Raw genomic sequence first — 55,682 nt, 5'->3', positions numbered from 1 at the left:
GGCCGGTGGCCGAACCCAGTGGCCGGCGCGGTGGCGGTGGCGGTGGCGGTGGCCGGCGCGGCGGCGGTGGCGGTGGCCGGCGCGGCGGCGGTGGCGGTGGCCGGTCGACTCGCGTTTCGGGAAGTCGGGGTATCGCCGACCCTTTGACACCCCGACTTCCCGGAAGCCGAGTGGATCTAGCGCCGAGCTGAGCCAACGATGCGGCGCAGGCGAACGATGCGGCGCAGGCGAACGCCGCCGTAAGACATCTGCTGGCGGCAGCACCCCTGAGATCGCGCACATCTCGACCACGCCCGCACACAGGGCGGCGGCAGCGAACTCCAGCTGCTCACCCTCGACTTGCTCGACGCTTCTTGATCGACTCGGGTTGCAGGAAGGCGGGGTGTCGAGCAGCCCCGGATACCGCGATTTTCATGAAGTCGAGTGGGTGGGCTGTGGACTTCGGTTACGCCGGGCGCTTCGCGCAAAGGCCGCGCCACCCGAGACCACCCCACGACGCGAGAGCACCCCACCACGCAAGCGACGCGTCGGCGGACCCGCCGCGGGAGCTGCTACTTCTTCCCGGCCGCCTTGCCGTCGCCGGAGTCGGAGGAGAGCGCGGCGATGAAGGCTTCCTGTGGGACCTCGACTCGGCCCACCATCTTCATCCGCTTCTTGCCTTCCTTCTGCTTCTCCAGCAGCTTGCGCTTACGGCTGATGTCGCCGCCGTAGCACTTGGCGAGCACGTCCTTGCGGATCGCCCGAATGGTTTCCCGGGCGATGACCCGGCTGCCGATGGCCGCCTGGATCGGCACCTCGAACTGCTGGCGCGGGATCAGGGTACGGAGCTTGGCGGCGATGGTGACGCCGTAGTTGTACGCCTTGTCCTTGTGCACGATGGCGCTGAACGCGTCCACCGGCTCGCCGTGCAGCAGGATGTCCACCTTCACCAGCTCGGACGCCTGCTCGGTGGTGGGCTCGTAGTCGAGCGAGGCGTAGCCCTTGGTACGGCTCTTCAACTGGTCGAAGAAGTCGTAGATGATCTCCGCGAGGGGCAGCGTGTAGCGCAGCTCCACCCGGTCGGCGGAGAGGTAGTCCATGCCCAGCAAGTTGCCGCGCCGGCCCTGGCAGAGCTCCATCACCGCGCCCACATAGTCGTTGGGCGTCAACACGGTGGCCCGCACGACAGGCTCGTACACCTCGGCGATCTTGCCGGTGGGGTACTCGCTCGGGTTGGTCACGACGATCTCCTCGCCGTCGTCCGTGATCGCCCGGTAGACGACGTTCGGCGCGGTGGAGATCAGGTCGAGGTTGTACTCGCGCTCCAGCCGCTCCCGGATGATCTCCAGGTGGAGCAGGCCGAGGAAGCCGCAACGGAAGCCGAAGCCGAGCGCGCCGGAGGTCTCCGGCTCGTAGTCCAGGGCGGCGTCGTTGAGCTTGAGCTTGTCCAGAGCCTCACGCAGGTTGGGGTAGTCGGACCCGTCGATCGGGTAGAGGCCGGAGTAGACCATCGGCTTCGGGTCCTTGTAACCACCCAACGCCTCGGCCGCCGGCCGGCTGTTGATGGTGACCGTGTCACCGACCCGGGACTGCCGGACGTCCTTCACACCGGTGATCAGGTAGCCGACCTCGCCGACGCCGAGCGCCTCGGCCTTGACCATCTCGGGCGAGATGACGCCGATCTCCAGCAGCTCGTGCACGGCGCCGGTGGACATCATCTTGATCCGGTCCCGGGCGCTGATCCGCCCGTCGATGACCCGGACGTACGTGACGACGCCGCGGTACACGTCGTACACCGAATCGAAGATCATCGCCCGGGCGGGCGCCGCCGCGTCGCCGACCGGCGGGATGAACTGCCGGACGATCTCGTCGAGCAGGTACGGCACGCCCTCGCCGGTCTTGCCGGAGACGCGGATGCAGTCGGCGGGGTCGCCACCGATGAGGTGGGCCAGCTCCTCGGCGTACTTCTCCGGCTGGGCGGCCGGCAGGTCGATCTTGTTGAGCACCGGGATGATGCGCAGGTCGTTTTCCAGGGCCAGGTAGAGGTTGGCCAGTGTCTGCGCCTCGATGCCCTGCGCGGCGTCGACCAGGAGCACGGCGCCCTCGCAGGCGGCCAGCGACCGGGACACCTCGTACGTGAAGTCGACGTGCCCCGGGGTGTCGATCATGTTGAGCACCGCGTGCTCGCCGGTCCGCTCACCCTCACGGATGGTCCACGGCATGCGAACGGCCTGGCTCTTGATCGTGATGCCGCGCTCGCGCTCGATGTCCATCCGGTCCAGGTACTGGGCGCGCATCTGCCGGGGGTCGACCACACCGGTGAGCTGCAACATCCGGTCGGCCAGGGTCGACTTCCCGTGGTCGATGTGGGCGATGATGCCGAAGTTCCGGATGCGACCGGGGTCGGTGGAACCAGGGGCGTTCGCGCCGGGATCGAGCTTCGGTGGCACAGCGGTCCGTTCTGGTCGGCTGACGTGAACAGGCCGGCGCGCCGCCGACCCCCTCTATGTTCCCACGCCGCCGGGGCACGCCCGCTGCGCGGGCGATGGATCGGCCCGAGGACCCCTCACTCCATCGGCGGTTCGACGAAGAGCGCGGCCAGCCGGGGCAGCCGTCGGCGGGCCTCCTCCTCGTCGTCGAAGTCCCAGAAGTCGTTGAGGTCCGGCGTACGCACCGGGTCGCGGTCCGCCGGTAACTCGGTCGCGGTGGCCTTTCGGTACGCGTCCCAGGGCACCGACAGCATCTGCTCGGCGGAGAACTCCTCGCCGCTGAGCGAGGCCGCCCGCACCTGGGGCAACTCGGCCAGCGAGTCCGGTTCGGCGACCGCCCGGGCAAAGACCGCCCGACCCTGGGTCATCAGCCAGCCCCGGAAGTGCTCGAAGCCGTCGGCGGAAGCGCCGCCGTTGATCAGGTACGCCGCACCCCACAGGTCCACCTTGTGCGAGGCGGCCAGCACCCTCGTCTGGTGCCGGGCGTACCCGATGATGTCCTCCGGGTCGCGTTCGGCGAGCAGCGCGACCGCCCGCGCGGCGACGGGCCCGGGCTCTCCCCCACCGCCCGCTCGCGCCTGGTCGATCAGCTGCCAGAAGTCCTCGGTCCTCATGGCTTGGCAGTCTGGCAGTGTCGCCGCGCGTCGCGCACGTACCCCGGGGCAGCATGGTGTGGTGTCTCCTCCCCCGCTGCCGCCGGTGCCCTACCACGCGAGTGCCCTGCGCCCCTCGTGGCCGACGCTGCCGGCGGCGCTGCGGGCCGCGGTCGCCGACCGGCTGGGCGCGCCGGTGGTCACCGCCCGGGTCGCGGGTGCGGGCTTCACCCGCGGCTTCGCCGCAGTGCTCCACACCGCCGACGGCGGCCGGGCCTTCGTGAAGGCGGCACCCGCCGCCGAGCAACCGCATCTGGTCCAGTGGTACGCCCGGGAGGCCGCGATCCTGGATCGGCTGCCGACCGACCTGCCGGCGCCCCGCCCCCGGTGGACCCTGTCCGAAGCTGGCTGGTTCGTGCTCTGCACCGACGCCGTCGACGGCCACACCCCGCGTCTGCCCTGGGTGCCCGGCGAGTTGGACGCCACCCTCGCCGGGTACGCGCAGGTCGCCGCCGCCCTGGCCGACCCCCCGGTCGAGCTGACCGCGCTCGGCCTGCCGCAGCTGTCGGACCTGGCCCGCTCGGACATCCTCTGGTGGGAGGAGGTCGCCGCCGGGCGCGAGCCGGCCCCACCGCTGCCCGCTCCGGCGCAGGGTCGCCTGGCCGAGCTGGTGGCGCTGGAGTCCCGCCTCCCCCGGTACGCCGCCGGGGCGACCAGCCTGATCCACGGGGACCTGCGGGTCGACAACGTGCTGATCGACGGGCACAACCGAGCCTGGTTCTGCGACTGGACGTGGGTCTGCTCCGGCCCGGCCTGGTTCGACCTGGCCGGCCTGCTGCTCACCGCGTACGCCAGCGGGCTGGACACGGACCGGCTCTTCGCCACGCACCCGACGACCGTCGGCGCGCCCCCGGACGCGCTGGACGCGACCCTGGCCGCGTTGGCCGGCTACTACCTCACCGGTGCTGCTGCGGCGCCGCCGACGGCCTCGCCGCACCTGCCCGCCCACCAGCGCTGGAGTGGCGAGCAGTCACTCGACTGGCTGGCCCGCCGCCAGGGCTGGCGGTGAGCCGGCCGGCCTGGCGGCGGGCTGGCCTGGCGGTGACGCGGCCTGACGATGACGCGGCCTGACCTGGGCGCGGCCTGACCTGGGCGCGACGCGGGCCGGGGGTGAGCCGCCGTAACGGTCGAGGGCGTAATCTGGTGGTCGACGGGCCGGGTCCGTCCGCGCGAAGGCCGAGCCGTTTTGGCTCGTCCCGGGCGACCTGGTAACCTGGCTCTTCGCGCAGCGGTGACGCATGTTCGTCATCCAGCGTAGAAGCTGACCAACCCGAGCTATCAAGACGAGGCTGTCGCGTGGCGAACATCAAGTCCCAGATCAAGCGCAACCGGCAGAACGAGAAGGCCCGGCTGCGCAACAAGTCGGTCAAGTCGTCGCTGAAGACCGCCGTCCGGAAGTTCAACGAGGCTGCCGAGGCCGGTGACGTCGAGAAGGCCACCGCGCTGATGCTGGACGCCTCTCGCAAGCTGGACAAGGCCGTCAGCAAGGGCGTGATCCACTCCAACCAGGCCGCGAACCGCAAGTCCGCGATCGCGAAGCGCGTGGGTGCGCTCTCCGCCGCCTGACGACTCAACCGTCAGACCGATTCGGAAAGCCCCGGGCTCAGGCCCGGGGCTTCCGCGTGTCCGCAGGCCGGTGTCGTGCCCGCAGACCAGACGGCTCAATCTCACGGGCCGACGCTCAATCCGCGGGCCGCGCTGAGTCGGGCGGGCCGACGCTCGATCCGACCGACCAGCTCGGTCTGACGGGTCGGGCTCAGTCTGACGGGTCGGAGCGGCGGGCGGGCGGCACCGAATCCGCGGTGATCACCACGCCGGTGACGCTGTGCGAGATCCACTCCACCTGGGCTCGGCCGACCGCCGGCTCCATCTGCCGTCGGAACCGGTCCCGTTCCTGCTCGGGCACGAGCGCGGCGGAACGGACCACGATCGCGGCCACCATGTCGTTGAGCTTGACCATGGCCGCCACCACGACGGGCAGCACCAGCACCGCCCACCACGTGACCAGCTCGGCGAGGGCGAGCAGCACCGCCAGAGCGATCGTGCCCTCGAAGAAGAGGAAGCACAGCACACCGCCGGGGTTGACGAACCGCAGGCCGAGGAGTCGGGCGTAGAGCGGCCGGTAACGCTCCTCGTCCACGGGGATGGTGGCCCAGGCCGGGCGGTTCGCCCCCGTCACCTGGCGCTGCCCTGCCGGGCCGCGGCGACGGAGAAGACCGCACGCTCCAGGGCGTACGCCCGATCGTCGGAGCCGCCCTTGACGGCCGCGTTGCACTCGGCGGCGACCTGCATGGCCCGGACCAGGCCCTCCGGGGTCCAACCACGCCCCTGCCGCTGCGCCCGCTCGATCTTCCACGCGGGCATCCCGAGGCTGCTGGCGAGCTGGTACGGGTTGCCCCGCCCAGCCGAGGCCACCCGGGCAACCGTGCGTACCCCGTCGGCCAGGGCGTCGGCGATGGGCACCGGGTCGACCCCGACGTGCAGGGCCCAGCGCAGTGCCTCCAGCGCCGCCGGCACGTCACCGACCATGGTGGCGTCCGCCACGGTGAAGCCGGTCACCTCGACCCTGCCGCGGTAGTAACGGGAGACCGTATCGGCGCTGATCCGCCCGTCCGTGTCGGCGATCAGTTGGGAACAGGCGGCGGCCAGCTCGCGCAGATCGTTGCCGACAGCCGCGATGAGCGCCTCAGCGGCGTCGTCGGTGCATTTTCCGCCAGCTCGGCGGATCTCGTCGCGGACGAAGGCCAGCCGGTCGCGGTGCCCCTTGAGCTTGGCCGCCGGAACGACGGTCGCGCCGGCTGCCCGCAGCCCGTCGGCGAACGCCTTGCCCTTGGCGCCGCCCAGGTGCAGCACCAGCAGTTGGACGTCCGGGTCGGGGTTCTTCGCGTACGCGAGCAGTGCGGCGACCAGATCCTTGCGGGCGTCCTGACCGGAGCGCAGGATCAGCAGCCGCCGTCCACCGAACAGCGACGGGCTGAGCATCTCGGCAATCTCGCCGACGGTGAGCGCGCTGGCCTGGTATTCGCGGACGTCCGCTTCGGGGTCGACACCGCGAACCTTCGCGACAGCTTCGGTGACCGCGCGCGTGGCGAGCAGCTCCTCGTCACCGAGGACGAGCAGAATGGGGGCGAAGCTGGCGGGGGTCACGCCGCCCATATTCGCACGGCCCGGCTCGGGATCGTGCCTGCTCATTCGCTGCTTGGTCGGCGCAGCCCGCACACAGCGCAAATCCCGACATCTATCTCAATTCCCCATGCAATCCGCAATTTACCCGCATCTTCAGCCCTGACAGCGACCTGGGCCACACCGGAACGCCCGCATGGAGTTGATCCACACGGGATCAGCGATATCGCGGTATCGGACAGCTGCTCATACCCCGATATCAGCAACTCGGAGTCGATCAGAACCTCCCCGCCGTCGGCTCAGGGTCGCCGGCCCACTGGGACACCTCGCCGGGCCACACCCAGTCCGTGGCTCGTCCGAACCGCCGCGAGGTCGCCATCGGTGTCGGTACGCAGCACCCGAGCGCCGCCCCTGCCCAATCGCGCGAGCAGCCCAGGGCTCGGGTGTCCGTAGGTGTTGCCGGTGCCGACCGGCACCAGCGCGACGGAGGGCCGCACCGCGTCGAGGAAACCGACGTCCTGGTACGCCGAACCGTGGTGGGCGACCTTCAACACGTCCGCCCGCAACTGGCCGGGCGTGGCCCGCGCCACCATCGCGTGCTGCTCCTCGGTCTCCGCGTCTCCGGGAAGCAGGATCCGCACCCCGGCCACCGTGGCGAGCAGCACCAACGAGTTGTTGTTCGGATCGGACCTCGTGCCGGCCAGCGGGTACGGCGGGCCGAGCACCAGCAGGTCGACGTCCCCGATCGGATGGCGGGCCCCAGACACCGTGGTGAACGACGCGGCCCGTCCGGCAGTCGCCGCCGCCCGAACCACGTCCCGACCGCTGTCCGGGTCAGTCGAGGACGGCACCAGCACGGCGTCGACCCGCCGCCCCCGGAACACCCCGGCCACTCCTCCCACGTGATCGGCGTGAAAGTGGCTGATCACCAGCAGCGGCACCTCCCGTACGCCGAGCCGGCGCAGGCAACCGTCCACCGCCCCGGGTTCCGGACCGGCGTCCACCACCACCGCCCGACCGGGGGCGACCGGCAACACCACGGCGTCGCCCTGACCCACAGCGCAGACCACCACCACCCAACCCGGCGGCGGCCAGCCGGCGAACACCAGCCGCACCGGAAGCGCACCGAGCACCGAGGCGACGCCGACGACCGCCACGAGTCGCCGTACGAGTGGCCGGCGCACCGCGATCAGCAGCGCGACGGTCAGCGCGGTCAACAGCAGGGCGCCCGGCACCCCGCCCGGCCACGGCAGGGTGCCACCCGGCAAGCGGGCGCCCTGGTGGGCGATGACCACCAGCCACCAGGCCGGCCAGCTCGCCAGCCAGGCGAGGAACTCGGCGCCGCCCGGCCAGATCGGCGACATCATGGCCGCCAGCACTCCCAGCACGGTCGCCGGCGCGATGGCGGGCACCGCCAACAGGTTGGCCGGCACCGCCACCAGGCTGACCGTGCCGGAGATGCCGGCGACGACCGGCCCGCAGGCCAGCTGCGCCGCCGCCGGCACGGCCAGCGCCTCCGCCAAGCCGGGCGGCACACCTCGCCTCCGCAGGCCGTCCCGCCAGCGCGGCGCGAGCAACAACAGGCCACCGGTGGCCAGCACGGAGAGCGCGAAACCGGGATCACCGGCCAGCTCCGGGTCCACCAGGACCAGCACGGTGACGGCGGCGGCCAACGCGGGCAGTGCTGCCCGGGGACGACCCGCGGCCAGCGCGGCCAGCCCGATCGCCCCCATCGTGGCGGCCCGTACGACGCTCGGTGACGGCCGGACCAGGATGACGAAGCCCACCAGCGCCACCCCGCACAGCCCGGCGGCGAGCCACGGGCCGGCCCGCGCCCACCGGGCCAGCAGCAACACCGCGCCTACGACAATTGCCACGTTGCTTCCCGAAACGGCGTTGAGGTGTGTCATCCCAGTGGCGCGGAAGTCCTCCTCGACGGCAGGTGGCAGTCGGCTGGTGTCCCCCACCACGAGACCCGGCAGCAGCCCACCCGGATCGTCGGGCAGCGGCGCACAGGCTCGTTGCAGGCCGGCGCGCAGCGTCCCGGCGGCGCGCTGCGCCCAGGACGACGCACCGTGCCGCTGCGGAGGGCCGTCGGTGCTGAGCACCGCCGCGGTGAGGTCACCACCGCGCGGAACGCCGAGCCGGCCGTCGGCGGTGAGGCGTTGCCCGGGCAGCAGGCCCCGCCAGGCCGGGTCGGTCGTCAGGACGAGCAGCTGCACCGACGCGTCGATGCGTCGGCCGTCCGGGCCGGTGAGCCGGACCAGTTCCGTCGACACCAGCAGCATGCCGGGCCGACCGGCGCTGCGGATCGGACGCGGATCGTCCCGGACCACCAGGTCGGCGGTGACCGAAGCTCGCTGTTCGGCAAGGGCACGGACCGGCGGTGCGTCGCGGACGGCGAGCCGGGCTGCGGTGGCCGCTCCTGCGCAGACCACGCCGAGGCCGACCGCGACGGCGATCCAGCCGTAGCGGCGGACAGCGGCCCGGGGATGGCCGAGCCCACCGAGCAGGTGCAGGGCGCCCGCCGTCGTCACGCCGGCCGCCGCCACGGTGACCGCCAGAAGTGGGCCGGCGCCGAGGTGCAGGCCGGCGAGCGCGGTGAGCCAGGCGGCCACCGCCAACCCGGCCAGCCGCAGGTCCGGCGGGGAGGTCTCGGCTGGCACGACACCGACACCGTCCGACGGCCTCGGGGCACCGCCGCTCACACCGTCACCAGGTCCTTGAGCTGCTCATACCGCGCATCGCCGATCCCGTCGACTTGGCGCAGGTCGCCGACGGCCTTGAACCCACCGTGCTGGTCCCGATGAGTGAGGATCCGCTGGGCGAGGACAGGCCCGACCCCGGGCAGCGCGTCGAGCTGGGCCAACGTGGCGGTGTTCAGGTTCAACGGCCCGACGGCCGGCCCGGCCGCGCCGCCGGGTGGCCCGGCCGCACCACCCGGCACCGGCGGTGGCGTCACCCCGACCACGATCAACTCACCGTCGGTGACCTTGCGGGCGGGGTTGAGCAACGCCACGTCGACACCGGGCAGCGCGCCGCCAGCCGCCTGCACCGCGTCGGCGAGCCGGGACCCGGCCGGCAACCGCACCAGCCCCGGCTTGCGAACCTTCCCCGCGACCGCCACCACCAGCTCGCCGGAGCCGGACGCGCTGGGATCGTCCGCCGGTGCGGCAGACGCGGTCACACTGACCAGCGGAGCGACCGCTTCCGACTGCGGGCGTGACAGCCAGGCCCAACCGGCCGCGCCCAGCACGACCACCACGGCGACAACCGCCAACGCCCGCACGCCGCGCCGCCCGGGGTCGAACGCCCCAGGCCCGGGCAGCCGCGACCCGGGCTCGGCCGCGAGGCCAGCCGATGCGCCGCGCGCGTCCGACTCAGCGGGCGGCGCATCGGCCCGGGGCGGCAACACACCCAGCGGGGGTACGCCCACAAGCGGCACCTCAGCCCGCATTGGCGGCGAACCCTCCGGCGGGTCGGTCAGCCAGCGCAGGCGTTGGCGGACCTCGGTCTCCTCGTCGTGCGACACGGCCCGACGCTAGAGCGGAGGACAGCGCGACGGGGCGAACCGCCCTCCCCCTCTGTGGACAACCAGCGTCCTGTGGACAACGCCCTGATCACCGCACAATCTGCTAGGGGCACACCTCACCGACGGGGCCGAGCCGGATCAGCCTATGAGCGTGATGCCTCTGAGTCATCAAGATGACCCTGAGGCATCACGCTCACACCTATGTGGGTCCCGAGTGCCGGTGCCGTCGACGCCGGTCGCTACACGTACGGCCGGGTGATGATCTCGATGGCGTGGCCCGCCGGGTCCATGAAGTAGAAGCCTCGCCCACCGTGCTCGGTGTTGGTCTCGCCCTCCCGCTTCAGCTGCGGGTCGGCCCAGTACGTGATGCCGCGCCCCTGGACGAACGCCAGGCACCGAGTGAAGAGCTCGTCGTCGACGAGAAACGCGTAGTGCTGCATCTGGATGTCCACCGGCGGCTCGGCGAACTGGAGCAACACACCCTCGTCCAGCTGGACGTTGACGAACGGCCCCCACGACGGCGCCTCCGGCAGCTCGAACAGCTCCCGGTAGAACGCGGCCGAGGCGTTCCTGTCCTTCGTGGCGATGATGGTGTGGTTGAACGTGACTGTCATGCGTACCGTCTTCTTCCCGGTCGATCCGAAGACCCGACCGGAGGCCCACAGCGCTCAGCCAGCCACACCGATGACGACGCCCCGAGGGCACCGACGCCCCGGATCCCGCACGAGAGACGCGTGCATCGCGTCGATCTCGGCGTGGTGGCTGAAGTAGCCAGAACCTCCGGGGGTAGGCCCATCTGGGGCGCGCAACCAGGCTACCCGACGGGTACGCCGTCAGCGGGCCTCCGGGTCGAGGCCGAGCACGGCCCGTCCCCCGTCCACCGGCAGGACCACCCCGTTGACGAAGCTCGCCGCAGGTGACAGCAGGTACGCGACGGCCTCGGCCACCTCGTCGACCCGCCCGATGCGCCCCACCGGGTGCAGCCGGGTCAGCTCGGCGTCGATCCACTGGGCCTGGGAGGGTTCCTGCGCGGCCAGGAAGTCGGCGTGCCGCTCGGTGGCGATCGAACCGAGCGCGACCGCGTTGGCACGAATTCCGTGCCTCCCGTACTCGACGGCCAGCGCCCGGGTCAGCCCCTCCACCGCGGCCTTCGCCGTCGCGTACGGCAAGGCGCCTGACACCGGCCGGCGGGCCTGGTGCGACGAGACGTTGACGATCGCGCCGCCGGCCGCACGGGCCAGGAACCGGCGTACGGCCACCGCGGCGCCCACCACTGCCGGGCGTAGGTTCAGCTCGATCAGTTCCAGCACCATGTCGGCGGAGACGGAGTGCAGGGCGGCGTCGCGGAAGACCGCCGCGTTGTTCACCCAGCCGGACAGGGGCGCGGCGCGTTCGGCCAGCTCGGCGGCGTGCTCGGCCACCTGCTCGTCGGCGGCGTCGCCGATCACGGCGACGAGCCGGTCGGCGGCCGGGTGCCCGGTCAGCCAGTCGACCGCGTCCGCGTCGCGCTCCAGCACGACGACCGTGACACCGGTCGCCACCAGGCGCTCCACCACGGCCCGGCCGACACCACGGCCACCGCCGGTGACCACACAGGACGTCGCCATCGGCTCAGCCGGCCGGCCTGCGGTGGACGACCACGCTGGCCAGACCTGGGCCCGCGTGCGCGGCGACGACCGCACCCGCCTCGGAGACGTACGTGTCGTGCAGCCGGTCACCGAACCGTCCGGTCAGCGCGGCGAGCAACGCCTCGGCCCGCTGCGGCGCGGCCAGATGATGCACACCGATATCCACATCGTCGTCCCCGGCCGCCTCGACGGCCAGGTCCACGAGACGGGCCACTCCACGGCTGGCGGTACGGACCTTCTCCCGCAGCACGATCGCCCCGTCCGGCATGTGCATGATCGGCTTGACGGACAGGGCGGTCCCGAGCAGCGCCTCGGCGGCGTTGATCCGGCCGCCTCGGCGAAGGAACTCCAGCGTGTCGACGTAGAACCAGACGGTCGTGCGGGCGACGGCGGCGAGCGCCGCGTCGCGTACCCCGGTCAGGTCGGCGCCCGCCTGGGCGGCGGTGGCGGCCGCGATGGCCGGGAAGCCGAGGCCCATGCCCGTGGAGCGACTGTCCACGACCTCGACGCGGCCGTCGAAGTCGGCGGCGGCGAGCCGGGCCGCCTCCACCGTGCCGGACAGGGCGGCGGAGATGTGCACCGAGACGACGCCGTCGGCGCCGTCGTCGAGCAGTCGGCGGTACGTGCGGGCGAACTGCTCGGGTGCCGGCCGGGAGGTGGTCGCGGTGACCCGCCGGGCGCTCAGCGCCAGGGTGGCGTCGGCCGGCTGGGTCTCCACCCCCTCCAGCCCTTCCGCGCCGTTGAGCACGACGGTCAACGGAACGACGGTCAGCCGGTGCGCCTGCACCAGCTCGGGCGGAAGGTAGGCGGTGGAGTCGATGACAACCGCGACGGGCATGCCCGGCACGCTAGCCGATCGAGAGGTCGAACGACGAGGCGGAAGCGTTCAGATCGCGTCGACGACGACCGGGGCAGTGACCAGGCCGACGTTGTGCGCCCGCAACTGCCAGCCCCGGACGTCCTGCGGACGCCCGACAGCCGGCGCGCGGTCGTCGTGCCGTAGCTCGCTCCAGTGGCAGTTGGCCAGGGAGCCGATGGTGCGCAGCACGCTGGTGTCCCAACCGAGCAGGTGGCCGATGCCCTGCCGGGAGCCACCACCGTGGGTGGCGATCACCACGGTGCCGCCCGGTGCCGCGTCGGCCGCCTCCCGCAACGCGGCGCCGACCCGCTCGCCTAGGTCGTGCAGAGGCTCCAGATCCGCGCCCGGATCGGGGTCGCCGGCCCGCCAGCGCGCGTACTCCTCGGGGAAGCGCTCGGCGACCTCGGTGAGGTGCAGACCCTGCCACTGACCGAAGTGCCGCTCGCGCAGCCGGGGGTCCGTGCGTATCGGAAGCCCCGTCAGCGCGGCGAGCGCGCCAGCGGTCTCCGCGGCGCGGCTCAGGTCGCTGGACACGATTGCGTCGGGCCGCAGCGCCGCGAGCAGCGGGGCGGCGGCGCGGGCCTGGTCGCGGCCCAGCTCATTCAGGGGTACGTCGGTCTGCCCCTGCACGCGGTTGGCGGCGTTCCAGTCGGTGTTGCCGTGCCGCCAGACGATCAGCCGGGTCATTCTGCTGCGGCGGACCCGCTGGCGTCGGCCTCGACCAGGTCGCGGTCGACGAACGGGATGGTGGGGCAGTCCTTCCAGAGCCGGTCGAGCGCGTAGAACTCGCGCTCCTCGGTGTGCTGGACGTGCACCACGATGTCGACGTAGTCGAGCAGCACCCAACGGCCGCCACGCTCACCCTCGCGCCGCACCGGCTTCGCCTTCTCCGGCAGCTCCAGCAGGCTCGCCTCGATGGCGTCGACGATGGCCAGCACCTGACGCTCGTTGGGGGCGGCGGCGAGCACGAACGCGTCGGTGATGGCGAGCTGGTCGCCGACGTCGATGATCGTGATGTCCTGCGCCTTCTTGTCGGCAGCGGCCTGGGCAGCCGCGATAGCCAGCTCGTGAGCGCGTTCGGAAACTGTCACCGTTCTCCTTAGATCAAGCGTGCGATCGTCCAAGCGTCTCATACCCGGCGACACCCCGACCGGTCAGTTCTGGTCGGTTAAGGGCACAGAACGGGCCATACCGGGCGTGATCAGCCCTGATAGAGGCGCCGCTTGGCGATGTACTGCACCACACCGTCGGGCACCAGATACCAGACCGGCTCACCACGGGCGACCCGAGCGCGGCAGTCGGTCGACGAGATGGACATCGCGGGCACCTGGATCAGACTGACGGTGTCGGCCGGAAGGTGCTTGTCGGTCAACTGGAAGCCGGGCCGGGTCACCCCGACGAAGTGGGCCAGCTCGAAGATCTCGTCCAGGTCCTTCCACGACAGGATGCGCTGCAACGCGTCCGCGCCGGTGATGAAGAACAGCTGCACCTTGGGGCCGTACTCGGCCTGAAGATCACGCAGGGTGTCGACCGTGTAGGTGGGGCCACTGCGGTCGATGTCGACGCGGCTGACCTGGAAGCGGGGGTTGGAGGCGGTGGCGATGACCGTCATCAGGTACCGGTCCTCGGCCGGGCTGACCGGCTCGTCAGCCTTCTGCCACGGCTGACCGGTGGGGACGAAAACCACCTCGTCCAGACCAAACCGGTCCGCCACCTCACTGGCCGCGACGAGGTGCCCGTGGTGGATCGGGTCGAAGGTGCCACCCATGATCCCGATCCGCCGGATGTCTTCCTCCACCCCGTGATCGTAGGCCGGACGTCGTGGGGCGCCGTTGGGGCCCGGCATCGGGCGCACGTCAGGCCACCGGATGGCAGCCTGCCGGGCAGACGACTCGGCCCGGCGGCGTGGTGGTGGTCACCTCGCGGGGTAATACGGGGGTCGCGCGTAAAGGGTCGCCGCATTGAGGGCGTCGCGTGAGGGGACGCCGCATGAGGGTCGCGGGCGAGCCAGCTCGGGCATATACTCGTCTACGAGTAATCGTCCGCGAGCAGAGGAGGCGTCGTGCAGAAGCGGCGCAAGGTCGGCAACCTGCTGGCGCTGGCCGTGCTGTCTGCCCTGGTCCAGCGGCCGATGCACCCGTACGAGATCGCCACCGCACTGCGTGCCTGGGGCAAGGACCAGGACATGGAGTTCAAGTGGGGGTCCTTCTACACGGTGATCCGCAACATGGACAAACACCGCATGATCGAAGCGGTGGAGAGCGTCCGCGAGGGTCGGCGCCCGGAACGCACCGTCTACCGCATCACGGATGCGGGGCGGGCGGAGCTGGTCGACTGGGCCCGCGAGCTGGTCTCCACGCCGATGCCCGAGCATCCCCGTTTCCGAGCCGGCCTGTCCGTTCTCGCCGCCCTGCATCCCGACGAGGCCGCCGCCCTGCTGCGGCAACGGCTCGACCTGCTGGAGGACACGATCCGCCAGGACCGGGAAGCGCTCGACGCGCACCTGCGGGAGGTTCCGCGGCTGTTCCTGGTGGAGTCGGAGTACGACCTCGCCATGCGCGACGCGGAGGCCTCCTGGCTGCGCGGGCTGCTCGCGGAGCTGACCTCGGGCAGCTACCCGGGGCTGGACACCTGGCGGGCCTTCCACGAGACCGGCGAGATGCCCGCGGAGCTGACCGAGCTGTCCCAGAGAACCACCACCGCGAAAGCCACCGCCGAAAGCAACAACACCACCACACAGAAAGCCAGCACCCCGACAACCAGCAGCCGGGAAGCCGACTGAAGAACGGCTCCGGCGGGGTGCGCCAACACCCCGCCGGAGCCCTTACCCCGAACCGATGCCTGGGAAGGCGCCCGGCCCGAAGCGGCAACCAGAGGATAACCGGGCTCCCTCCCAGGTCGGTCGCACGCGACCACACACCTCAGGGAGAAGAGCATGACCACGGTACGAACCGCGATCGTCATCGGCGGCGGCATCGCCGGACCGGTGACGGCACTCGCACTGCGCCGCGCCGGCATCACGGCGACCGTCCACGAGGCGTACCCGGCCACCGCCAGCGGAGTTGGCGGCATCGGCGGCACCCTCGCGCTCGCGCCCAACGGCGTGGCGGCCCTACGTACGGTCGGCGCGGACCAGGCGGTGACGGCGGCCGCCACCCCGATCACGCGCAGCGTGATGGCGGTCGGCCGACGCCGCATCGACCTGCCCACGCTGAGCGGAGTGCCACCGCTGCGCGTGGTACACCGCGCCGAGCTGCATCAGGCGCTGCACGACCAGGCTGTCGCCGAGGGGGTCGGTTTCGCGTACGGCAAGCGGCTGGTCGACGCCGAGCAGTCGGAGAGCGGCGTGACCGCCCGCTTCGAGGACGGCAGCACCGCCACCGCCGACGTCCTGATCGGTGCCGACGGCATCCGGTCGACCGTTCGTGGCCTGATCGACCCGGCCGCACCCGGCCCCCGGTTCACCGGCCTGCTCGGTTTCGAGGCGGTGGCCCGGCACGAGGTGGATGCGGAGCCGGGCACCATGACGTTCGCGTTCGGGCGCCGCGGCTACTACCTCTACTGGCCGGAGCCGGGCGGTGGCACCCGGTGGGGGGCCAACCTGCCGTACCAGCGGCCGATGAGCCTGGTCGAGGCCCGCACGGTGCCGTCGACGCAGTGGCTGGCCACGCTGCGCGACACCTACGGCGACGACGACCCGGGCCGGGAGCTGATGGCGACCAGCACGGCGGACGAGCTCCAGGTGGTCGGGGCGTTGCAGATCATGCCGCCGGTGCCGCACTGGCACCGGGGTCGGATGGTGCTGGTCGGCGATGCGGCGCACGCACCGTCGAACAGCTCCGGGCAGGGCGCGTCACTGGCCATCGAGAGCGCGGTGCAGCTCGCCCGTTGTCTGCGTGACCTACCGGACGTGGCGTCGGCGTTCGCCGCGTTCGACCGGCTCCGCCGCTCCCGGGTGGAGAAGGTCGCCGCCCGCGCGGCGCGGATCAACCACACCAAGGCGCCGGGGCCGGTCGGCCGGACGCTGATGCCGTTGCTGATGCCCCTGCTGGTGCGCACCGCAATGGACCCGGAGAAGACGATCGCCCACGAGCAGCGGTACGTCATCGACTGGGACGCGCCGGTCACGGCGGAGCCCGCGCTGCGCTGAGCTACGGGCGCGGGAGCACTTCCTGATCGAGTCGGGGTCCGGGAATCGGGGGTTCGCCCGTCCCGGACCCCGCGCCCAACCAGCCCTATGCGGACGCGGCGGCCACCGCCGTTCGGGCGACCAGCGCGCGGCGCAGGTCGTCGTCGGCGTCGGTCACCACCCGGCGTAGGCCGGGGGTCAGGTCGTCGCGGGCCAGCAGCGCCGCGGCCGCTTCCCGGGTCGGCTGCGCCACGGCATAGCGGGGGAACGCCAGGGCCGCGACCCGGTCGGCCGTCCAGGGGGTACGCCGACGCGCGGCGGCCGGCATGTCCGCGAAGTACCGATCGACGTACGCGGCGGTCAGCTCGGCCTGTTCGGGTTGCCAGAACCCTTCGGCGGTCGCCTCCAACGGCCGGCTGGACAGCTCGGTGTCCCGCACGATGATCTCCCAGGCTGCCTGCTTCGCGGCCGGGTCGGGCAGGGCAGCCCGGCAGCGGGCGGCCCGTTCCGCCCCCGTGGAGCTGTTGTCGGCGGCTGCCTCGATGGCGATCTCCGCCTCGCCGGCGGCGCCGAGCACCACCAGCCGGCGCAGCACCGCCCAGCGCAGCTCCGCGTCGACCTTCAGGCCGGTCGGCACGTCCCGGCCGGCGAGCCAGCCGACGAGCAGGTCCGCGTCGGTGGTCGCGGCGATCCAGCCGCGGGCTGCGGCGAGTTGCAGCGACTCCCCCGCCTGCGCACCGTCGAGCAGCCGCTGGCACGCCCCGGCGACCCGGGCCAGCGCTGTGGACCGGGCCAGTGGGTCGAGATAGCGGTCGATCAGCGACCGGCTCAGGGTCAGCACGTCCTCCGCGATGATCACCTCAGTTTCGGCCGGCAGCGCGGCGACCATCAGCTCGACGAGGCCGGTGACCGGCCGCTCCCCGTCGGTCGCCGCGTCCAGCGCCTCACTCCAGAGCACCGCCCTCGCCAGTGGGTCGGTCAGCCCGGGCAGCACCAGCGGAACGGCGTCCGCCGACGCCGGGTCGAGGCGCACCTTGGCGAAGCTGAGGTCACCGTCGTTGAGCAGGAGCAGCCGGGCCGCCGGGGCGCCGGTCAGCTCACCCAGCACCGTGCGGGCACCGTCGGCGTCGGGGTCGATGTCCACCTCGTCGCGCTCGACGGTGCCGTCCATCGAGTAGCGGCCCACGCCGATGCGGTGCGGGCGCAGCACCTGGTGTGGCGCGGGCGCGGTCTGCACCACGGCCACCTCGGCGTAGTGGCCGTCGGCATCGACGGCGACCTCGGCACGCAGGGTGTTGACCTGTGGCCGACGCAGCCACAGCTCGGCCCAACCGGACAGGTCCCGCCCGCTGGCGGTGGAGAGGCTGGCCAGCAGGTCGTCGAGGGTGGCGTTGCCGAAGCGGTGCGCCGCGAAGTGCGCGTTCAGGCCGGCGAGGAACGCCTCGTCACCGAGCCACGCGACCAGTTGCCGGAGCACGCTGGCGCCCTTGGCGTACGAGATGCCGTCGAAGTTGAGCAGGCCCTCGTCGGTGTCGGCCACCTCGTCCGGGGCGACCGGGTGGGTGGAGGGGCGCTGGTCGGCGGCGTAACCCCAGGCCTTGCGGCGCATCGCGAAGGTGGTCCACGCCTGGTCGAAGCGGGTCGCCTCGGCGGTGACCCGGGTGCCCAGGTATTCCGCGAAGGACTCGTTCAACCACAGGTCGTCCCACCAGCGCATGGTGACCAGGTCACCGAACCACATGTGCGCCATCTCGTGCGCGATGGTGGTGGCCCGCAGCTCGCGCTGGCTGTCGGTGACTGCCGAGCGGAACACGTAGTCGTCGCGGAAGGTGACGATGCCCGGGTTTTCCATCGCGCCGGCGTTGAACTCTGGCACGAACGCCTGGTCGTACTTGCCGAACGGATAGCGCTCGGTGAAGAGCTGGTGGAACCGGTCCAGGCACTGCCGGGTGACGGTGAAGATCTCCTCGGCGTCCGCGTCCAGGTGCTCGGCGAGCGACCGGCGGCAGTAGATACCCAGCGGCACGCCGTCGTGCTCGGCCCGCCGGACGTGGTACGGACCGGCGATCAGCGAGAAGAAGTATGTGGCCAGCGGCGCGGTCGGTGCGAACTCCCAACGACCGGGCGCGGGATTGGCGGCCACCTCGGCGTTGCCGGACACCGTCCATTCCGGCGGAGCGGTCACCGAGAGGGTGAACGGTGCCTTGAGGTCGGGCTGGTCGAACGCGGCGAAGATGCGCTGCACGTTGTCGAGGAAGGACATCGCGTAGAGGTAGGTCTCGCCGTCGGCCGGGTCGACGAAGCGGTGCATCCCCTCGCCCGTCCTGGAATACGCCATCTCCGCCTCGACGACCAGCGTGTTGTCCGCGAGCAGGTCGTCGAGCGGCAGCCGGTTGTCGGTGAGCAGACCGGGGTCGAGGTCGCGGTCGTTGAGGCGTACGCCGAGCAGTTTTGCGGGCTTGACCTCGGCGAAGGTCGCGGTGCCGGCGGTCGCCCGGAACCGGATCTCGACGCGGGAGCGGAACAGCTCGGTGCCACCGGTCAGGTCAAGGTCCACCTGATAGGACTCGACAGTAATCGCCGCGCCACGCGCGGTCGCCTCTACACGGGTCAGGCTCGGCATCCGCTTATCCTGCCCGATGGGGATCGGCACCCGGTCACCACACGACCCTCGGCACTGGAGGAAAGAACAATGGCGCAGCACCCCAAGGGCGACTTCGACCTCTCTCGGGCGGTCTGGCAGCGGGCCGAAGGGGACACCTCCGACAGCGCCGTAGAGGTCGCCTTCGTCGACGATCTGATCGGGATGCGCAACTCGGCCGAGCCGGACGGGCCGGTGCTGGTCTTCACGCAGGCCGAGTGGGACGCGTTCGTGGCCGGCGCGCAGGACGGCGAGTTTGACCTGGACTGATCGTGCCCGCCGGCGGGCGGTGGCCGTCGACCCGGGACCGGCGACCCCGGGTTGGCGGTCAGTCACGGGCGGGGCCGTCGCCGTCGCCCCAGCCGAGACCGCCGGGGCCCGGGGCGTGGTGGAAGCCGGGGTGATCGGCCACGTCGACGCAGCGCTCGCCGTCCGGGCCGAGCGCACCGCAGAACAGCCGCTCGGCCCGCTGCCAGGCATCGGCCGGTGACAGGGCCGCCGCCCCGAGCGCCACCTCCGGGCGGAGCAGGTTGAGCGCCTCCGCGTACGCCACGGCCAGCTCGCGTGCCTCGACCACGCTGGGGGCGGTGAAGCCCAGGTGCACGGTGAAGAAGCGGTGTGGCCGGGTGGGCCGCCGGGGCGGCCCGATGAGTGGCCGCGCGTCGCGGCCTCCGCCCAGTGCACCGACCGCTCGTCGCTGCCGCCAGTGCGGTGATGTGTTGTCGCGCATCCGCCCTCCCCGTGGTTGCCCCACCAGCAGCAAACCAGGTTCCGCTGCCCCTGGGAGGGGCCAGCCGGCGTGCCGTCGGCGCGGGGATTCAGCGGCCGTCACGGGGGTAGACGCAGCCGGCCGGTGGCGACCCGGCCACACCCGCGCGTGAGGAGACCCGATGGCCACCATGCCGGCCGACCGCAGCCCGGACAGCACCCTCGCGTTGCTCCGCGCCGGCTACCGGTTCATCGGCGAACGCTGCGAGCGGTACGGCAGCGACGTCTTCCAGACCCGGATCCTGCTCGCCCCGACCATCTGCCTGCGCGGCCGGCCGGCGGCGGTGCTGTTCTACGACAACGACCGCTTCCAGCGCGCGACCGCCATGCCGCTGCGGGCGCAGCGGACCCTCACCGGTCGGCGTGGTGTGCAGGGGCTGGACGGGCCGGAGCACGCCGACCGCAAGGCCATGTTCATGTCGATCATGACGCCGAACACCATCCGGCAGCTCGGCCAACTCTTCGACGACGAGTGGCAGGCGCGGATCCCCGCCTGGGAGGCCGCCGGGCCGCTGCCGCTCTACGACGAGCTCGGCCGGTTGCTGACCCGGGTGGTCTGCGCCTGGGCGGGGGTGCCGCTGCCCACGTCCCAGGTTGAACGACGCGCCGTCGAGCTGCACTCGATGATCGAGGCTCCGGCGGCGGTCGGCCCCCGGCACTGGCGGGGACGGCTCGCCCGTCGTCGCACCGAACGCTGGCTCGGCGACCTCATCGAGCGGACCCGGATCGGTCTTTTTCCGGCGCCGCCCGGCAGCGCCCTGGCCGTGATCGCCGAACACCGCGACCGGCAGGGCCGGCTGCTCCCCCGCCGGGTCGCGGCTGTGGAACTGCTCAACGTGCTGCGGCCGGTGGTCGCCGTGGACCAGTACATCGCGTTCGCCGCGCTCGCCCTGCACGACCATCCGGGCTGGCGGGAACGGGTCCGCGGCGACGGTGAGGCCACCGAGAACTTCGTCCAGGAAGTACGCCGCTACTACCCGTTCTTCCCAATGGCGGCAGCCCGGGTCCGGCGTTCCTTCGACTGGCAGGGCCACCACTTTCCCCAGGGGCGACGGGTCCTGCTCGACCTGTACGGCACCAACCACCACCCGGCCCTCTGGCCGGAACCGGAGCTGTTCCGGCCGGAGCGGTTCGCCAACCGACGCGTGGACCCGTTCGAGCTGATCCCGCAGGGCGGCGGTGACCACTGGGCCGGGCACCGTTGCGCGGGCGAGTGGATCACCATCGACCTGATGAAGCGGGCGGTCACCAACCTGACCAGCACCATGCGCTACGACGTGCCCGTCCAGGACCTGGCCCTGGACCTGCACCGGATGCCGGCGCTGCCACCCCTCGGCCTGACCCTCACCAACATCCGACGCACCGCCTGACGCTCAGCACCGCCTGACGCAAAGCACCGCCTGACCTCCGCCTCGCCGGTCGTTCGGGGGGACCGGCGAGGCGGCATCCCAGCGGGTCAGGGGTGCAGCACGCTGCGGAGACAGCCGTCCTGCTTCTTCTCGAACAGCTCGTAGCCGTGTGCACCCTCTTCCAGGGAGATCGGGTGGGTGGCCAGGTAGCCGGGGTCGATCTCGCCGGCCGCGAGCCGGTCGAGCAGCATCGGGATGTAGCGCTGCGCGTGCATCTGCCCCATCCGCAGCACCAGGGCCTTGTTCATGGCCGCGCCGAGCGGGAACTTGTCCACCAGACCGGCGTACACCCCGACGATGCTCACCGTGCCACCCTTACGGCAGGCCATGATCGCCTGGCGTACGGAGGTCGGCCGGTCGGTCTGCAACCGAGCCGCCTGCTTCGTCCGGTCGTACGCGTAGGTCGGTCCGACGTCGTGTGACTCCATGCCAACGGCCTCGATGCAGGCGTCCGGCCCACGGCCGGCGGTCAGCTCCCGTAGCGCCTCCAGCACGTCCGTCTCCGCGTAGTTGATCGTCTCGACGCCGACCCGCTCGGCCGCCGTGGCGAGCCGATCCGGGAACCGGTCGATCATGATGACCCGCTCGGCGCCGAGGAGTTGCGCCGACCGGGCCGCCATCTGCCCGACGCCGCCGGCGCCCCAGACGGCGACCACCTCGCCACCGGTGAGCCCACAGAAGTCCGCCGCCATCCACCCGGTGGGCATCGCGTCGGAGGCGAACACCACCGAGTCGTCCGGCACCCCGTCGGGCACACCGAACGCACCAACGTCACCGAACGGCACCCGGATGTATTCGGCGTGCGACCCCGAGTAGCCGCCAGCGGCGTGCGAGTAGCCGAGAATGCCGGCCGGTGAGTGCCCCCACAGCTTCTCGGTGAACACCGGCTGGGGGTTGGAGTTGTCGCAGAGCGAGTACTGCTCGGTGCGGCAGTACCAGCAGCCACCACAGGCGACCACCGACCCGACCACCACGCGGTCACCGACCTTGTGCTGTCGTACGCCGGGCCCGGTCTCCACCACCTCGCCCATGAACTCGTGGCCGAGGATGTCGCCCTCCCGCATCGCCGGCAGGTACCCGTTGATCAGGTGCAGGTCGGAGCCGCAGACACTGCTGGCCCGGACGCGGACGATGATGTCCCCCTCGGCGCGGATTCTGGGCTCCGGCACGTCCCGCACCGCCAGCTTGCCGACGCCTTCCCAACACAGTGCCCTCACGCCCGGCCTCCCGTCATCAGCTTCTCCCGGACCTTGTCGGTCGCCTTCTCCTGCCTCGGGCTCCGGCCGGACGGGTCGTCGCGGGTGTCCATCACCTGGCCACACTCGATCAGCGACTTCACCCGCCGCAGGGCGTCCCGCAGCGCCAGATCGGGGTCGTCCCCACCGATCAGGCCCAACACCCGGCGCACCGGGCCCGAGCGGTACCGCAGCTCGGCGCGGATCTCGGTGCCCCGGCCCTGGGGCGCGTCGGCCAGCTCGATCCGCCCCTCCTGCGGCACCGGCCCGTCCTCGACCCGCCACCGCAGCGTGCCGGGCCCGTCAACGGTGATCTCCGCCCGCCACTCGGTGTCGCCGCCGGCCCGGTCGCGGGCCACGCACCGCCAGCGCCGGTCGTCGAGCTGCTCCAGGGTGGCCCACCCGGCCAGCGCGCGGTCCAGCCGTTCCCGGTCGGTCCAGAAGCCGATCACCTCATCCCGGGGCCGGTCCACGGTCACCCCGCGACGCACGACGTACCAGCCGTCCTGCCGCTCCGGCTGATGCCGGTGCCGACGGCGAGCCACCGCCCGCCCCACACCGGCCGCCGTGACCGCGGTGACGCCGAGCACCGCCCATCTCGTTCCGTTGTTGGTCATCTCGCCTCCTCCACCCGGAGGTCCGGGCATGGACACCTCTTTCCGGCAGCGCTACCCGGCGTCGGGCGGTCGAAACAACACGTCCGTTTGATCGGCGGGAATGCGGGCAGGTGCTGCTCAGCCACCGGTTCACCGCTGCCCTGCCGAGGAGGCCCGTCGATGTCCCTGTTCAGCCCAGCTGGTGACGCCCGGCCCGCCGCGCGCGGGTGGGGCGTCGAAGACGACCGCGCCGGCACGGCGCCGGTCCGACTGCCGATGACGTACGTGCTGCCGCTGCGCTGGCACGCCGACACCGGCCTGGCCGAGCTGACCGGTTACCTGCGGTGGCTGGCCGACCGGGTCGACGTGATCGTGGTCGACGGCTCCGCCCCGGACCTGTTCGCACGGCACGCCGACGCCTGGCGGGGGCTGGTCCGGCACCTCCCGCCCGACGCCACCACTCGCGGGCTCAACGGCAAGGTGCTCGGCGTACGCACCGGCGTGCGCGCGGCAGGCCACGAGCACGTGGTGATCGCCGACGACGACGTCCGGTACGACGAGGCCGGTCTGACCGCCGTGCACCGGCTGCTGGACCGGGTCGACCTGGTGCGGCCGCAGAACTACTTCGACCCGCTGCCCTGGCACGCCTGGTGGGACACCGGCCGGACGCTGCTCAACAGGGCGCTCGGCGCTGACTACCCGGGGACCCTCGCGGTGCGTCGCAGCACCTTCCTCGCCATGGGCGGCTACGACCCGGACGTGCTCTTCGAGAACCTGGAGCTGATCCGCACCCTGCGCGCGAACGACGGCACCGAGGCGGCGCCGGCCTGGCTCTACGTACGCCGGCTGCCTCCGGACGCCGCGCACTTCCGCGGGCAACGGGTCCGTCAGGCGTACGACGATCTGGCCCAGCCGGCGCGCCTGCTGACCTCGCTCGCGGTCCTGCCGGCGCTGGCCGCGGCGGTCGCGGCCCGGCGGCCCGCGCTGGTGCTCGGCGCGGCGGCCGGCACCGTGGTCCTCGCCGAGGTGGGTCGCCGTCGCGCCGGCGGCACCACTGTCTTCCCTGCGGCGACGGCGTTGGCGGCTCCGGTCTGGCTGCTGGAGCGCGGCGTGTGCGGCTGGCTCGCGGTCGGCCAGCGGTTCCTGTTCGGCGGTGTCCGCTACGGCGACACCCGAATCCGCCGGGCCGCCCACCGGACCCGCGCCCTGCGACGCCGCCACCACTGACCGGACCCCACAACGCGACAGCTCGCGGTCACCGAGGTGGCCGCGAGCTGTCGGGATTACGGTGGGGTCAGGAGTTGACCTGGTGCCGGGCCTGCTGGGCCTGGTCCTTGACGTCGTACGCGGCCGACTTCGTGTCGTCCTTGACCGCGTGCACGGCGTCCTGGGCGGTGGACTTCACCGACTGGGCGGCCTGCTGGGCCGGCTCGCGCAGCTCTTCCTTGAGCTCGCTGGCCACAGTGCCAAGCTTCTCGGTCACCGCACCGCTGTGCTCGCTGACCCGCTCCTTGAGCTGGGTGGCGGCCTGCTGCTCACGGCGGGAGGCCGGGATCAGCGACGAGGCCAGCCAGCCGACCCCGAACGCGATCAGACCGGCGGCGAGAGGGTTGCCCTGGGACTTCTGCCGGATCACCCGCGGAGCGCTGTGGGCGGCGTCGCTGACACTGGTCGCCGCCGAGTGCGCGGCGTCGCTGACGCTGGAGGCCGCCGACGAGGCGCGGTCACCCACCGAGTGGGCGGCCTGGCCGGTGCCGTGGCCGAGGTCAGACGCGGTTCCCATGACCTTGTCCCTCACATTCTGCAGAGCGGAACGGGCCCGCTGCTTGCGGTCGTCGACGATGCGGCTCGGGCTGACCTTGTACGCCAGCGCGTCCACGTCGGAGCTGAGGCTGTTACGGGTGGCTTCGATCTCGCGGCGGATCTGATCGGGATCGGTGCTCATCGGGTGACTCCCTCCGGGTGCGGCTTGAGCGCGTCGGGGATCCGCTGCACGCTGTCGTTGGTCTGCTTGAGCCCGCGCACGTGCTGGGCGTTCTGCTTCGCCTTGGAGTAGAGGACGGCGGCGACCGCGGCCCAGATCACGGCCACGATCAGCGCGGCCAGACCGGAGTCCATGACGTTGTCAAGGAACTGCCACACGGCGATGGACACGAAGAGCGCCACCATGTAGCCGCCGAAGCCGGCACCGCCGAAGAGCCCGGCGGTCTTGCCGGCCTTCTTGCCCTCCTGGCGGATCTCGGCCTTGGCCAGCTCGACCTCCTGGCGCATCAGCGTCGACAGGTCGGTGGTGACCTGACGCATCAGGTCACCCAGCGAGCTGCCCTTCACCTCCGCGGCGGTGTGCGGGGCACCCGCGTCGGGGTGGTATCCGGAGTCCAGCCCGGACCCCTGCGTCGGCATGCTCATGCCGTCGCCTCCCTTCGGATGACTCGGCGGCTCACGGGCGCGGGCTGCCGCTGGACGGCACGCCCGGCAGCGGGTCGGTCTGGGTCACGGGCGGCAGCGGCTGCCCGGTGCCGGTCGGCTCGGTGTAGCCACCGGGAGCCGGCGCGGTGTAACCGCCGGGGGTCGGGTCGGTGTAACCGCCGGGGGTCGGCTCGGTGTACGTGCCGGGGGTCGGGTCGAGGTAACCGCCCGCCGGGGTGGCGTCCGGCGCCGCGCGGGGTGCCGGCGGCGGCGTCGGGATCACGGCGGTCTGCTCCGGGTCGTACGCACCGGCGCCCCGGTAGGCCGAGGATCCGTTGCCGGAGTCGTCGCCAGCGGAGGAGATGCTGCGGGTCAGCCGGCCGGCCAACACGCCGAGAACCGCCGCGCCGACCAGGAAGGTGCCCGGGTTGCGCCGCGCGTAGTCGCGCACCTCGGTGATCAGGTCGCCGGGCTCGCGCTCCTCGAGCCAGCCGGCGACGCCGTGCACCCGGTCGGCGGCCTGGCGGGCCAGCTCGGTCACAGGGCCGGCCTGGCCACCCTGCTCGGCCATCGAGCGCATCTCGTCGGCCAGCGAACGCAGCCCACCAGCGGCCCGGCGCTGCTGCTCACCGGTCTGGCTGGCGAGCTGGGTGCGAGCCTCGCCGTACAGGTTGCGGGCCTGCCGGGCCGCCTCGCGGGTGACCTCGGTGCCCTGCTCCTTGGCGGTCTGGGCGACCGCGCCGCCAGCCTGCGCGGCCTCGGAACCGACCTGGCGCGCCTGGTCGCGAACGCCACCGCCGTTCGTCGACTCCTGCCCGTACGTGGAAGACGTAGGTGAAAGATCGTAAGACATGATTTCCCTTCCGCTCAGAAAGTCGTCGCGGTTGTGCTGGGGGGATGCGGCTGCGTTGCCGCAGCCGCTGACCATTGACCTACCCTGCGTTTTGGCTTCCATACCTCTTCGTGCATTTCTCTGCGGGACCGGCCGCTCCAACTTCAAAATGGAGGATCGTCGGGCTGCGTCACGTCGCCGCTGCGGACAGTGAGGTTCGCGAGTGCTGGCAGATCCATGGAGGGGGCAGCGATGGCACGAGACGCGCGAGGTGGCCGACGGGCCGGCCCTCGACCCCGGGTCCAGCTGGCCGCGTTGGCCGTCGCCGGGGTCTTCCTGCTGATCGGCGTGCTCGGCTTCATCCCCGGCATCACCACCGACTACGGCGAGCTGAGATTCGCCGGACACCACTCGGACGCCCGGCTGCTGGGGCTGTTCCAGGTGTCGATCCTGCACAACGCGGTGCACCTGCTCTTCGGGCTGGTCGGCCTGGTGATGGCCCGCAGCATCGCCGGCGCCCGCGTGTTCCTGGCCGCCGGCGGCGCGATCTACCTCGCCCTCTGGCTGTACGGCCTGGGGATCGAGGCGGTCAACCCGGAGGGCGGGGCGAACATCCTGCCAGTGAACGACGCCGACAACTGGCTGCACCTCGCGCTCGGCTTCGGGATGCTCGCGCTCGGGCTGCTGCTGTCGAACCAGGCGGGCACCGGCGGGCGCCTCGACAATCCCGCCGAACGGCACTGACCTGGAGCTTTTGGTGGTTTCGCCGCCACACCGGCAGGGGTAATCGACCGCCGAAGGAGGTACGTCATGCCTCGTTGGCTACGCAACAACGGCCTGGCCGTCGCCATGCTGGGGGCCTTCCTGGTCTTCCTCGTGTTGCAGAGCGTCTTCGGCTGGCAGACCCACAATGAGGAGCTGACCGAGTTCGGCGCCGCGCCGCTGAGCTGGCCGGCGTACCTGACCAGCGGGCACTTCATCGAGTCGGTCTTCGAGAACTGGGAGTCGGAGTTCCTCCAGATGGGCGGGTACGTGCTGCTCACCGCGCACCTGGTGCAGCGGGGTTCGGCCGAGTCGAAGCCGGTGGACCAGACCGACCGGCCGGAGGACGACGAGCGCCGGGCCACCCCGCAGTCGCCCTGGCCGGTGCGTGTCGGCGGTCTGCCGCTGGTGATCTACCGCAACAGCCTCTCCCTCGCGCTGCTGCTGATCTTCGCCGGTTCGTTCGTCGGTCACCTGTTCGGTGGCACGGCCGCGTACAACCAGGAGCAGGCGCTACAGAGCGGCGCACCGCCGATCGGGGTGTGGGAGTTCCTCGGCACCAGCGACTTCTGGTTCCAGTCGATGCAGAACTGGCAGAGCGAGTTCCTCGCGGTCGGTGCGCTGATCCTGCTGAGCATCGTCCTGCGCCAGCACGCCTCACCCGAGTCGAAGCCGGTGACCGTCGAGCACGCCAGCACCGGCGCCTGACCGGCGACGCGACGCCTCAGGCCGCGACCGGCAGCCGCTTGGCGAAACAGACGCTGTACGGGTTGCCCACGTACTCGCCGTAGACCGGGATCTGCTCGTAGCCACACGAGGTGTACAGCGCGATCGCCGTCGGCAGGTAGGTGCCGGTCTCCAGGCAGACCACCGAGTGCCCCTGTCGGAACGCGCACTCCTCCAGCGCGGCCACCAACTGGCGGGCGATGCCCCGCCCCCGGTACGCGGGCCGCACGTACATCCGCTTGATCTCGCCGGTCTCGGCGTCGAGCGACTGGAGCCCTCCGCAGGCGACCGCCCGATCGTTGACCACCACGGCCAGGTAGCGGACGTCGTCGTGCGGCATGAAGACCTGCCCGTCCAACCCACCGTCGGCCTCGCGCAGCTCACGCTGCTGCGCGACGACGAGGGCGGCGATCTCCGGATCGGTGACAGGCCGGGACTCGATCAGCATCACCCCACGCTAGAACGGGTGGATTTCGCGGAGGTTTCCGGAAATCAACCCGATCACAGAGCGCAACGAACTACTCGGCGTCGTCCTCGTCGTCGATGTCGTCGAGGTCGTCGGACGCGTCCGCGCCCACCTCGTCGGCCGACCGCACCCGGCGGGCCTTACGGGCGGCGAGCCGGTCCGCCGCCGAGGCCCGGTTCGACTTCTCCTCCAGGCGGACGTCGGTGCCCCGGTTACCGGGTACGAAGTCCACGCCGGCGAACAGCGTCGGCTGCCAGTCGAACTCGCGCGCGCCGATCCGGACCAGGTCACCGGGCTGCGCGCCGGCCTTGGCCAGCTTGTCCTCCACCCCGAGCCGGGCCAGCCGGTCGGCCAGGTAGCCGACCGCCTCGTCGTTGTCGAAGTTGGTCTGCTTGACCCAGCGCTCGGGCCGGACACCGCGCACGGTGAAGGAGCCGTCCGCCTCGGCCGTGATGGTGAAGCCGTCGTCGTCCACGGCCATCGGACGGATCACGATCCGGGTCGGCTCGGCGGGCGGTGCGGCCTTGCGCTCGGCCTCGACCAGGTCGGCCATCGCGTAGGTCAGCTCCTTGAGCCCCTCCCGGGTGGCCGCGGACACCTCGAACACCCGGTAGCCGCGCTCCTCCAGGTCGGGGCGCACGATCTCGGCGAGGTCCCGGCCGTCCGGCACGTCGACCTTGTTCACGGCCACGAGTCGCGGGCGGTCGGTGAGCCCGCCGTACTGGCTCAGCTCCGCCTCGATGGCGTCGATGTCGGCGACCGGGTCACGCCCGGGCTCCAGGGTCGCCGAGTCGATGACGTGCACCAGCACCGCGCAGCGCTCGATGTGCCGCAGGAACTCCAGGCCCAGGCCCTTGCCGGTCGCCGCACCCGGGATCAGACCCGGGACGTCAGCGACGGTGAAGGTGTGGTTGTCCATCCGGACCACACCGAGGTTGGGCACCAGGGTGGTGAACGGGTAGTCGGCGATCTTCGGCTTGGCCGCGGAGATCACCGAGATCAGCGACGACTTGCCGGCCGACGGGAAACCCACCAGGCCCACGTCGGCGACGCTCTTGAGCTCCAGCACGATGTCCAGCTGGTCGCCGGGCTCGCCCAGCTCGGCGAAGCCCGGAGCCTTGCGCTTGGCGTTGGCCAGCGAGGCGTTGCCCCGCCCGCCGCGCCCACCGCGGGCCACCTCGAAGGTGGTGCCGGCGCCGACCATGTCGGCCAGCACGGTGCCGTCGGTGGTCTGCACCACGGTGCCGTTGGGCACCTTGAGCACCAGGTTGTGACCGTTGGCCCCGTCCCGGTTCGACCCGGCGCCGCCCTTGCCGTTGTCGGCCTTGACGTGCGGGTGGAAGTGGAAGTCGAGCAGCGTGGTCACCTGCGGGTCGACCACCAGCGACACGCTGCCGCCGTGCCCGCCGTTGCCGCCGTCCGGCCCGCCGAAGGGCTTGAACTTCTCGCGGTGGATCGAGGCACAACCGTGCCCGCCATCGCCGGCCTGCAGATGCAGAACGACCCGGTCAACGAACGTTGCCACGGCGTCAATCCTTCCAGCGAGGTCCAACCCCGCACTTCGAAAAAAGCCAAACGGGCCGGGACCCGTAGGTCCGCGGCCCGCTTGGCTCGAGAACTACTGCTGCGGAACGATGCTGACGGTCTTGCGACCGCGCTTGGTGCCGAACAGGACCGCACCGGCCGACAGCGCGAACAGCGTGTCGTCGCCGCCACGGCCGACCAGGTCACCGGGGTGGAACTTGGTGCCACGCTGCCGGATGAGGATCTCACCGGCGCTGACAACCTGACCACCGAAGCGCTTCACGCCGAGTCGCTGGGCCGCGGAGTCACGACCGTTACGCGAGCTGGACGCACCCTTTTTGTGAGCCATTGGAGGACGACCTACTTCCCGCTGGAGATGCCGGTCACCTTGACCTGGGTCAACGGCTGGCGGTGACCCTGGCGCTTGTGGTAGCCGGTCTTGTTCTTGAACTTGTGGATCCGGATCTTCGGGCCCTTGGTGTGCGCGGCGATTTCGCCGGACACCGCGACCTCGGCAAGCTTCGCCGCGTCGGTCACCAGGTCGTCACCGTCGACGAGGAGCACCGCGGTGAGCTTCACCGCGTCACCGGGGGCACCGGTGAGCTTCTCGACCTCGATCACGTCGCCCTCGGCGACCTTGTACTGCTTGCCGCCGGTCTTGACGATCGCGTACATCGGAGGCGGACTCCCTGTCGTTGAGGCTGCTGGCGGTCGTCCCCGCAGCGGCTCGCCGGGTAGCAGTGCACGGCGGCGCGGGCACACGGGAACTCGGCACACCAAAGGTGGGCCGCAGGCAAGAGTACGCCATTGCCGGCCCCGACCCCAAACCGGCCCGCCCTGGTCAGCGCGCGCAGAGCTGGTCGAGACGCTGCTGGAGCCGGTCCAACTCAGTCTCGTCGATCGACTCGACGTCGACGCTGAGCGCGGCCACCTCGGTGCCGAGGTCCGTGAGCAGAGTCTTGAGCTGCGGATCGGTGGCCTGCTCCGACTGCTCCCGCAGCTCGGTGCGCCAGCCGTCCAGTGCCGCCTCGGCCCGCCCACGGGCGGCCTCGGCCGTGCTGCTGTCCCCGGCGCCCACCGCCGCGACCATCCGGCCCAGCTCCGCCACGTACGTCCGTACGGCGGTGGTGCTGGCCTGCTGGGCGGCGACGCAGACCTGCGTGCCGCCGCCCGCCGCAGCACCACTGGCCGGAACACCGCTCGGCCCGGAGGCCGAGCCACCGGTGGTCACGCCGGTCGGACCTGGCCCGACGCTCCCCGGCCGGTCGGCGGAGCAGCCAGCCAGCACGGTGACCAACGCGGTGACGGCGAGCAGACGACGCATCTTCTTCTCCTGACCCGGGACGACCGATCCTGGACCGGGGTGGCCGCAACGGCGAGGTCCCTCCCCCGTCACATTGCCGGGGAAGGGACCTCGTCAAACACTTGGCCGGTCAGGCGGTCAGGGGCGCGTCCGCCGGCGGGCGCCACCCCGGCGTGAACGGCGTCGGCCGGCGCCACCCTCGGTGGCGTCCTCGTCGCCGTCACCGTCGGCGAGCGCGTCCGGGTCGTCCGCCGCCGCCAACCGAGCCGACTCCCCCTGCTGGCTGTCGGAGATCGCCGGCGCGGCGGCGGTGTCCGATTCGTAGCGGGACAGGTCGTAGCCCATGGTGTCCTGGTAGTCGGCGTCCGGTTCGGCGCTGGTGTCGGTGTCGACGACCTCCACGACGGCCCGCTCGGCCGGGGCGTTCTTGCGCGCCCGGCGGCGGGACGAGGTGGTGGCCTGCTCGGCGGCCGGGGCGGGGGCGGCCACCGCCGAGGCGACCGCCTTGACCTTCTCCCCCGCGCCGGCAGGGCGCGGCTTCTCCGGCACCGGCTCGGTGTGCATGATGACGCCCCGGCCCTTGCAGCACTCGCAGGTCTCGCTGAACGCCTCCAGCAGGCCCGCGCCGATGCGCTTACGGGTCATCTGCACCAGACCGAGCGAGGTGATCTCGGTAACCTGGTGCTTGGTCCGGTCCCGGCCCAGGCACTCGGTGAGTCGGCGCAGCACCAGCTCACGGTTCGACTCCAACACCATGTCGATGAAGTCGATCACCACGATGCCGCCGATGTCGCGCAACCGGAGCTGGCGGACGATCTCCTCCGCCGCCTCCAGGTTGTTGCGGGTGACGGTCTCCTCCAGGTTGCCCCCGGAGCCGGTGTACTTACCGGTGTTGACGTCGACGACAGTCATCGCCTCGGTGCGGTCGATCACCAGCGAGCCACCGGAGGGCAGGAAGACCTTGCGGTCCAGGCCCTTGATGATCTGCTCGTCGATCCGGTACTCGGCGAAGACGTCGCTCGTCCCGACGTGCCGGCGCACCCGGTCCACCAGGTCCGGAGAGACGTGCGACAGGTACGACTCGACGATGTCGTACGACTGCTCGCCCTCGATCACCAGCTCGCGGAAGTCCTCGTTGAACAGGTCACGGACCACGCGGATGACCAGGTCCGGCTCCCCGTAGAGCAGCGCCGGGGCGCCACCCTCGGCGGCCTTGGCCTGGATGTCCTCCCACTGCGCCTGGAGCCGCTTGACGTCACGGGCCAGCTCGTCCTCGGTGGCGCCCTCGGCGGCGGTGCGGACGATGACGCCCGCGCCGTCCGGAACGAGCTTCTTGAGCACGTCGCGCAGCCGCTTGCGCTCGTTGTCCGGCAGCTTGCGGCTGATCCCGGACGCGTTGCCGTTGGGCACGTAGACCAGGTGCCGGCCGGAGAGCGCGATGTGGCTGGTCAGCCGAGCGCCCTTGTGCCCGATCGGGTCCTTGGTGACCTGGACCAGCACCGAGTCGCCGGAGCGCAGCGCCTGCTCGATCGAGCGGGCCCGCCCTTCCAGGCCGGACACGTCCCAGTTGACCTCGCCGGCGTACAGCACCGCGTTGCGGCCCCGGCCGACGTCGACGAACGCCGCCTCCATGCTCGGCAGCACGTTCTGCACCTTGCCCAGGTACACGTTGCCGGCCATGGTGCCGGAGGAGTTACGGGTGACGTAGTGCTCGACCAGCACGCCGTCCTCCAGGACGGCGATCTGGGTACGGTCGCCGCGCTGGCGGACCGCCATCACGCGATCGACGGCCTCCCGGCGCGCCAGGAACTCCGACTCGCTGAGGATCGGCGGTCGGGTACGCCGCTGCTCCCGGCCGTCGCGGCGGCGCTGACGCTTGGCCTCCAGGCGGGTCGAGCCGGAGACGCCCTGCACCTCGTCGACGGTCCGGCGCGGCTCGCGGATCTTGACCACGGTCGGCACACCGTCGTCCGCGGCGCCCTCCGTGTCGCCCGCACCACGGCGACGACGACGCCGGCGACGACGGGTCAGGCCATCGCCGCCCTCGGTCTCCTCGTCCTCGTCACTCTCGGCCTCGACCTCTGCGGTCTCTTCCTCGTCGGCCTGCGCCGCCTCCTCGGACTCCTCGTCCTCGGCGTCGTCGGCCCCGCCCTTGCCACGGCCCCGGCCCCGGCGACCACGCCGGCGCCGACGGCGCGCGGCGGCGCTGTCCTCGTCGTCCTCATCCGTCTCGGCGGCCTCGTCGGCCTCCTCGACCGGCTCTTCCTCGGCCTCGATCGCCTCGACCGGCTCGACCGGCTCGATGTCGCGGCGACCACGCCGGCGGCGGCGGGACGGCTCGGCGGCCTCCTCCACAGCCGGCTCCTCGGCGACCGGGGCCGGCTCCACCGGCCGGGTCACCGGCACAGCGTCCGGCTGGGGTGCCATGAACAGCACTGTGGGCGCCGAGAGGGCGGCCCTCCGACGACGGGTTCGCGGCTGCTCCGGCTCGACCTCGGCCGGCTCGATGGGCTCATCGGCCACAGCGGGGACGGCCACACCCGGCGGCACCTCGCCCGAGCGCTCCTGCGCCCCACTGGTCCAGGCCAGCTTGGCGGCGCTCGCCCTCGGGAGGGTGTCGGTGTCGTTCAGCTCGGCCTCGGCCTCGCGCAGGTCGGACTCCGCCGGCTCCTCGTCGACAACCGGTTCCTCGGCGACGACCGGCTCCTCGATCGAGGGCTGCTCTTCGACGGCGGCCGGCTGCTCGCTGGCGGGCGGCTCCTCGACGGCAGCCGGGGTGGCCTTCTTGCGCCTGGTCCGGGTCACCTTGACCGGCGGGACCACCTCGGCCGAGGCCGCCTCCGCGGAGGCGGCGACCAACGGCTCCTCGGCGGTGGTCTCGACGGGGGTGGCCTTGCGGCGGCGCCGGGGGGTCTTCGGTGCGACGTCCTGGTCACCGGAGACCGGGGCGAAGACCTCCGCCTGCGGCGACTCGACGCTGCCGGACCCACCCGTGGACGCCTCGATCGGCGCGTCGGTCTGCTCCGGCTGATTGAGCGGGGCGGCCCGACGACGGGTCGCCCTCGCACGCCGTACCGGCGCGGCAGGCTCAGCCGTCTCCGCGCCTGCTGGTTCGACCGAGGCCGAGCCGACGGCCGTGGTAGGGGTCGCGACGGCGGCGCCGTCGGTCGTGGTGCTCTCGTCGGCGGTTTCACCGGCCGGCTGTGAACCGGTCCGTTCGCCGCCCTCGGGCTCGTTCTCGAGCATGGACGTTCTCCAGTTCTGGCTAGCCCGGGCGCGGGTGAGCGCTGCCACGCAGGGTCGCCGCAAAAGTGTTTCCGCCGGGCGCGCGTGGTGCGCGACCGCCGAAGTCTGCCTGCCAGAACACCGACCGTCGGTCAGTGCCCAACGATGGCTGCCCCGTCGCGGTCCGCATCCAACGGATCCACGATCGCACCCTGCGCGGTCAACGTGCCCTGAGCCAGCCGGGTCACCCTCGGCGAAACCGGCGGCTCCAGGTCGGCCACCACGCGGAGGCCGGAAAGGACGTCATCGGGCCGTACGGACGGGGTGACCTGCCGCACGACCAGTTCGAGTATCGCACACGGTACGGCCGGCGCCCCGGAAGGCGTCGGTGCCGACGCCGGGGCATCGATGGATATCACGGCAGCACGGGCGTCGAACGTGCGTCGGCCCTGCTTGGTCATCCGCTCCACCAGCACCTCGTCGGCCGCGACGAAGGCGTCCACCGCCGCGCGCAGCACCGCCGGGTCGACCTCGGGCATCTCGATGTACCAGCGCGACGCCTCGATCCGGTCCGGGAGACTGCCTCCCTCGGCGATCACGGCGTCCAGGACGTCCAGCCCCGGTGAGAGCGCGGCGTCCAACGCGGCGCGCAACGCCTCCGGGTCGACCTCCGACTGGAGGGCGATCTCCAGGTATTCCGCCTCGCTCGCCACCCCGGTGGGGGCGGCGCTGGCGTAGGAGATCTTTGGGTGCGGGTGGAAACCCTGGGAGAAGGCGATCGGCACGGCGGCCCGGCGCAGCGCGCGTTCGAAGGCGCGGGCGAAGTCCCGGTGCGAGGTGAACCGCAGCGGGCCGCGCTTGGCGTATCGGATGCGGACGCGCTGGACGACCGGTGCCTGGCCGCCCTCGGGTTGAGGCTTCTTGGCGATCGTGGGCTCCTCGGGGGTACCTGCGTGTGCACCCATCCTGGCGCAGTGTCCGTGACGGTACGCAGCCGGGGCTGTCGCCTCGCCCCGACGAACCGGGTGGAAACGGTCGACACGGCCATGATCACTCGCCGAAGACGCCGATGGCCGGCCGGTGACACGTAGGTCACCCGGCCGGCCATCGGCGATCAGGACCGGTTGTCGTGCCCCGGTGGAGCCGACGGGCCCCCGCCAGGCGGGCCGTAGCCCGGCGGCTGCGGCGCGTACCCGGACGGTGGGGCGTACCCGGACGGTGGGGCGTACCCGGACGGTGGGGCATAGCCCGGGGGTGCGGGGTAACCGGGCGGCGGGGCGTAACCGGCACCCGGTGGGGCGTACCCGTCGGTGGCCGCCTGGTCGAGCAGGTCGTCCGGCAGGTCGGCCGCCAGGGCCGCCTCACGGCGGTACCGACGTCGGTTCCAGATCAGGAACACCGCCAACCCCAGCAGCAGCACCAGCACCACGGCGATGCCGATGACTACCACCATGACCTGCTGGTCGGTGGGGCCACCGCGGTCGCCGTGCTGGGTGACGTCGAACTCCTCGGCCGCGTCCGCTGTCCGAGTGGGTGCCGGGTTGGCCGCGGCGGCCGGGTCGAGCAGCGGATTGGCGCTGACCGGCGGCACGCTCGCGCTCAGCGCGGTCACCGGGTCGATCAGGCCGAACCCGTACTGCGGATCCCGGCCGGCGGGGCCGGCGTCCCGGGAGGTCCGGATGATCCGGTTGATCACGTTGGCGGCGTCGAGGTTCGGGTACTTCGATCGGATCAACGCGGCCAGACCGGAGACGATCGCCGTGGAGTCGGAGGTGCCGTCACCCCAGCCGTAGCCCTTGTTGCGGCCGGCGTTGTAGATGTCATCGCCAGGTGCGGCGACCACCGCCTCGGGGCCCTGGACCGAGCCGGACCAGAACCTGCCACCGCGGGTCGTCCCGGTCACGGCGATCACACCGGGGACGTTGGCGGGAGCATCGACCTTGACGCTGCCCTTGGCGATGTTGCCGGCGGCGACCACCACGACGGCGTCGCGCTCCAGGGCGTAATGGATGGCGCTGACCTCTTCGGGGGTGACGGCCGACGGCTTGCTCAGTGACACGTTGATGACCTTGGCGCCACCGTCGGCGGCCATCCTGATGCCGCGGCTGACCAGCACTTCGTCGTACGGCGCGTCATCCTCCGCAGAGTCGTCCAGTCTGATGGGCAGGATCTTCGCGCCGGGGGCGATGCCGTCCACGCCGTCGGGGCTGGCGTTCGTCGCCGCGATGATGCCGGCCATGTGCGTGCCGTGCCCCTGCGCGTCGACTCGTCCATCTCCGCTGCCGCCGTCGCTGCGGCCACCGGCGAGCACCTGGCCCTTGAGATCCGGGTGATTCGCGTCGACGCCGCTGTCCACCACTGCCACGATCACGCCCTGCCCGGTGGACAGCTTGTGCGCCTGCGCGATCCGGAGCTCATCCAAATACCACTGCTCGGCCCGCCGAGGCGCGGCGGCCGCCGGTTGGGCGGCCCCCACCACCAGGAGACCCGCCAGCAGGCAGGCAGTCACCGACCGGAACGCTGCAGCATTCACCCTCATCCGTCCGTCCTCATCGAAGGACGCCCGGGGACGCCCCGTCACCAGGGCCCCACGGATCGTCATCCTCAGTCAACCACGACGAGTGTTCGGAGCCGGTGCCACCGCCGTGCCCTGCACCGCCGGCGCCGCCCATCATGCCGCCGCCCATCATCCCGGCGCCGCCCATCCCGGTGCCGCCACGCGCGCCACCCGGCATGCCGGCGCCACCGGCACCCGCGCCAGCGGCGGCACGCAGGGCGTTGGCCGCGCTCGTCACCGGCGGAATCTTTCCGTTGCCGCCACCCACCATGCCGGGGATACCGCCGACACCGATCCCGCTGGCGGCCCCCAGACCACCGCCGGACCCGAGCCCGCCGCCCGCGCCGACGCCGCCACCGAAACCACCGCCGGCTCCACCGAGACCGGCGCTGCCGACCCCGGCGCTGCCGAGGCCACCACCCACGCCACCGATGGTGGTGGGCGCGGCACCGGCCAGGCCGGTGCTGTAGCCGCCGTCGCCGTCCGGATAGCCGGAACCGGTGGTCGGCGGCGCGAATGGGCCGGGGCCTTCGAACGAGGGGCCGCCACCGGGGCCACCGGACGTCGTCGGGTTGAACGGGGCCACCGCGGACGTGGGGCCCCCGTTGATGTCGCTGATGCCGGGCGGCCTGCTGCCGATGGACGGGCCACCGCCACCACCACCGCCACCGCCGCCGCCACCAATGCCGCCGGTCTCAGGCAGCCCCTTCGGGGGCACCCGATCGTCGGGTCGATAGTCGTCCGCATGGCGTGCTGGATCGCCGACCACCAGCTTTGGACGCTCGGTGTACACGGCCGGGGGCAGCGGTGACATCGCCGTGTTCGCCGCCTGCTGATTGTCCCGGTACCAGTTGTCCAGATGGGCCTTGGTGTCCCAGAAGCCGCCCCGCTTCTGGTCACCGGCCTGGCCGTCGACCTTCATTGTCGCTTCGAGATCGTCGGCCTTGTCGCGGAACGCCCCGTCGGCGTACGACGCGGGGTTGCTCTGGTAGTCCGCGCGCAGCGCGGCGAGGAAGCCCGACGAGCTCTCGCCGTCGCGGGCGTCATCGAGCTCGGTGCCGTTGGGCAGGCTCCACTCGTTCCACCCGAAGTCGTCCCCCAACGGGATCGGGATCGTGGCCACCACCTTGCGGATGTCGCCCTCGATCCGCGTCAACGCGCCGCTGACGTTGCTCGCGTCGGTGATCAGATCCTCGATCTGCTTGCCGATCTTGCCGAGGTGCTCGCGATACGCGTCACCGCCGCTGCCCTTCCAGCCGGCGAGCATGCCGGGCAGACCACCCACGTGCGGGCGCTCCTGACCCGTCGCGATCGGGCCGACGAACGACCGACCGACGAGCGCGTCCCGCAGATGGCCCAGACCGGCGGAGAGGTTGCTCCACCCCATCCCGACCGAGCCGACCGTTTCCGGGTCCGCGGAGAGCGTCACCTCGCGGACGCACCGCTCCCAGGTTCCTCCAGCCATGCCGTCCCCCTCAGGCCGTGTACGGGTAGGTGGGCGTGCCGCCGGCAGGGGGCGGCGGAGCCGCCGACTCCAGCAGCCGCTCGATCTCCTTGCCGTTGGCGCCGTTGCGCGCCTCGGCGTCACGGAACGCCTTGGCGATGTCCTCTGTGCCCTGCTTCAGCGCGGCGAGCTTCTGGGAGAGCGTCTTGAGGTGCGCCTCCATGTTGGCCGTGGAGGTCTCGAGCGTCCGCCACTGCAGGCGGGCGTCCTCGAACGCGCCGAAGGGCGTGCCGTTCGGAACGGCCTGGGCGTTGTTGCTGTCGCCCTTCATCCGCTCCTTGATGCGCTCCATCTCGTAGCTGAGAGTGTCCTCGACATACTGCTTCAGCCGTTCGACGTACGCGGCTGCGGCGTCCAGGTCCTCGACGCTGACGTGCAGATCGCCGGTGTTCGGCGGCGGCAAGCTCCCCATGCGGTTCCTCCCCCGTTTCCGACCCTCGGGGTCGGTCCATGTCAGACGCAGCGTATCGAAGTCTGACCACGTCGGGGCAGCCCTGGCCGCCGTCCGAACGAACCGACAGTTGTCGATGTCGTGTGCGGGGGGCGTCAGGAAGCCCGACCAACACCAACGGGTCCGCGAGGAGCGGACCCGTTGGATGATGTCGGAAGTGGAGAGTAGTGGGTCAACGCCGCCCGGCGCTGCCCCGGAGGCGCCTCAGTGTGAGTGGCCGGCTGCCGGCACGTTCATACCGTTGCCACCCAGCGGGGTCAGCGGCAGCAGCTTCTTACCGGTCGGGCCGATCTGGATCTCGGTGTCCATCGACGGGCAGACGCCGCAGTCGAAGCAGGGCGTCCACCGGCAGTCGTCCTGCTCGAACCCGCTGACCGAGTCCTGCCAGTCCTGCCAGAGCCAGTCCTTGTCCAGGCCCGAGTCCAGGTGGTCCCAGGGCAGGACCTCCAGCTCCTCGCGCTGCCGGGTGGTGTACCAGTCGAGGTCCACCCCGAACGCCGGCAGCGTCTCGGCAGCCGCGTCGACCCAGCGCTGGTACGAGAAGTGCTCGCTCCAACCGTCGAACCGGCCGCCGCCCTCCCAGACCTTGCGGATCACCGAGCCGACCCGGCGGTCACCCCGGGAGAGCAGTCCTTCGATCAGCGACGGCTCGCCGTCGTGGTAGCGGTAGCCGATGGCGCGGCCCAGCGACCGGTCCGAGTTGATGGCCTGCTTGAGGATCTTGAGCCGGTGGTCGATGACCTCCGGACGCTCCATCGAGGCCCACTGGAACGGGGTGTGTGGCTTCGGCACGAACCCGCCGATCGAGACGGTGCACCGGATGTCCTTGGAACCGGTGGCGGCCCGCCCGGCCCTGATCACCTCGTGGGCCATCTCCGCGATCTCGAGGACGTCCTCGTCGGTCTCGGTGGGCAGGCCGCACATGAAGTAGAGCTTCACCTGCCGCCAGCCGTTGGTGTACGCGGTGACGACGGTGCGGATCAGGTCTTCCTTCGTCACCATCTTGTTGATGACCTTGCGGATCCGCTCCGACCCGCCCTCCGGGGCGAAGGTCAGGCCGGTCCGCCGCCCGTTGCGCGACAACTCCTGGGCGAGGTCGATGTTGAAGGCGTCCACCCGGGTCGACGGCAGCGACAGCGACACGTTGGTGCCCTCGTACTGCTGGGCGAGGCCCGAGCACATGTCGCCGATCTCGGAGTGGTCGGCCGAGGAGAGCGACAGCAGGCCCACCTCGTTGAAGCCGGAGAACTCCAGGCCGTCGCGGACCATCTGCCCGACAGTGGTGATCGACCGTTCCCGGACCGGACGGGTGATCATGCCCGCCTGGCAGAACCGGCAGCCCCGGGTGCAACCCCGGAAGATCTCCACCGCGTACCGCTCGTGGACCGTCTCGGCCAGCGGCACGAGGGGCTTCTTCGGGTACGGCCAGGCGTCCAGGTCCATCGTCGTGCGCTTGTGCACCCGGAACGGCACGTCCGCCCGGTTCGGCACGACCCGCTGGATGCGCCCGTCCGGGAGGTAGTCGACGTCGTAGAAGCGCGGCACGTAGACGCTCTCGGTGCGGGCCAGCCGCAGCAGCAGCTCGTCGCGGCCGCCCGGGGAGCCCTCGGCCTTCCACTCCCGGACGATCGCGGTGATCTCCAGGACCGCCTCCTCGCCGTCGCCGAGCACGGCGGCGTCGATGAAGTCGGCGATCGGCTCCGGGTTGAACGCGGCGTGCCCGCCGGCCACGATCACCGGGTCGGCGTCGGTGCGGTCGGCGGCCAGCATCGGGATGCCGGCCAGGTCGATCGCGGTGAGCATGTTGGTGTAACCCAGCTCGGTGGAGAAGGAGATGCCGAACACGTCGAAGCCGCGTACCGCCCGGTGCGCGTCGACCGTGAACTGCGGCACGCCGTGCGTGCGCATCAGGTTCTCCAGGTCCGGCCAGACCGCGTACGTCCGCTCGGCGAGGGTGTCGGGCAGCTCGTTCAGCACCTCGTAGAGGATCTGCACGCCCTGGTTGGGCAGGCCCACCTCGTACGCGTCGGGATACATCAACGCCCAGCGCACGGCTGCGGCATCCCAGTCCTTGGTCACCGCACCCAGCTCGCCCCCGACGTACTGGATGGGCTTGGAGACCTGGGGCAGCAGTGGCTCGAGCTGGGACCAGACCGAATTGGTCGCGGCCGCGCGCGGCGTCGTGGACGGGGCACTCATGATGGCCAAGGGTACGCGCCCGTCCGACGGTGGCGACGCGGTACTAACCTCGGACCGGCGCGAGAGGAGATTGCCGCGATGCCCGAGCCCCAGACGGGAGCAGGGCCGGCCGACGGGAACACCCCGGGCGCGGAGCCGGACCGGGATCCGGCGGCCGCCGACGAGCCGACCTCCCCACCCGTACCATCGGACCAGCCTGAGCCCTCGGCGCAGCCCACGGCTGCGGACCAACCCGAGCCGTCGGGCCAGCCCGAGTCGACCGCCACCGCCGACGTTCCGGCGCCCCGGTGGAGCGGCTCGGCCCCGGTGCCGCCTCCGTCGCCGCGCCGACCCGCCTGGGGCGAGTCGGCCGAGCCGACGCCGCCGCAGGCCGTGCCCGTCGGGCCGCCGGAGCACCAGACCCCGGTCGACCCCTGGGCCGGCGTGGACACCGGAGGCTGGGACCTGCCGTCCGCCGAGCTGCCCCCGCTGCCTCCGACGTTGCCCTACCCGTCGCCGCCGTCGACCCGGCAGTGGTCGGGTCCGCCCGCTCCCCCCGTCGGCCAGCACCCGCTGCCGCCGCAGGCCGTCCCGGTGCCTCCACAGGCCGCGAGGCCCACGATGCCGAGTCGGCCGATGTCGCCGCCCGCACCTCCCCCGACGCCGGCCCGACCGCCGAAGCAGCGCCGCGGCCGGCGGTCCGACCCGCCACCACCGGCACCACCACCGGACTGGCAGGCCCCCAAGGGGTACGTTCCGGTGCCGGTCCGCCGACGTCGCCGCTGGCCGTGGCTGCTGCTGCTCACCCTGGCCTGCTGCTGCGGGTGCCCCGCCTACTACGGGTTCCCGATCTCGGCCCAGTACCCGGCCCGCGCGGCACTGCCCGTCCAGATCGAGGACCTCAGCCTGCGTCAGGACGGCCGCAGCGCGGAAACCGCCAAGCAGTTGGAGAACGAGGTACGCCAGGAGCACTGGCTGGCCGAGGACACGTTCGCCGGCGTCTACTCCACGAACAGCGGCAAGCGGGTGACGGTCTTCGGCGGCACCGGCTTCCGGCTGAGCCCGGAGTCGGACGCGGAGGCGGAGATCAGCCGGCTCACCGACCGCTACGCGCTGAACGCCCCGGAGACGGTGGACACCGGCGTACGCGGCCGGCACGAGCGTTGCGCGGTCGGCCGGGCGGACGGCAGCGACGTGGTGGTCTGCACCTCTGTCGACCACGGCAGCATCGCCACCGGCGTGTTCACCCGGCTCTCCGTCGGTGACAGCGCCACCCTGCTGAACACGCTGCGCGCCCAGATCGTCCAACCCGAGCGGGGCTGAGTGCCGACCCACCCACGTTGATCAAGAGGTTTCGGTCAGAATCAGCCCCGCGAATGACGCAAACTTCTTGATCAACCGGGGGTGGGCGGGGGTGGGGCCGGGGGGTGCGGGGGGTCAGGCTTCGCGGGTCGGGTCCGGGTGGGCGCGCGGCGGGGCGTAGCGGGGCACGTACTCCTGGCCGGTGAGCTTCTGGATCTCGCCCATCAGCTCATCCGTCATCTGCCGCAGCGAGGCGCGGTCGTCCGGCCGGCCGGTGAAGTCCAGCGGCTTGCCGAACCGGACGGTGATCTTGGCGGTGCCGGGACGCGGCACCCGGGCACCGATCGGCTGCGCCTTGTCCGTGCCGATCATGCCGACCGGGATGATCGGCACGCCGGCGGAGATCGCCAGTCGGGCCGCCCCGGTCCGCCCTCGGTAGAGCTTGCCGTCCGGCGAGCGGGTGCCCTCCGGGTAGACCACCACCAGGTCACCGCCCTTGAGCGCCGGGATCGCCGCGTCGAACGCGGACAGCGCGGCCCGACCGCCGGCCCGCTCGACCGGAATGGCGCCCAGACCGGTGAGCACGAACTTGGAGATCGCACCCTTCACACCGGCGCCCTTGAAATACTCCGACTTGGCCCAGAACGCGAGGTGGCGGGGCACGACCGTGCCGAGGAACAGCTCGTCGGCCACGGAGAGGTGGTTGCCGGCGAAGACCGCGCCGCCGGTCGCCGGCACGTGTTCCAGCCCCTCCACGGTCGGGCGGAACGCCAACCGCAGCGTCGGCGCCACGGTGAGCTTGCCGATGGTGTAGAGCAGGGGCACTGGTCCTCCGGCAGATGAGGTGCGAACAGGCGGTGTCACGGTAGCGGACGCCTCCACACTCCGCCGACGGAGGTGTGGAGGCGTCCGTACCGCGGCTACGAACGGCGGACGGTGACCGTCACCCGCTCGCCGTCGCCGACCTCACCGGCGAAGCCGTCGATGCCCTCGGCGAAGTCCACCGAGTCGGCCAGCACCTCCCGGGAGACGAAGTCGACGTACGCCGCCACTGCCGCACGCACCTCGTCGGACGCCGACACCGACACCACGATCCGGTCGGAGACGTCCAGGTCGGCGTCACGGCGGGCCTGTTGCACCACCCGCACCACGTCGCGGGCCAGCCCCTCGGCGGCCAACTCCGGGGTCACGTCGGTGTCCAGCACCACCACGCCCTCGCCGCCGGGCAGTGGCGCCGAGTGTTCGGCGTCGGCGGCGACCAGGCGCAGCTCGTACTCACCCTCGGCGAGGGTGACGCCGGCAGCCACCGGGGCACCGTCGACCAGCTCCCAGTCCCCCGCCTTGACTGCCTTGATCACCTGCTGCACCTGCTTGCCGACCCGCGGGCCGAGCGCCCGGGGCACCACGGTCAACACCTGCTCGCAGTACGCGGACAGCTCCGCGCTGAACTCCACGGCCTTCACGTTGACCTCGTCGGTGACCAGGTCGGCGAACGGCCGCAACTGCTCCGCCGCCGGCGAGGCCACTGTCAGCTTCGACAGCGGCAGCCGCACCCGCAGACCCTTGGCCTTGCGCAGCGACAGCGCCGCCGAGGCGACCGCCCGGGTGGCGTCCATCGCGGCGACCAGGTCGTGGTCGGCCGGGAACTCGGTCGCCTCCGGCCAGTCGGTCAGGTGCACCGACCGCTCCCCGGTCAGGCCACGCCAGATCTCCTCCGCGGTCAACGGCGCGAGCGGCGCCACCACCCGGCAGAGCGTCTCCAGCACGGTCCAGAGCGTGTCGAACGCGTCGGCGTCCCCGGACCAGAACCGGTCCCGGGAGCGGCGCACGTACCAGTTGGTCAGCGCGTCCAGGTAGGACCGGACGGTGGCGCAGGCGCCGGAGATGTCGTACGCGTCCATCTGCGCGCCGACGGTGGCCACCAGCTCGTTCGTCTTCGCCAGCACGTACCGGTCGAGCAGGTGCGTCGAGTCGGTACGTCGACGCGCCTGGTGCCCGTCGGCGTTGGCGTAGAGCGTGAAGAAGTACCAGACGTTCCACAGCGGCAGCAGCACCTGCCGGACGGCGTCACGGATGCCCGCCTCGGTGACCGCCATGTCACCGCCGCGCAGCACCGGCGAGGACATCAGCATCCACCGCATCGCGTCCGAGCCGTACGCGTCGAAGACGTGGTAGACGTCCGGGTAGTTGCGCAGGCTCTTGGACATCTTGCGCCCGTCCGAGCCCAGCAGGATGCCGTGGCTCAGACAGTTGCGGAACGCCGGCCGGTCGAACAGCGCGGTGGCCAGCACGTGCATCGTGTAGAACCAGCCGCGGGTCTGCCCGATGTACTCGACGATGAAGTCACCCGGGTAGTGGTGCTCGAACCAGTCCGCGTTCTCGAACGGGTAGTGCACCTGGGCGAACGGCATCGAACCGGACTCGAACCAGCAGTCCAGCACCTCCGGCACCCGGCGCATCATCGACTGACCGGTCGGGTCGTCCGGGTTCGGGCGGACCAGGTCGTCCACCGCCGGCCGGTGCAGGTCGGTGAGGCGTACGCCGAAGTCATGCTCGATGTCGGCGAGCGAGCCGTAGACGTCGAGCCGGGGGTAGTTCGGGTCGTCGGACTTCCACGCCGGGATCGGCGAACCCCAGAACCGGTTCCGGCTGATCGACCAGTCCCGGGCGTTGGCCAGCCACTTGCCGAACGAGCCGTCCTTGATGTGGCCGGGCGTCCAGTTGATCTCCTGGTTCAGCTCGACCATCCGGTCCCGGAACTGCGTCACGGCGACGAACCACGACGAGACCGCCTTGTAGACCAGCGGGGTGTCGCAGCGCCAGCAGTGCGGGTACGAGTGGGTGTAGGTGTCCTGCTTGAGCACCACCCCCCGCTCCTTCAGCTCCCGGATCACCGGCTTGTTGACGTCGAAGACCTGCTCACCCTGGTACGGCGGGACCAGCGCCGTGAACCGGGTGTGGTCGTCCACCGTGACGATGGTCGGGATGCCGGCGGCGTTGCAGACGTTCTGGTCGTCCTCACCGAAGGCCGGGGCGAGGTGCACGATCCCGGTGCCGTCCTCGGTGGTGACGAACTCCGCGCCGAGCACCTGGTAGGCGTTCTCCCCGGCCTGCTCGACGAGGAAGTCGAACAGCGGCGTGTAGCGGCGTCCGACCAGGTCACGGCCGTACACCGTGCCGACCTGCTCGAAACCGTCCAGCTCCTTGGCGTACGCGGCCAGCCGCGCCGCGCCGACCACGAACCGCTCCCCGTCGCGTTCCAGCACCGCGTACTCGATGTCCGGGCCGACGGCGAGCGCCAGGTTCGACGGCAGGGTCCACGGCGTGGTCGTCCAGACGCCCAACTTGACCGGCCCGCGCAGCAGCTCCGGCGCGGACTCGTCGGCGGTCAGCCCGAACCACACCGACAGCGTGGGGTCGTGCCGGTCCCGGTAGACGTCGTCCATCCGGGTCTCGGTGTTCGACAGCGGCGTCTCGCAGCGCCAGCAGTACGCCAGCACCCGGAAACCCTCGTAGATCAGACCCTTGTCGTGCAGGGTCTTGAAGGCCCACATGACGCTTTCCATGTAGTCCAGGTCGAGGGTCTTGTAGTCGTTGGCGAAGTCGACCCAGCGGGCCTGCCGGTTGATGTACCGCTCCCAGTCCTGGGTGAACTCCAGCACCGAGGCACGACAGGCGTCGTTGAACCGGGCCACGCCCAGGTCGATGATCTCCGCCTTGCTGGTGATGCCGAGCTGCTTCTCGGCCACCACCTCGGCGGGCAGGCCGTGGCAGTCCCAGCCGAAGCGCCGCTCGACGTGCCGCCCGCGCATGGTCTGGTAGCGAGGCACCACGTCCTTGACGTACCCGGTGAACAGGTGGCCGTAGTGCGGCAGGCCGTTGGCGAACGGCGGGCCGTCGTATAAGACGTACTCGTTCTTACCGTCGTCGCCGGCCGGGCGGGCCTCGACGCTGGCCTCGAAGGTCTTGTCGGCCGTCCAGTGCTCCAGGACCCGGCGCTCGACCGCGGGCAGGTCCGGGCTCGCCGGGACACCGGCGGCGGTCGGGTCGTGCAACGGATAGGCCATCGGGGGTCGCTCTCCTCATGCAGCTCACTCAACGTGGGTCTGCGAGGACGAACCGTCCGGGGTGCGCCTCGAACGGCGCTCCCGGGTGGTCCGCGGTACCACCCCGCTTGGCGGTCAGGATCGACCGCCCGCTCATTGCCGGCTGTGACGGGCCGCACCCGTCCGGTTCTACTGGGTCGGTTGCCCGACTGTTCTTCCGGAGGCTCACCGGTGATGGCCGGGTCATCGCCTTACAGCGCTCAACGATACAAGACTCAGCCGCCACCCCGCCGCCGAGTAAACGCGCGAACGCACCGGCGCTTGACGCGGGTGGGGCGCTCACGCCAACTTCGCCGGTGCGTTCTCGCCCGCGTGAGGTGCTGGCCGACACCGTCCCGGCCGGGCGCGGCTGAGCCACCCGGCGCCACCCGCATGACCCGGATCACAGCCGGAGCTGTCACGGTTGGCCCCGGTCGGTCCGTCGTCACGGTGTCGGAACCGATCAGGGAGGTAGTCAGTCATGCAACGGATGAACACCGCCGAGGTCATGCCGCAGGGATACCGGGCCGTGCTGGGCCTGGAGAAGTACGTCCAGTCGAACGTCGACAGCACCGTCCTGGAGCTGGTGAAGCTGCGCGCGTCGATGCTGAACGGCTGTTCCTACTGCGTCGACATGCACAGCCGGGACGCGCTCGGCGCCGGCGAGTCGAGCCGTCGGCTCTTCGCGGTGGCCGCCTGGCGGGAGGCGCCCTTCTTCGACGAGCGGGAGCGGGCCGCGCTGGCGCTCACCGACGCGGTGACCCGCCTCGGCGACCACGGCGTACCGGACGACGTCTGGGACGCCGCCGCGAAGGTGTGGTCGGAGAAGGAGCTTGCCGACCTGGTACTCGCTATTGCCACAATCAACGTGTGGAACCGACTGGCGATCACCACTCGCACGGAGCCCTCGGCGCAGGTGTGACCACCGAGGCGGCGCAGGCGGCCGGTGCGCTCCAGGCGCACCGGCCGATGCTGCTCGGGCTGGCGTACCGCCTGCTCGGCAGCCGGCACGACGCCGAGGACGTGCTCCAGGAGGCATACCTGCGGTGGCTGGGTGTGGACCGCTCGACGGTGGCCGAGCCGCGCCGCTACCTGTCCCGGGTCGTCACCCGGCTGGCCCTGGACCGGCTGCGGGCCAGGCAGGCGACCCGGGAGACGTACGTCGGGCCGTGGCTGCCCGAGCCGGTGCCCACCGAGCCCTCGCCGTTCGGGCCGTTGGACCGCGCGGAGCTGCGCGACTCGCTGTCCACCGCCCTGCTGCACGTGCTGGAGCGCCTCACCCCGCCGGAGCGGGCGGTCTACGTCCTGCACACCGCGTTCGACCTGCCGTACGCCGAGATCGCCGAGATCCTGGACCGGACCCCCGAGGACTGTCGGCAGCTGCACCACCGGGCGGCCGCCCGGGTACGCCAGGAGCAGCGACGGTTCACCGCCACCCGCTCGGAGCGGGAACGGTTGCTGGACGCGTTCCTCGCCGCCGCCCGCGACGGTGACCTGGCGACGCTGACCGGGCTGGTCGCCAAGGACGCCACGGCGTGGAACGACGGCGGCGGCCGGGCGCGGGCCGCCCGCAACCCGGTCACCGGGGCGGACCGGATCGCCCGCTTCTTCGCCGGGATCTACGGTCCGGGAAGCCGGAGCTGGACCCTGCGTCGGCTGGAGTTGAACGGCGAACCCGGCGCCCTGCTCGTCCGCGCGGACGGCAGCCGCTACACGTTGACCGTCACGGCGGCCGACGGCCGGATCACCGGGGTCTACGTGGTGGGTAACCCGGCGAAGCTGCCGTCGGTCGACTGAACCCGCCGCCCGCCAGCCCCGTGTCGACGACCCCTGGTCAGCCGAGCTCGGGGAACCAGAGCGCGATCTCGCGCTTGGCGCTGTCCGTCGAGTCGGAGGCGTGCACCAGGTTCTCCCGGTTGGACAGCGACAGGTCACCCCGGATGGTGCCGGCGGCGGCCTTGCGCCCGTCGGTGGCGCCGACCAGACCGCGGACCACGTCGATGACCTGGTCGCCGGAGAGCACCAGGGCGACCAGCGGACCGCCGGTCATGAAGTCCTTCAGCGGCGGGTAGAACGCCTTGTCGACGTGCTCGGCGTAGTGCTCGTCGGCGAGCGCCGCGTCCATCGTCCGGTGCGCCATCGCGTCGATCCGCAGCCCCTTGCGCTCGAAGCGGGAGAGAACCTCGCCGACCAGGCCGCGGCGGACCGCGTCGGGCTTGATCAGAACGAGGCTGCGCTCATCCGGGCTGTTGCTGGACACGCTGGGTTCCTCCTGTACGCGTTGAACGCTCGAGATCGGTACGGTCAGCGTAGCGACCCGGTCCCGGCGCCGGCGCGGCGGCCGGTCTTTCCCCCGGTGGCCGATCCGGCCTAGCCTGGCCCTGACCCCCGGGAGGTCCACTGTGGCGAATGGCGGGAGCCGGCCCATCGCGCCGGTACGCAAACTGATCGGCACGGTGCTGGGCACCGTGGCCACGTTCGTCGTCCTCTTCGGGCTGGGCATGACCAGTTGGGCCATCGTGGCCCTCGGCGTCGCCCTGCTGGTGCTGGCGATCGCGCTGGCGACCGTGCGCGGCGGCGGGCGCACCTGGGTGGTCGGCGTCGGGCACGTGCACAGCGCCTCCGAACCACCCACCCAGTACGCGTTCGGCCGCTGCGAGCTCCAACTGGTGATCGACGCGCCCGGCCTGCCACCGCGATCCAAGAAGATCATCGAACCACGGGTGCCGGTCTCGAAGTGGCCGTCGCTGGGCCAGACCCTGCCGATCCGGGTCGCGCTCGACGACCAGCGGCACGTCAAGGTCCTCTGGGACGAGGTGCCGACCCACGCCGAGACGGCCGCCGCCGTCGCCGACCTCCCGCCGGAGTTCGCCGACGTCGACGCGGTGGACGAGGTGTTGATCCAGCAGGACGCCCCGCCGTGGGCCGACCGTGGGCCGGACGACGATTTCCGGGACGACCTCCGCGACCCGCTCGGCGACCCGTTCCGCGACCCGCCCGGCCCCGACCCGGTACGCAGCGATCACCTGCGCACCGACCCCCTGCGCGACGACCCGGGCATCGTTCCCGAGGAGCGCGAGCCGGTGGTGATGCACCAGAGCCCGGGCGGCCCGGTGGTGTTGGAGGGCGTCCTCGTCGAGCAGCAGGCCAGTGGTGGGCTGCCCCGACGGGCCACCCCGGCGCCACGCTCACCCGTGGAGGAGCGCTTCGACGAGCCCGACGCCGACCGGTTCGACCTGCCGGAGGACGACCGGGCGACCTCACCCCCCGCTGACCCCGTCGACCCGTCCAGGACGCAACGCGCCGACCCGCCGCCCGCGCAGCGCTCCGGGCCGGGCGCGACCGACCCACTGGACCCCCTCGACCTCCCGCTGGACGACCCCGCCCCGGCCGGGGCGGGCCGCGAGACGGTCACCGACGAGGAGTTGGACCAGGCGATCTTCGGGTTCGCCTCGGACGCGGCCGCGGATCCGACCGCGCCGATCAGCGGGGTGGGTCTCACCCTGCTGGTGACCGACCTGTCCCGCTCGCTCGGCTTCTACCGCGACGTGCTCGGCTTCACCGAGGTCGACCAGGGCGCCCACAACGCCATCCTCGCCTCCGGCACGACCCGGCTCGTCCTGCGCGAGGTGACCGGGGCGGCGCCGATCAGCCGCCGACTGGTGCACGTCAACCTCGAGGTGAACGACATCGAAGCGGCGTACGAGCGGCTACGCGGGTCGGGCGTCCGCTTCACGTACGCGCCCCGGGTGGTCAACCGCGGCACGAAGCTGGAGGTGTGGGCGGCGGCGTTCCGTGACCCGGACGGCCACGGCATCGCCCTCACCCAGTGGCGTGAACGCGCCGACGCCTGACCCGTCCCGTCGCGCCTCGGGCTGCGGCCGACGGTCGGCCGTCAGCCCAGGATGACCCGGCGGACGTGCAGCGCGTACGCCCAGACCAGCGCGAAGATGATGCCCAGTCCGAGCAGCGACCAGTGCAGCAGACCGCCCAGCATCAGCAGTCCCTGGAGCACGGTGCCGGCATTCCACGCCCACGGGCGGCGCATCATGCCGGCGAGCACGATGGCAGCCACCGCCAGTGCCACCACGACACCGATCGCGGCGCCGCTCAGGTCACCGCCGACCACCCGGACCGGCTGGATCGCCAGCAACAGCACCAGCGCCTCCAACCCGAGGGTTCCCGCACCCAGGCCGCGGACCGCCGCCTCCGGGTTGCGCAACCCGGAGCGTCGTGGCTGCCCGGCGACGGGCCCGTCCTCGGGTCGATCGGCCGGCGAGCCGGGTACGGCCTGACCAGCCGGGACGCCGGCCGCGGCCTGATCAGCCGGCGAGCCGGCCGGGGCCTGGTCGGTGGGGTCGTCGGTGACGTGCGGGTCCCGCTCCGGGCCGCTCATCGCTTCAGCAACCGGCGGGCGTCGGCGACCGTCACCACCGAACCGGTGACCAGCACCCCGACCCCGCTGAGCTCACCGGGGACGTCCTCCTCGGCCAGCGCCACCGCCAGCTCGATCGCGTCCGGCATCTCCTCGGCCGTCGACACCCGCTCCTCACCGAAGATCTCGGCGGCCAGCGCGGCGAGGTCGTCCGTGGGCATCGCCCGTGGCGAGCTGTTGCGGGTGACCACCAGCTGGTCGATTACCGGCTCCAGCAGCTCCAACAGCCCTTCCGCGTCCTTGTCGGCGAGGACGCCGACGACCGCCACCAACTTGCTGAACGCGAACTCCTCCTGGAGCGCGGTGACGGTGGCGGCCATGCCGTGCGGGTTGTGCGCACCGTCGAGCAGGATGGTCGGGGCGTTGCGCACCCGCTCCAACCGACCCGGGGAGCTGGTCGAGGAGAAGCCCTCCCGGACCGTCTCGACGTCGAGCTGCCGGCGACTCCCGGCGCCCAGGAACGCCTCCACGGCGGCGAGCGCCACAGCGGCGTTCTGTGCCTGGTGGGCCCCGTGCAGCGGAATGAACACGTCGTCGTAGACGCCGCCCAGGCCCTGGAGGCTGAGCACCTGGCCGCCGACGGCGACCGCCCGGCTCAGTACGCCGAACTCGCCGCCCTCCCGCGCGATGGTGGCCCCGACCTCGGCGCACCGATCGAGGAGGGGGCCTGCCGCCTCCTCGTCCTGCGCTGCCGCGATGACGGTGGCGCCTGGGTGGATGATGCCGGCCTTGGCCAGCGCGATGTCCTGAATGGTGTCGCCGAGCCACTCGGTGTGGTCCAGGCCGATCGGGGTGATCACGCAGACCCCCGCCTGGATGACGTTGGTGGCGTCCTCGGCACCGCCGAGGCCCACCTCGACCACCGCGATGTCGACCGGCGCGTCGGCGAACGTGGCGAACGCCAGCGCGGTGGTCATGTCGAAGTACGTCAACGGCTCGTCGGACCGCGCGTCGATCAGCTCGGCCAGTGGCTTGATCTCCCGGTACACCGACGTGAACCGCTCCTCGCTGACCGGCTCACCGTCCAGGCTGATCCGCTCCCGGACGGTCTCCAGGTGCGGGCTGGTGTACCGCCCGGTGTGCAGCCCGTGCGCCCGCAACAGCGAGTCGATCATCCGCGCGGTGGAGGTCTTGCCGTTGGTGCCGGTCAGGTGGATCGCCGGGTAGGCCCGCTGAGGGCTGCCGAGCAGGTCGAGCAGTGACTCGATCCGGTCCAACTCGAAGACCATGCGGGTGAAGCCGCGAGCGTTCAGCTCGGCCTCGACAGCGGCGAATTCGGTACGGTCGGTCACGAGGAAAGTGTCTCCAGAGCAGCGTCGATCCGGACCAGGTCGGCCTCGGCGGTGGCGAGCCGGTCGCGGATCTTCGCGACCACCGGCTCGGGGGCCTTGCCGATGAAGGCGGGGTTGTCGAGCTTCGCCCGGGCCTGCGCGACCTCCTTCTCGGCGGCGGCGCGGTCCTTCGTCAGCCGGGCCCGCTCGGCAGCCAGGTCGATCGACCCCCGGGTGTCCAACGCGACACCGACCGCGCCGGGCATGGCCAGCGTGGCGCTGGCCTGGAAGTCGTCCCCGGCCGGGTCCAGCCGGACCAGCGAACGGATCAGCGGCTCGTGGGCGGCGATGCCCGCCCCGGTCAGCCCGTCCAGCCGGGCGGCCACCCGCTGCGTCGGGCGCAGCCCCTGGTCGGAACGGAACCGGCGGATCTCGGTGACCACCCGCTGCACACTGATCAGCTCGGCCTCGGCGGCGTCGTCGATCAGCGCACGGTCGGCCACCGGCCAGGCGGCGTTCTGCACCGTCTCGCCGCCGGTCAGCGCGAGCCACAGCTCCTCGGTGACGAACGGGATGACCGGGTGCAGCAGCCGCAGCAGCTGGTCCAGCACGTGCCCGAGCACCCGGCGGCTCGCCTCGGCCCGCTCACCGCCCTCACCGAGCACCGGCTTGCTCAGCTCGACGTACCAGTCGCAGACGTCGTCCCAGGCGAAGTGGTAGAGCAGGTCACACACCTTGGCGAACTCGTACGCCTCGAACTGCTCGTCGACCTCGGCGGTGACGTGCGCCAGCCGGGACAGGATCCACCGGTCGACGGTGGAGAGCTGCTCGGCGGGCGGCAGGTCGCCGGTGGTGTGCGCACCGTTCATCAGGGCGAAGCGGGTGGCGTTCCAGAGCTTGTTGCAGAAGTTGCGCGAGCCCTGGCACCACTCCTCGCTGACCGGGACGTCCTGCCCGGGGTTGGCGCCACGAGCCAGCGTGAACCGGGTGGCGTCGGCCCCGAACCGGTCGATCCAGTCCAGCGGGTCGACGACGTTGCCGAACGACTTGGACATCTTCTTGCCGTGCTCGTCGCGGACCATGCCGTGCAGGGCCACCACGTCGAACGGCTGCTTGCCGTCCATCGCGTACAGGCCGAACATCATCATCCGGGCGACCCAGAAGAAGAGGATGTCGTAGCCGGTGACCAAGACGCTGGTCGGGTAGAACTTGGCGAGGTCCGGGGTCTGCTCCGGCCAGCCGAGAGTGGAGAACGGCCAGAGCGCACTGGAGAACCAGGTGTCCAGGACGTCCTCGTCCTGTCGCCAGCCGTCGCCGGTCGGCGGCTGCTCGTCCGGGCCGACGCAGACGATCTCGCCCTGCGGGCCATACCAGACCGGGATCCGGTGCCCCCACCAGAGCTGGCGGGAGATGCACCAGTCGTGCATGTTGTCGACCCAGGCGAAGTAGCGCTTGGACAGCTCGGCCGGCTCGATGCGCACCCGACCGTCGCGCACCGCGTCACCGGCGGCCTGGGCCAGCGGGGCGGTGTTGACGAACCACTGCAACGACAACCGCGGCTCGACTGTCGTCTTGCACCGCGAGCAGTGCCCGACCGCGTGCACGTACGGCCGCTTCTCGGCGACGATCCGGCCCTGCTCGCGCAGTGCGGCCACGATCGCGGGCCGCGCCTCGAACCGGTCCAGCCCCTCGAACGGGCCGGGCACGGTGATCACCCCACGCTCGTCCATCACGGTGAGCGCGGGCAGGTCGTGGCGCTGGCCGATCTCGAAGTCGTTGGGGTCGTGTGCCGGGGTCACCTTGACCATGCCGGTGCCGAACGACGGGTCGACGTGCGCGTCGGCGACGATCGGGATGCGACGGCCGGTGAGCGGCAGCTCGACCTCGGTGCCGATCAGGTGCTGGTAGCGCTCGTCGTCCGGGTGCACCGCCACGGCGGTGTCGCCCAGCATCGTCTCGGCCCGGGTGGTGGCCACCACGACCTCGTCGCTGTAGCGGATCGAGATCAGCTCACCGTCGTCGTCGGTGTGCTCGACCTCGATGTCGGAGAGGGCGGTGAGGCAGCGTGGGCACCAGTTGATGATCCGGTTGGCCCGGTAGATGAGCCCTTCGTCGAAGAGCTTCTTGAAGATCGTCTGGACGGCGCGGGTCAGCCCCTCGTCCATGGTGAAGCGCTCACGGTCCCAGTCGACGGAGTCGCCGAGACGCCGCATCTGCCCGAGGATCGCCCCACCGGACTCGGCCTTCCACTGCCAGACCCGCTCGACGAACTTTTCCCGGCCGAGGTCGTGCCGGGACAGGCCCTCGGCGGCGAGCTGGCGCTCCACCAGGTTCTGGGTGGCGATGCCAGCGTGGTCCATGCCGGGCAGCCACAGCGCCTCGAAGCCCTGCATCCGCTTACGCCGGGTCAAGGCGTCCATCAGCGTGTGCTCGAACGCGTGGCCCATGTGCAGCGAGCCGGTGACGTTCGGCGGCGGGATGACGATCGTGAAGGGGGGCTTGTCGCTGTCGGCGGACGCCCGGAAGTGCCCGTCGGCTACCCACTGCTCGTACCGTCGCTGCTCTACCTCGCCGGGCTGGTACTGGCCGGCAAGGGTCGGGGCTGCGGGGCGGTGGGCATCCAGTCTCTCGGTCACCTGACAAGTCTACGGAGGGCTTCCGCAGACCTGACGTGCGCCACCTGTGGTTCGCGTACGGTGTCGGCTATGTCCGACGCACATCTCACCGAGCGTTCGCTCGACGGCGGTCGCGAGCCGGTCGAGCTGACCGAAGAACCGATCCAGCTGAGCACCCGCGACTCCGGTGGCGACCCGGACGAGCGGTCGGGCGGCTGGTCCCGCCGGCGCAAGATCGCTTGGACTGCCGCCCTGGTGGTCGGCCTCGCCGGCGCCGGGGTGCTGGGTGTGGGTGGGTGGCGGATCGCACAGCAGAAGGACACCCAACTGACGTCGCCCGACCAGGTGGCGGGTCTGACCCGCGACGACAGTGAACGGGCGAAGAGCACCGCCGACTACCTGCGCAGCGGCCTGGCGGCGGATATCGAACTGGACCGCAGCTTCGGCACCGTCTACCGGGACCCGGCCGACGACAAGCGCTCGGTCCTCATCTTCGGCGGCACCACGCTGCTGTGGCAGCCGGAACGGGACCTGGACAGTCTCTTCCGCCTCATGTCGGATGAGACCGGTGCGGTGAGCGGCCTCCGCGAGGTGCCCGCCGGTGACCTGGGCGGCGTGATGAAGTGCGGCAGCACCAGCGGCGAGGGCGGCGACTTCGCGGTCTGCGGCTGGGCCGACCACGGCAGCGTGGTGATGGCGATGTTCCCGGGACGGTCGGTCGGCGACGCCGGCGGCCTGCTGCGTAACCTCCGCAACGGCATGCAGACCCGGGGCTGACGCGGCCCACCGGCCACCCCATCGGTTTCCTGATATCGGGCTATGGAGTGGCCGCGGATACCACGGTTTTTCTGGGGAAACGCAGAAAGGGTCACCCGATAACGGGTGACCCTTTCTGGAAAGATTGTCCGGCGGCGTCCTACTCTCCCACACCCTCACGAGTGCAGTACCATCGGCGCTGGAGGGCTTAGCTTCCGGGTTCGGAATGTAACCGGGCGT

50 protein-coding genes and 1 rRNA gene are annotated in these 55,682 nt (G+C 71.7%); 14 read left to right on the top strand and 37 right to left on the bottom strand.

Annotation, left to right across the window (positions count from 1 at the left end):
* Nucleotides 1–551: 551 nt before the first annotated feature.
* Nucleotides 552–2,429, bottom strand: coding sequence for a translation elongation factor 4 (lepA, locus tag KBX34_RS24110; RefSeq protein ID WP_088949710.1), 1,878 nt, complete (start codon nucleotides 2,427–2,429; stop codon nucleotides 552–554).
* A gap of 116 nt (nucleotides 2,430–2,545) precedes the next feature.
* Nucleotides 2,546–3,082 carry a DUF4240 domain-containing protein gene (locus tag KBX34_RS24105; RefSeq protein ID WP_210793552.1) on the bottom strand — a complete coding sequence of 179 codons (537 nt, stop codon included), beginning with the start codon at nucleotides 3,080–3,082 and terminating at the stop codon, nucleotides 2,546–2,548.
* A 61-nt stretch (nucleotides 3,083–3,143) separates the two neighbouring features.
* Here KBX34_RS24105 and KBX34_RS24100 point away from each other — a divergent pair, with 61 nt between their 5' ends.
* Both KBX34_RS24100 and rpsT read left to right on the top strand, forming a co-directional pair.
* The gene (locus tag KBX34_RS24100; protein ID WP_210927059.1) at nucleotides 3,144–4,130 is read left to right on the top strand and encodes a phosphotransferase family protein; all 987 of its coding nucleotides are present in this window, start codon (nucleotides 3,144–3,146) and stop codon (nucleotides 4,128–4,130) included.
* Between the two features lie 287 nt (nucleotides 4,131–4,417).
* The gene (rpsT, locus tag KBX34_RS24095) at nucleotides 4,418–4,687 is read left to right on the top strand and encodes a 30S ribosomal protein S20 (protein ID WP_088949712.1); all 270 of its coding nucleotides are present in this window, start codon (nucleotides 4,418–4,420) and stop codon (nucleotides 4,685–4,687) included.
* A gap of 190 nt (nucleotides 4,688–4,877) precedes the next feature.
* Here rpsT and KBX34_RS24090 read toward each other — a convergent pair whose 3' ends face one another.
* The 10 genes from KBX34_RS24090 to nadD form a co-directional block, all read right to left on the bottom strand.
* The gene (locus tag KBX34_RS24090) at nucleotides 4,878–5,300 is read right to left on the bottom strand and encodes a hypothetical protein (RefSeq protein WP_210793554.1); all 423 of its coding nucleotides are present in this window, start codon (nucleotides 5,298–5,300) and stop codon (nucleotides 4,878–4,880) included.
* Entirely contained in the window at nucleotides 5,297–6,277 is a 981-nt protein-coding gene (holA, locus tag KBX34_RS24085; protein ID WP_210793588.1) for a DNA polymerase III subunit delta, read from the bottom strand. Before holA ends, KBX34_RS24090 begins: the two co-directional genes overlap by 4 nt.
* Before the next feature lie 266 nt (nucleotides 6,278–6,543).
* Complete coding sequence (locus KBX34_RS24080) at nucleotides 6,544–8,952, bottom strand: ComEC/Rec2 family competence protein (RefSeq protein WP_210927057.1); 2,409 nt, start codon at nucleotides 8,950–8,952, stop codon at nucleotides 6,544–6,546.
* Nucleotides 8,949–9,776 carry a ComEA family DNA-binding protein gene (locus tag KBX34_RS24075; protein WP_307871481.1) on the bottom strand — a complete coding sequence of 276 codons (828 nt, stop codon included), beginning with the start codon at nucleotides 9,774–9,776 and terminating at the stop codon, nucleotides 8,949–8,951. The genes KBX34_RS24080 and KBX34_RS24075 overlap by 4 nt, the downstream gene beginning before the upstream one ends.
* Nucleotides 9,777–10,015: 239 nt before the next feature.
* Nucleotides 10,016–10,390, bottom strand: a complete 375-nt coding sequence (locus KBX34_RS24070; protein WP_210927055.1) for a VOC family protein — start codon at nucleotides 10,388–10,390, stop codon at nucleotides 10,016–10,018.
* Between the two features lie 219 nt (nucleotides 10,391–10,609).
* The gene (locus KBX34_RS24065) at nucleotides 10,610–11,383 is read right to left on the bottom strand and encodes an SDR family NAD(P)-dependent oxidoreductase (protein ID WP_210927054.1); all 774 of its coding nucleotides are present in this window, start codon (nucleotides 11,381–11,383) and stop codon (nucleotides 10,610–10,612) included.
* 4 nt (nucleotides 11,384–11,387) lie between these two features.
* The gene (locus KBX34_RS24060; RefSeq protein ID WP_099856581.1) at nucleotides 11,388–12,242 is read right to left on the bottom strand and encodes a DegV family protein; all 855 of its coding nucleotides are present in this window, start codon (nucleotides 12,240–12,242) and stop codon (nucleotides 11,388–11,390) included.
* A gap of 48 nt (nucleotides 12,243–12,290) precedes the next feature.
* Nucleotides 12,291–12,950, bottom strand: coding sequence for a histidine phosphatase family protein (locus KBX34_RS24055; protein ID WP_210793558.1), 660 nt, complete (start codon nucleotides 12,948–12,950; stop codon nucleotides 12,291–12,293).
* Complete coding sequence (gene rsfS / locus KBX34_RS24050) at nucleotides 12,947–13,354, bottom strand: ribosome silencing factor (protein ID WP_088949720.1); 408 nt, start codon at nucleotides 13,352–13,354, stop codon at nucleotides 12,947–12,949. Before rsfS ends, KBX34_RS24055 begins: the two co-directional genes overlap by 4 nt.
* A gap of 110 nt (nucleotides 13,355–13,464) precedes the next feature.
* Nucleotides 13,465–14,061 (bottom strand): nicotinate-nucleotide adenylyltransferase, encoded by a 597-nt coding sequence (nadD, locus tag KBX34_RS24045; RefSeq protein WP_088951954.1) that lies wholly within the window; start codon nucleotides 14,059–14,061, stop codon nucleotides 13,465–13,467.
* A gap of 264 nt (nucleotides 14,062–14,325) precedes the next feature.
* Here nadD and KBX34_RS24040 point away from each other — a divergent pair, with 264 nt between their 5' ends.
* Both KBX34_RS24040 and KBX34_RS24035 read left to right on the top strand, forming a co-directional pair.
* On the top strand, nucleotides 14,326–15,045 hold the full coding sequence (locus KBX34_RS24040) for a PadR family transcriptional regulator (protein WP_210793559.1): 720 nt from the start codon (nucleotides 14,326–14,328) through the stop codon (nucleotides 15,043–15,045).
* Between the two features lie 153 nt (nucleotides 15,046–15,198).
* Nucleotides 15,199–16,413, top strand: a complete 1,215-nt coding sequence (locus KBX34_RS24035) for an FAD-dependent monooxygenase (RefSeq protein WP_210793560.1) — start codon at nucleotides 15,199–15,201, stop codon at nucleotides 16,411–16,413.
* An 85-nt stretch (nucleotides 16,414–16,498) separates the two neighbouring features.
* Here KBX34_RS24035 and pepN read toward each other — a convergent pair whose 3' ends face one another.
* Complete coding sequence (pepN, locus tag KBX34_RS24030; protein WP_210927052.1) at nucleotides 16,499–19,015, bottom strand: aminopeptidase N; 2,517 nt, start codon at nucleotides 19,013–19,015, stop codon at nucleotides 16,499–16,501.
* Nucleotides 19,016–19,084: 69 nt separating this feature from the next.
* Between pepN and KBX34_RS24025 the strand changes: the two genes are divergently transcribed.
* Nucleotides 19,085–19,303 (top strand): DUF397 domain-containing protein, encoded by a 219-nt coding sequence (locus tag KBX34_RS24025; protein WP_030336536.1) that lies wholly within the window; start codon nucleotides 19,085–19,087, stop codon nucleotides 19,301–19,303.
* A gap of 58 nt (nucleotides 19,304–19,361) precedes the next feature.
* Here KBX34_RS24025 and KBX34_RS24020 read toward each other — a convergent pair whose 3' ends face one another.
* Complete coding sequence (locus KBX34_RS24020) at nucleotides 19,362–19,763, bottom strand: hypothetical protein (protein WP_099856588.1); 402 nt, start codon at nucleotides 19,761–19,763, stop codon at nucleotides 19,362–19,364.
* A gap of 160 nt (nucleotides 19,764–19,923) precedes the next feature.
* Between KBX34_RS24020 and KBX34_RS24015 the strand changes: the two genes are divergently transcribed.
* Nucleotides 19,924–21,171, top strand: a complete 1,248-nt coding sequence (locus KBX34_RS24015) for a cytochrome P450 (protein ID WP_210927049.1) — start codon at nucleotides 19,924–19,926, stop codon at nucleotides 21,169–21,171.
* Between the two features lie 86 nt (nucleotides 21,172–21,257).
* Here KBX34_RS24015 and KBX34_RS24010 read toward each other — a convergent pair whose 3' ends face one another.
* Together KBX34_RS24010 and KBX34_RS24005 are read right to left on the bottom strand one after the other, a co-directional pair.
* Nucleotides 21,258–22,427, bottom strand: a complete 1,170-nt coding sequence (locus KBX34_RS24010; protein ID WP_088949725.1) for a zinc-dependent alcohol dehydrogenase — start codon at nucleotides 22,425–22,427, stop codon at nucleotides 21,258–21,260.
* Nucleotides 22,424–23,062 (bottom strand): cyclase, encoded by a 639-nt coding sequence (locus KBX34_RS24005; RefSeq protein WP_210793564.1) that lies wholly within the window; start codon nucleotides 23,060–23,062, stop codon nucleotides 22,424–22,426. Before KBX34_RS24005 ends, KBX34_RS24010 begins: the two co-directional genes overlap by 4 nt.
* A 159-nt stretch (nucleotides 23,063–23,221) precedes the next feature.
* Between KBX34_RS24005 and KBX34_RS24000 the strand changes: the two genes are divergently transcribed.
* Nucleotides 23,222–24,268 (top strand): glycosyltransferase family 2 protein, encoded by a 1,047-nt coding sequence (locus tag KBX34_RS24000; protein WP_210927047.1) that lies wholly within the window; start codon nucleotides 23,222–23,224, stop codon nucleotides 24,266–24,268.
* 67 nt (nucleotides 24,269–24,335) lie between these two features.
* On the opposite strand, the gene KBX34_RS23995 is transcribed toward KBX34_RS24000, so the two are convergent.
* From KBX34_RS23995 to KBX34_RS23985, 3 genes are read right to left on the bottom strand one after another with little or no spacing between them, the layout of a single operon-like run.
* Nucleotides 24,336–24,986, bottom strand: coding sequence for a DUF3618 domain-containing protein (locus tag KBX34_RS23995; protein WP_210927045.1), 651 nt, complete (start codon nucleotides 24,984–24,986; stop codon nucleotides 24,336–24,338).
* Complete coding sequence (locus KBX34_RS23990) at nucleotides 24,983–25,450, bottom strand: phage holin family protein (RefSeq protein ID WP_210793567.1); 468 nt, start codon at nucleotides 25,448–25,450, stop codon at nucleotides 24,983–24,985. The genes KBX34_RS23995 and KBX34_RS23990 overlap by 4 nt, the downstream gene beginning before the upstream one ends.
* A 31-nt stretch (nucleotides 25,451–25,481) precedes the next feature.
* Nucleotides 25,482–26,303, bottom strand: a complete 822-nt coding sequence (locus tag KBX34_RS23985) for a hypothetical protein (protein WP_210927043.1) — start codon at nucleotides 26,301–26,303, stop codon at nucleotides 25,482–25,484.
* Between the two features lie 231 nt (nucleotides 26,304–26,534).
* Between KBX34_RS23985 and KBX34_RS23980 the strand changes: the two genes are divergently transcribed.
* Both KBX34_RS23980 and KBX34_RS23975 read left to right on the top strand, forming a co-directional pair.
* Nucleotides 26,535–27,026, top strand: coding sequence for a DUF4383 domain-containing protein (locus KBX34_RS23980; RefSeq protein ID WP_088949730.1), 492 nt, complete (start codon nucleotides 26,535–26,537; stop codon nucleotides 27,024–27,026).
* A gap of 66 nt (nucleotides 27,027–27,092) precedes the next feature.
* Nucleotides 27,093–27,752: a DUF6766 family protein gene (locus KBX34_RS23975; RefSeq protein ID WP_141910805.1), complete on the top strand. Its 660-nt coding sequence runs from the start codon at nucleotides 27,093–27,095 to the stop codon at nucleotides 27,750–27,752.
* 16 nt (nucleotides 27,753–27,768) lie between these two features.
* Here the strand turns inward: KBX34_RS23975 and KBX34_RS23970 are convergent, their stop codons facing one another.
* From KBX34_RS23970 to KBX34_RS23920, 11 genes are all read right to left on the bottom strand, one after another.
* Complete coding sequence (locus KBX34_RS23970) at nucleotides 27,769–28,218, bottom strand: GNAT family N-acetyltransferase (protein ID WP_210927041.1); 450 nt, start codon at nucleotides 28,216–28,218, stop codon at nucleotides 27,769–27,771.
* Between the two features lie 70 nt (nucleotides 28,219–28,288).
* A complete protein-coding gene (gene obgE / locus KBX34_RS23965) occupies nucleotides 28,289–29,761 on the bottom strand; it encodes a GTPase ObgE (protein ID WP_088949732.1) in 1,473 nt (490 codons plus the stop codon).
* Between the two features lie 93 nt (nucleotides 29,762–29,854).
* Complete coding sequence (gene rpmA, locus KBX34_RS23960; RefSeq protein WP_074313740.1) at nucleotides 29,855–30,109, bottom strand: 50S ribosomal protein L27; 255 nt, start codon at nucleotides 30,107–30,109, stop codon at nucleotides 29,855–29,857.
* Between the two features lie 11 nt (nucleotides 30,110–30,120).
* The gene (gene rplU / locus KBX34_RS23955) at nucleotides 30,121–30,435 is read right to left on the bottom strand and encodes a 50S ribosomal protein L21 (RefSeq protein ID WP_007464063.1); all 315 of its coding nucleotides are present in this window, start codon (nucleotides 30,433–30,435) and stop codon (nucleotides 30,121–30,123) included.
* A 166-nt stretch (nucleotides 30,436–30,601) separates the two neighbouring features.
* On the bottom strand, nucleotides 30,602–31,084 hold the full coding sequence (locus tag KBX34_RS23950; RefSeq protein ID WP_210927039.1) for a hypothetical protein: 483 nt from the start codon (nucleotides 31,082–31,084) through the stop codon (nucleotides 30,602–30,604).
* Nucleotides 31,085–31,201: 117 nt separating this feature from the next.
* Nucleotides 31,202–34,309, bottom strand: coding sequence for an Rne/Rng family ribonuclease (locus tag KBX34_RS23945; protein WP_210927037.1), 3,108 nt, complete (start codon nucleotides 34,307–34,309; stop codon nucleotides 31,202–31,204).
* 131 nt (nucleotides 34,310–34,440) lie between these two features.
* On the bottom strand, nucleotides 34,441–35,253 hold the full coding sequence (locus KBX34_RS23940) for a TIGR03936 family radical SAM-associated protein (protein WP_210927035.1): 813 nt from the start codon (nucleotides 35,251–35,253) through the stop codon (nucleotides 34,441–34,443).
* 149 nt (nucleotides 35,254–35,402) lie between these two features.
* The gene (gene mycP, locus KBX34_RS23935) at nucleotides 35,403–36,827 is read right to left on the bottom strand and encodes a type VII secretion-associated serine protease mycosin (protein WP_210927033.1); all 1,425 of its coding nucleotides are present in this window, start codon (nucleotides 36,825–36,827) and stop codon (nucleotides 35,403–35,405) included.
* A gap of 10 nt (nucleotides 36,828–36,837) precedes the next feature.
* Complete coding sequence (locus KBX34_RS23930; RefSeq protein ID WP_210793572.1) at nucleotides 36,838–38,310, bottom strand: hypothetical protein; 1,473 nt, start codon at nucleotides 38,308–38,310, stop codon at nucleotides 36,838–36,840.
* A 10-nt stretch (nucleotides 38,311–38,320) separates the two neighbouring features.
* Nucleotides 38,321–38,761 carry a hypothetical protein gene (locus tag KBX34_RS23925; RefSeq protein ID WP_141910812.1) on the bottom strand — a complete coding sequence of 147 codons (441 nt, stop codon included), beginning with the start codon at nucleotides 38,759–38,761 and terminating at the stop codon, nucleotides 38,321–38,323.
* Between the two features lie 243 nt (nucleotides 38,762–39,004).
* Nucleotides 39,005–40,999: a TIGR03960 family B12-binding radical SAM protein gene (locus tag KBX34_RS23920; RefSeq protein ID WP_088949738.1), complete on the bottom strand. Its 1,995-nt coding sequence runs from the start codon at nucleotides 40,997–40,999 to the stop codon at nucleotides 39,005–39,007.
* Between the two features lie 78 nt (nucleotides 41,000–41,077).
* On the opposite strand from KBX34_RS23920, the gene KBX34_RS33775 reads away from it, so the two are divergent.
* Entirely contained in the window at nucleotides 41,078–42,301 is a 1,224-nt protein-coding gene (locus KBX34_RS33775) for a hypothetical protein (RefSeq protein ID WP_247672160.1), read from the top strand.
* Nucleotides 42,302–42,415: 114 nt separating this feature from the next.
* Here the strand turns inward: KBX34_RS33775 and KBX34_RS23910 are convergent, their stop codons facing one another.
* On the bottom strand, nucleotides 42,416–43,105 hold the full coding sequence (locus KBX34_RS23910; RefSeq protein WP_210927032.1) for a 1-acyl-sn-glycerol-3-phosphate acyltransferase: 690 nt from the start codon (nucleotides 43,103–43,105) through the stop codon (nucleotides 42,416–42,418).
* A gap of 95 nt (nucleotides 43,106–43,200) precedes the next feature.
* Nucleotides 43,201–46,347 carry an isoleucine--tRNA ligase gene (gene ileS, locus KBX34_RS23905; RefSeq protein ID WP_210927030.1) on the bottom strand — a complete coding sequence of 1,049 codons (3,147 nt, stop codon included), beginning with the start codon at nucleotides 46,345–46,347 and terminating at the stop codon, nucleotides 43,201–43,203.
* Nucleotides 46,348–46,846: 499 nt separating this feature from the next.
* Between ileS and KBX34_RS23900 the strand changes: the two genes are divergently transcribed.
* Nucleotides 46,847–47,287, top strand: a complete 441-nt coding sequence (locus KBX34_RS23900; RefSeq protein WP_210927028.1) for a carboxymuconolactone decarboxylase family protein — start codon at nucleotides 46,847–46,849, stop codon at nucleotides 47,285–47,287.
* On the top strand, nucleotides 47,236–48,162 hold the full coding sequence (sigJ, locus tag KBX34_RS23895; RefSeq protein ID WP_307871480.1) for an RNA polymerase sigma factor SigJ: 927 nt from the start codon (nucleotides 47,236–47,238) through the stop codon (nucleotides 48,160–48,162). Before KBX34_RS23900 ends, sigJ begins: the two co-directional genes overlap by 52 nt.
* A 37-nt stretch (nucleotides 48,163–48,199) precedes the next feature.
* Here sigJ and ndk read toward each other — a convergent pair whose 3' ends face one another.
* Nucleotides 48,200–48,625 carry a nucleoside-diphosphate kinase gene (gene ndk / locus KBX34_RS23890; protein ID WP_088949743.1) on the bottom strand — a complete coding sequence of 142 codons (426 nt, stop codon included), beginning with the start codon at nucleotides 48,623–48,625 and terminating at the stop codon, nucleotides 48,200–48,202.
* Nucleotides 48,626–48,767: 142 nt separating this feature from the next.
* Here ndk and KBX34_RS23885 point away from each other — a divergent pair, with 142 nt between their 5' ends.
* Nucleotides 48,768–50,219, top strand: coding sequence for a VOC family protein (locus KBX34_RS23885; RefSeq protein WP_210927026.1), 1,452 nt, complete (start codon nucleotides 48,768–48,770; stop codon nucleotides 50,217–50,219).
* Between the two features lie 41 nt (nucleotides 50,220–50,260).
* Here the strand turns inward: KBX34_RS23885 and KBX34_RS23880 are convergent, their stop codons facing one another.
* Genes KBX34_RS23880 through KBX34_RS23870 form a run of 3 tightly spaced genes read right to left on the bottom strand, consistent with a single transcriptional unit; the run spans nucleotide 50,261 to nucleotide 54,707 of the window.
* The gene (locus KBX34_RS23880; protein ID WP_210927024.1) at nucleotides 50,261–50,761 is read right to left on the bottom strand and encodes a DUF4233 domain-containing protein; all 501 of its coding nucleotides are present in this window, start codon (nucleotides 50,759–50,761) and stop codon (nucleotides 50,261–50,263) included.
* Nucleotides 50,758–52,092, bottom strand: a complete 1,335-nt coding sequence (locus KBX34_RS23875) for a folylpolyglutamate synthase/dihydrofolate synthase family protein (RefSeq protein WP_088949745.1) — start codon at nucleotides 52,090–52,092, stop codon at nucleotides 50,758–50,760. The genes KBX34_RS23880 and KBX34_RS23875 overlap by 4 nt, the downstream gene beginning before the upstream one ends.
* Nucleotides 52,089–54,707 (bottom strand): valine--tRNA ligase, encoded by a 2,619-nt coding sequence (locus tag KBX34_RS23870; protein ID WP_088949746.1) that lies wholly within the window; start codon nucleotides 54,705–54,707, stop codon nucleotides 52,089–52,091. The genes KBX34_RS23875 and KBX34_RS23870 overlap by 4 nt, the downstream gene beginning before the upstream one ends.
* 69 nt (nucleotides 54,708–54,776) lie before the next feature.
* Here KBX34_RS23870 and KBX34_RS23865 point away from each other — a divergent pair, with 69 nt between their 5' ends.
* Entirely contained in the window at nucleotides 54,777–55,463 is a 687-nt protein-coding gene (locus KBX34_RS23865; RefSeq protein ID WP_099856636.1) for a hypothetical protein, read from the top strand.
* A 126-nt stretch (nucleotides 55,464–55,589) separates the two neighbouring features.
* Here the strand turns inward: KBX34_RS23865 and rrf are convergent.
* Nucleotides 55,590–55,682: ribosomal RNA gene (gene rrf / locus KBX34_RS23860) — 5S ribosomal RNA — on the bottom strand; the annotation flags it as partial.

The sequence above is a fragment of the Micromonospora sp. M61 genome, assembly GCF_018070245.1.
GTDB classification, from domain to species: Bacteria; Actinomycetota; Actinomycetes; order Mycobacteriales; family Micromonosporaceae; genus Micromonospora; species Micromonospora zamorensis.
The sequence above is the reverse complement of the archived record's forward strand: the minus strand, read 5'-3'. Positions and strand labels throughout refer to the sequence as shown.

What these genes read in the sequence shown, in the direction of transcription:
- KBX34_RS23950 (WP_210927039.1), bottom strand. Translation starts at nt 31,084, where the DNA reads ATGCGTCGTCTGCTCGCCGTCACCGCGTTGGTCACCGTGCTGGCTGGC.
- KBX34_RS23945 (WP_210927037.1), bottom strand. Translation starts at nt 34,309, where the DNA reads ATGCTCGAGAACGAGCCCGAGGGCGGCGAACGGACCGGTTCACAGCCG.
- KBX34_RS33775 (WP_247672160.1), top strand. Translation starts at nt 41,078, where the DNA reads ATGCCCGAGCCCCAGACGGGAGCAGGGCCGGCCGACGGGAACACCCCG.
- KBX34_RS23865 (WP_099856636.1), top strand. Translation starts at nt 54,777, where the DNA reads ATGTCCGACGCACATCTCACCGAGCGTTCGCTCGACGGCGGTCGCGAG.
- KBX34_RS23995 (WP_210927045.1), bottom strand. Translation starts at nt 24,986, where the DNA reads ATGAGCACCGATCCCGATCAGATCCGCCGCGAGATCGAAGCCACCCGT.
- KBX34_RS24060 (WP_099856581.1), bottom strand. Translation starts at nt 12,242, where the DNA reads ATGCCCGTCGCGGTTGTCATCGACTCCACCGCCTACCTTCCGCCCGAG.
- rplU (WP_007464063.1), bottom strand. Translation starts at nt 30,435, where the DNA reads ATGTACGCGATCGTCAAGACCGGCGGCAAGCAGTACAAGGTCGCCGAG.
- KBX34_RS23975 (WP_141910805.1), top strand. Translation starts at nt 27,093, where the DNA reads ATGCCTCGTTGGCTACGCAACAACGGCCTGGCCGTCGCCATGCTGGGG.
- pepN (WP_210927052.1), bottom strand. Translation starts at nt 19,015, where the DNA reads ATGCCGAGCCTGACCCGTGTAGAGGCGACCGCGCGTGGCGCGGCGATT.
- KBX34_RS23990 (WP_210793567.1), bottom strand. Translation starts at nt 25,450, where the DNA reads ATGAGCATGCCGACGCAGGGGTCCGGGCTGGACTCCGGATACCACCCC.
- KBX34_RS23980 (WP_088949730.1), top strand. Translation starts at nt 26,535, where the DNA reads ATGGCACGAGACGCGCGAGGTGGCCGACGGGCCGGCCCTCGACCCCGG.
- KBX34_RS24055 (WP_210793558.1), bottom strand. Translation starts at nt 12,950, where the DNA reads ATGACCCGGCTGATCGTCTGGCGGCACGGCAACACCGACTGGAACGCC.
- holA (WP_210793588.1), bottom strand. Translation starts at nt 6,277, where the DNA reads ATGGGCGGCGTGACCCCCGCCAGCTTCGCCCCCATTCTGCTCGTCCTC.
- KBX34_RS24065 (WP_210927054.1), bottom strand. Translation starts at nt 11,383, where the DNA reads ATGGCGACGTCCTGTGTGGTCACCGGCGGTGGCCGTGGTGTCGGCCGG.
- KBX34_RS24070 (WP_210927055.1), bottom strand. Translation starts at nt 10,390, where the DNA reads ATGACAGTCACGTTCAACCACACCATCATCGCCACGAAGGACAGGAAC.
- KBX34_RS23880 (WP_210927024.1), bottom strand. Translation starts at nt 50,761, where the DNA reads ATGAGCGGCCCGGAGCGGGACCCGCACGTCACCGACGACCCCACCGAC.
- KBX34_RS23970 (WP_210927041.1), bottom strand. Translation starts at nt 28,218, where the DNA reads ATGCTGATCGAGTCCCGGCCTGTCACCGATCCGGAGATCGCCGCCCTC.
- KBX34_RS23920 (WP_088949738.1), bottom strand. Translation starts at nt 40,999, where the DNA reads ATGAGTGCCCCGTCCACGACGCCGCGCGCGGCCGCGACCAATTCGGTC.
- ileS (WP_210927030.1), bottom strand. Translation starts at nt 46,347, where the DNA reads ATGGCCTATCCGTTGCACGACCCGACCGCCGCCGGTGTCCCGGCGAGC.
- rpmA (WP_074313740.1), bottom strand. Translation starts at nt 30,109, where the DNA reads ATGGCTCACAAAAAGGGTGCGTCCAGCTCGCGTAACGGTCGTGACTCC.
- KBX34_RS24015 (WP_210927049.1), top strand. Translation starts at nt 19,924, where the DNA reads ATGGCCACCATGCCGGCCGACCGCAGCCCGGACAGCACCCTCGCGTTG.
- KBX34_RS23940 (WP_210927035.1), bottom strand. Translation starts at nt 35,253, where the DNA reads ATGGGTGCACACGCAGGTACCCCCGAGGAGCCCACGATCGCCAAGAAG.
- KBX34_RS24020 (WP_099856588.1), bottom strand. Translation starts at nt 19,763, where the DNA reads ATGCGCGACAACACATCACCGCACTGGCGGCAGCGACGAGCGGTCGGT.
- KBX34_RS24005 (WP_210793564.1), bottom strand. Translation starts at nt 23,062, where the DNA reads ATGACCAACAACGGAACGAGATGGGCGGTGCTCGGCGTCACCGCGGTC.
- KBX34_RS23925 (WP_141910812.1), bottom strand. Translation starts at nt 38,761, where the DNA reads ATGGGGAGCTTGCCGCCGCCGAACACCGGCGATCTGCACGTCAGCGTC.
- KBX34_RS24035 (WP_210793560.1), top strand. Translation starts at nt 15,199, where the DNA reads ATGACCACGGTACGAACCGCGATCGTCATCGGCGGCGGCATCGCCGGA.
- KBX34_RS24000 (WP_210927047.1), top strand. Translation starts at nt 23,222, where the DNA reads ATGTCCCTGTTCAGCCCAGCTGGTGACGCCCGGCCCGCCGCGCGCGGG.
- mycP (WP_210927033.1), bottom strand. Translation starts at nt 36,827, where the DNA reads ATGAGGGTGAATGCTGCAGCGTTCCGGTCGGTGACTGCCTGCCTGCTG.
- KBX34_RS23930 (WP_210793572.1), bottom strand. Translation starts at nt 38,310, where the DNA reads ATGGCTGGAGGAACCTGGGAGCGGTGCGTCCGCGAGGTGACGCTCTCC.
- KBX34_RS24025 (WP_030336536.1), top strand. Translation starts at nt 19,085, where the DNA reads ATGGCGCAGCACCCCAAGGGCGACTTCGACCTCTCTCGGGCGGTCTGG.
- KBX34_RS24105 (WP_210793552.1), bottom strand. Translation starts at nt 3,082, where the DNA reads ATGAGGACCGAGGACTTCTGGCAGCTGATCGACCAGGCGCGAGCGGGC.
- KBX34_RS23985 (WP_210927043.1), bottom strand. Translation starts at nt 26,303, where the DNA reads ATGTCTTACGATCTTTCACCTACGTCTTCCACGTACGGGCAGGAGTCG.
- KBX34_RS23900 (WP_210927028.1), top strand. Translation starts at nt 46,847, where the DNA reads ATGCAACGGATGAACACCGCCGAGGTCATGCCGCAGGGATACCGGGCC.